Here is a 56,700-nt window from a genome sequence, read left to right as displayed (position 1 = left end):
GCTGCACACGACCTGCGCCGGCCGCACCGACGCCGGCGTCCACGCGGTCGAGCAGGTGGTCCACTTCGACACCGAACTGGACCGCTCGATGCAGAGCTGGGTGCGTGGCACGAATACCTTCCTGCCCGATTCGGTCTCGGTGCGCTGGGCAGCCGAGGTGCCGCCCGACGGCGAGGGCAATCAGTTCCACGCCCGCTTCTCGGCCCGTGCGCGCACCTATCACTACGTCCTGTACAACAACCCGAATCCCTCGGCGCTGCTGGCCGGACGCGCCGGCTGGGTGTTCCGTCCGCTCGACGTCGAGCGCATGCGCGCCGCCGCGCGCCACCTGATCGGCCTGCACGATTTTTCATCGTTCAGGGCCTCCGGCTGCCAGGCGAATACGCCGGTGAAGGACATGCAGGAAATCGCGATCGAGCGGCGCGGCGACATCATCGTCTTCACCGTGCGCGCCAGCGCTTTCCTGCACCATATGGTGCGCAACATCGTCGGGGCGCTGATCTACGTCGGCACCGGCCGCAACGAGCCCGACTGGATGGCCGAGGTGCTGGCCGCGCGCGACCGCGACGCCGCCGCGCCCACCTTCATGCCGGACGGCCTGTACTTCGCGAAAATCGATTACGATCCGAAGTGGGGGCTGCCGCAGGAGGCGCTCTCGCCACTGCCCTGGCTGTAAGTTTGTAGGTTTTTCATGAATCGTACCCGTGTCAAAATCTGCGGCATCACCCGCGAACAGGACCTGCATGCCGCGGTCGCCGCCGGCGCCGATGCGCTCGGCTTCGTGTTCTACCCGAAGAGCCCGCGCTACGTGAGCCTCGACACCTTTGCCGCACTGGGGCGCGCGCTGCCGCCCTACGTCAGCTCGACCGCCCTGTTCGTCAACCCGGCGCTCGAGGAGGCGAGGGCGGTGGTGGAGGCGGCCCCGGTCGCGCTGCTGCAGTTCCATGGCGACGAAACGTTTGAACAGTGCGCGGCGATCGCGGATGCGGTGAAGCGTCCTTTCGTGCGGGCCTACCGCGTCAAGCCGGACACGACGCCTAATCAGCTGCTAGAATGCGAACTCGCATACCGCGCCGCCAGTCCCTGGTTCTCGAGCCTGTTGCTCGACGCTTACGTGGACGCCTACGGCGGTGCAGGAAAGGTCTTCGATTGGTCTCTTATCCCAAAAGAGCTCGCGCCTCGGGTCGTTTTGAGTGGTGGGTTGAGCGTGCAGAACGCGACTGAGGCGGTGGCAAGCGTACGCCCCTACGCCGTCGACATCAGCAGTGGTGTCGAGGCGAGCAAGGGGATCAAGGACGCCCGCAAGATCGCGGCCTTCATTGCCGCGGTGCGGGCAGCCGATGCCATCATCGAAAGCGAGCACGATCATGAAAGACAACAACCTGACCCGAGGAACTGAGGGCGGCGCCGCCGCATTGTTCCAGACCCCCGACTACCAACTGCCCGACGCGCGCGGCCATTTCGGCCCCTATGGCGGCAGCTTCGTCGCCGAGACGCTGTCGCACGCACTGGCCGAGCTGAACGAGGCCTATGCCCGTTTCTCGGCCGACCCGGAATTCCTCGAGGAGTTCCGCTACGAGCTGGCGCACTTCGTGGGCCGCCCGTCGCCCGTGTATCACGCGAAGCGCTGGTCCGAACTGGCCGGCGGCGCCCAGATCTACTTCAAGCGCGAAGACCTGAACCACACCGGCGCCCACAAGATCAACAACGTGATCGGCCAGGCCCTGCTGGCGCGGCGCATGGGCAAGAAGCGCATCATCGCCGAGACCGGCGCCGGCCAGCACGGTGTGGCCACCGCCACCATCTGCGCCCGCTTCGGCATGGAATGCGTGGTCTACATGGGCAGCGAGGACGTCAAGCGCCAGGCCCAGAACGTCTACCGCATGAAGCTGCTGGGCGCGACCGTGGTGCCGGTCGAGTCGGGCAGCAAGACCCTCAAGGACGCGCTCAACGAAGCGATGCGCGACTGGGTCACCAACATCGAGAACACCTTCTACATCATCGGCACGGTGGCCGGTCCCCACCCGTACCCGATGATGGTGCGCGACTTCCAGTCGGTGATCGGCGAGGAATGCCGCGTGCAGATGCCGGCCATGACCGGCCGCCAGCCCGACTACGTGCTGGCCTGCGTCGGCGGCGGCTCGAATGCGATGGGCATCTTCTATCCCTACATCGACGAGCCGGGCGTCAAGCTGGTCGGCGTCGAACCGGCGGGCGAGGGGCTGGAGACCGGCAAGCACGCGGCCTCGCTGTCGGCCGGCTTCCCGGGCGTCCTGCACGGCAACCGCACCTACCTGCTGCAGGATGCGAACGGCCAGATCATCGAGACCCACTCGGTCTCGGCTGGCCTGGACTATCCGGGCGTCGGTCCCGAGCACGCCTGGCTGAAGGACACGGCGCGCGCGCAGTACGTCTCGATCACGGACGACGAGGCGCTGGCCGCCTTCCACGACTGCTGCCGCATCGAAGGCATCATCCCGGCGCTGGAGTCCTCGCACGCGATCGCCTACGCGGTGAAGCTGGCGCCGACGCTGGCGAAGGACGAGATCATCCTGGTCAACCTGTCGGGCCGTGGCGACAAGGACATGCACACGGTCGCGCAAAGGATGGGGCTGGATTTCAGCTGATCCATCGTTGAACGCGTGGACGGCGAAGCCGTCCACCCTACGGCTGAACGAAGGAACGTAGGGTGGGCGGGTCTCCCGCCCACGCGTTCGACGGACCGATGCAAACCGCCACCGCTACCGATCACCAAGATAGAGAACACACCATGTCCCGCATCGAATCCACCTTCGCCGCCCTGCGCGAACAGAACAAGACCGGCCTCGTCACCTTCATCACCGCCGGCGACCCCGGCCCCGACCTCACCGTGCCGCTGATGCACGCCCTGGTCGAGGGCGGCGCCGACGTCCTGGAACTCGGCGTTCCCTTCTCCGACCCGATGGCCGAAGGCCCGGTCATCCAGCGCGCCTGCGAGCGCGCCCTCCAATTCGGCGTCGGCCTGCGCGATGTCTTCGGTTTCGTGCGCGAATTCCGCAAGACGAACGCCACGACGCCGGTGGTCCTGATGGGCTACGCCAACCCGATCGAGCGCATCGGTCCCGAGGAATTCATCCGCTGCGCCAAGGATGCCGGCGCGGACGGCGCCATCGTCGTCGACTACCCGCCGGAAGAGTGCGAAGCCTTTGCCGACGCCATGCGCGCCAGCGACCTCGACCTGATCTTCCTGCTGGCGCCGACCTCCACGGCCGAGCGCATCCAGCAGGTGGCGCGCTACGGCAGCGGCTTCAGCTACTACGTCTCGCTCAAGGGCGTGACCGGCGCCGGCAGCATCGACACCGAGGACGTGGCGCGCCGCGTGGCCGCGATCCGCGAACACGTGCGCCTGCCGATCGGCGTCGGCTTCGGCATCCGCGACGGCCAGACGGCGAAGGCGGTCGCCTCGGTGGCGGACGCCGTCGTCATCGGCAGCCGCATCATCCAGGAAATCGAGAACGCCGGGTCCGAGGCCGCCGTGCCGGCGGTGCGCGACTTCGTGAACGGTATTCGTACTGCCCTGGACGAATAGAGCAAGAATTGCAGCGTAGGGTGGGCACGGAGTGCCCACCCTACCTCATCGCGCAGCCAGGAAGCTTGGCCGATCTTCCTCTTGTCAAGTTGCTATCGAGTACGGTACATTAACCAAACTCAATGTTTGTACGGACGAGGCATTCCATGAAGAAGCAAGTAGTCAGTGTATCCATTCTGCAAAACGCCAAGGTGATGGCAGCGCTGTATCTGGTCATTTCGATCCCGCTCACCTTGTTCATGACCATTCCCGCGCTCCTCACGCAGGGCGCCGGGGTGTCGCTGATGGCGGCGTTGTTGATGCCGCTGCTCTATACCCTGTTCGGCTTCGTGTTCACCCTTCTTGGCGCATGGGTGTATAACCTCATTGCGGCGCGCATCGGCGGCTTCGAATTCACCACGGCCGAAGCCGGGAAGAACTTCGCCAAGGACTAATTGTCGGAAATTCAAGCGGTCGACAAGCCCGGCGCTTGCGGCTACACTACGCGCCAACCCAAGAATTGCCGCAAAGGAGAGAACATGAGTTGGTTGGAAAAACTGCTGCCCCCCCGAATCCAGCGCTCCGATGCTGCCAACCGCAAGACCATGCCCGAGGGCCTGTGGGTCAAGTGCCCGTCGTGCGAAGCGGTCCTGTACCGCGCCGACCTCGAGTCGAACCTGCACGTGTGCCCGAAGTGCGACCACCACATGCGCATCCGTGCCCGCGAGCGCCTCGACGGGCTGCTCGACGCGGAAGGCCGCTACGACATCGGCCAGGAAGCCCTGCCGGTCGACACCCTCAAGTTTAAAGACAGCAAGAAATACCCGGACCGCCTGAAGGCCGCGATGGAAGCCACCGGCGAAACCGACGCGCTGGTGGTGCAGGGCGGCTCGATCATGAGCCTGCCGGTCGTCGTCGCCTGCTTCGAATTCGAATTCATGGGCGGCTCGATGGGCTCGGTCGTCGGCGAGCGCTTCGCGCGCGGCGCCCAGATCGCGCTCGAGCAGAAGGTGCCGTTCATCTGCATCACCGCCACCGGCGGCGCGCGCATGCAGGAAGGCTTGCTGTCGCTGATGCAGATGGCCAAGACCACCGCCATGCTGACCAAGCTGTCCGAGAAGAAACTGCCGTTCATTAGCGTGCTGACCGACCCGACCATGGGTGGCGTGTCCGCTTCCTTCGCCTTCATGGGCGACGTCGTGATCGCCGAGCCGAAGGCCCTGATCGGTTTCGCCGGCCCGCGCGTCATCGAGAACACCGTGCGCGAGAAATTGCCGGAAGGCTTCCAGCGCGCCGAGTTCCTGGTGCAGAAGGGCGCCGTCGACATGATCGTCGACCGCCGCAAGATGCGCGAGGAAATTGCCCGCCTGCTGGCCCTGCTGCAGAGTCAACCGGTCGAAAGCATCGCCTAAGTCCTTGTAGAATCACGAAACGGCCGGCCTCCGCCCTGCGGACTGCCGGCCGTTTTCTTCCCCGTTCAAGTTTCACCCGAGTTTCATTCAGACGACGATCCCATGCAAAACCTCCCCACCACCTTGCCCGACTGGCTGGCGCTGATCGAGTCGCGCCACGCCGAAACCCACATCGACATGGGCCTGGAGCGCGTGCGCGCCGTCAAGGAACGCATGGGCCTGGCCTTCGACTGCCCGGTCATCATGGTGGCCGGCACCAACGGCAAGGGCTCGACCTGCGCGATGCTCGAGTCGGTGCTGCTGCACGCCGGCTACCGTGTCGGCCTGTACATCAAGCCGCACTTCCTCGACTTCAACGAGCGCGCCCGCATCAACGGCGAAATGGCGAGCGACGCCATGCTGGTGGACGCCTTCAACGTCGTCGAGGCGCAGCGCGGCGATATTTCGCTGACCTATTTCGAGTTCACCACGCTGGCGATCATGCACCTGATCTCGAAGGCCGGCGTCGATGTCGCGATCCTCGAGGTGGGCCTGGGCGGGCGCTTGGATGCGGTCAACGTGGTCGACGCCGACGTCGCCATCGTCACCAGCATCGACATCGACCATGCCGACTACCTGGGCGACACGCGCGAGGCGATCGGCTTCGAGAAGGCCGGTATCTTCCGCCCGGGCAAGCCAGCTATCTGCAGCGACCCGATGCCACCAAGCACGCTGATCAAGCATGCCGAGGACATCGGCGCCGACCTCTGGCTGATCGGCCGCGACTTCAACTACCAGGGCGACCAGCAACAGTGGAGCTATGGCGGACGCAGCCAGCGCCGCAATGCGCTCGCCTATCCGGCCCTGCGCGGCGCGAACCAGTTATTGAATGCCTCGGCCGCGCTGGCGGCGCTCGAAGCGCTGCGCCTGCAGCTGCCGGCCGGCGCCCAGGAAGTGCGTACCGGCCTGGCCCTGGTCGAGCTGCCGGGGCGCTTCCAGGTGCTGCCGGGCCGCCCGACCACGGTGCTCGACGTCGCCCACAATCCGCACGCGGCGGCCACGCTGGCCCAGAACCTGGGCAACATGGGCTTCCACCGCTATACCTACGCCGTGTTCGGCATCATGGCGGACAAGGACATCGAGGGCGTGATCGCGCCGATGGCCCAGTACGTCGACCACTGGTGCGTGGCGGATTTGCCGTCGCCGCGCTCGGCCAAGGGCGGGGACTTGGCCCGCCAGCTGGCCGCGCTGCGCCCGGCGGGTGCGAAAGAGGGCGACTTTTCGGTTACAAATTTCCCCGATCCGGCCGCCGCCTTCGCAAATGCCATCAGCCGTGCCGGGGAGAATGATAGAATTGTGGTCTTTGGCTCGTTCTATACCGTCGCCGGCGTGATGGCGGCCCGAAAAAACTCTCTTCACTGATTAAAGACGCATGGGCTTGTTCTCGATCTTTAGTAAAAACAAGCAAGAAAGCAGCGCCCAGGACAGTGGCCGTTTTTCCCGCGATGACGACAATCTCGCCGAACGCGCCCGCGCCAAGCGCGCCGCCTACGCGGGAGAGGCCGCGGCCGCCTCGCGCCGCAGCCGCAGCGGCGGCGACCCCATGCTGCCGGAGAAGAAGCGCGCGCGCCGCCGCCTGGTAGGCGCGATCGCCCTGGCCCTCGCCGCCGCCGTCGGCCTGCCGATGCTGCTCGATTCCGAACCGCGGCCGCTGGTCGGCGACATCGCCATCCAGATTCCCGCCAAGGACAAGGCGCCGGCGTTGCCGGTGCCGTCCGACCCGGTGCCGGCCGCCGAGAGCGTCGACCAGGGCGAGGAAATCGTCGAGGCGCCGCCTGCCCCGGCCGCGCCGGCCGCGCTGCCGCCGCCGGTCAAGACCGTCGAGGTCGCCAAGGCCGAGCCGAAGGAGCCGGTGCGGATCGAATCCGAGCCGAAGCCGGAACCGAAAAAGCCCGAGCCGAAGAAATCCGAACCAAAGCCGGCCGAGCACAAGCCCGAGCCGAAGAAACCCGAACCGAAAGTGGCCGAGAAGCCCGTCGAGAAGCCGGCGCCGAAGAAAGTGGAAGACAAGCCGCTGCCTTCGCGCGCCAAGGACGAGGACGCGGCGCGCGCGCTGGCGCTGCTCGAAGGCAAGAGCGCCGCGAAGCCGGCCGAGAAGCCCGCCGAGAAGTCGACCAATAAGCCCGAGGCCGCCCAGCGCTTCGTGGTGCAGGTCGCCGCCCTGGCGAGCCAGGAGAAGGTCGAGGAACTGCAGGCGCGCCTGCGCGCGGCCGGCGTCAGCGCCCATACCCGCAAGTCGGGCGAGCTGATCAGGGTGCAGGTCGGCCCGTTCGGCAGCCGCGAAGAGGCCGAGAAGGCGCGCGCCAAGCTCGGCGCCCAGGGCTTCAGCGGCTTCCTGGTACCAGTGTAAGGGTGGTCGGGGCGGCGTGACGATTTTCGATTATCTGGTATTGTTCGTGCTGGTTTCCTCGGTCGTCATCAGCACCATGCGCGGCCTGGTGAAGGAGATCCTGTCGCTGCTGGGCTGGATCGTCGCCTTCGTGGTGGCCAACGCCTACGGCGCGCAACTGGGGCCGATGCTGCCCGAGCTGATCCCCGGCGAGACGCTGCGCCTGATGGTCGCCTTCGTCGCCCTGTTCCTCGGCGTGCGCATCCTGATGGGCCTGCTGTCGCTGGCGCTGGGCGCCGTGATCGAGGCGTCCGGGCTGTCGCTGGCGGACCGCGGCCTGGGCGGCCTGTTCGGCCTGGCGCGCGGCGTTGTAATCGTGCTGGCCGCCGTCATATTGTGTTCGATGACTTCCATCCCCCAACAAGATTTCTGGAAGGACGCGCTGCTGTCTCCCCTGGCGGAGACCGGCGCGCGCACCGTCAAGCCCTTCCTCCCTGCTGCGCTGGCGCAGCACGTACAGTTTTGAACTTTTCCGTAACAGCATTCTGTTCTTAGGAGCACACCATGTGTGGCATCGTCGGCGTCGTCTCGCAAACTCCCGTCAACCAGTTGTTGTATGACGCATTGCTGCTTCTGCAGCACCGCGGCCAGGACGCGGCGGGGATTGCAACCAATCACAGCAGCATGTTCTCGATGTACAAGGCGAATGGCCTCGTGCGCGACGTGTTCCGTACCCGTAACATGCGTTCGCTCCAGGGCAACACCGGCATCGGCCACTGCCGCTATCCGACCGCCGGCTCGTCGAGCGAGGAAGAGGCGCAGCCGTTCTACGTGAACGCCCCGTTCGGCATCACCCTGGCCCACAACGGCAACCTGACCAACCAGGCCGAACTGAAGGAAGCGCTGTTCCGCAACGACCGCCGCCACATCAACACCAATTCCGACTCGGAAGTGCTGCTCAACGTGCTGGCGCACGAGATCCAGGAAGCCGCCGACGGCTTCTCGCTCACTCCCGAAGCCGTGTTCAAGGCGGTCGGCGTGGTGCACCGTCGCGTGCGTGGCGCCTACGCGGTCGTGGCCCAGATCGCCGGCCACGGCATGCTGGCCTTCCGCGATCCGTTCGGCATCCGTCCGCTGTGCCTGGGCATGAACGAGGGCGAGGGCGGCGTCGAATACATGGTCGCCAGCGAATCGGTGGCGCTGGAAGGCATTGGCTTTCGCTTCGTGCGCGACATCGCACCGGGCGAAGCGGTGTTCATCGGCGAAGACGGTCAACTGCATGCGCGCCAGTGCGCCGAAAACCCGTCGCTCAATCCATGCGCCTTCGAGTACGTCTACCTGGCGCGTCCGGACTCCGTGATCGACGGCGCCTCGGTCTACGCCACCCGCCTGAAGATGGGCGAATACCTGGCCGATAAGATCCGCAAGGAAATCCCGGTCGAGGAAATCGACGTCGTCATGCCGATTCCCGACTCCTCGCGCCCGGCCGCGATCCAGCTGGCGCTGAAGCTGGGCGTCGAGTACCGCGAAGGCTTCATCAAGAACCGCTACATCGGCCGTACCTTCATCATGCCGGGGCAGGGCATGCGCAAGAAGTCGGTGCGCCAGAAGCTCAATGCGATCGGCTCCGAGTTCAAGGACAAGAACGTGCTGCTGGTCGACGACTCGATCGTGCGCGGCACCACCAGCCGCGAGATCGTGCAGATGGCGCGCGACGCCGGCGCGCGCAAGGTGTTCTTCGCCTCGGCCGCGCCGCCGGTGCTGTTCCCGAACGTCTACGGCATCGACATGCCGACCCGCGACGAACTGATCGCCTACGGCCGCACGGTCGACGAAGTCTGCAAGGAAATCACGGCCGACCGCCTGGTCTACCAGGACATCGAGGCGCTGAAGCGCTCGATCTCGGACGTCAACCCGGCCCTGACCACCTTCGAGGCCTCCTGCTTCGACGGCGTCTACGTCACCGGCGACGTCACGCCCGAGTACCTGGACAAGCTCGAGCACCATCGCCACAAGAGTTCGGGCAAGTCCTCGGACGACGTGGTGCGCACCCAGCTGAACCTGAATCCCCCGGTCGCCGCCGAATAACGCCGGGACGACTGCATCATGAGCGACACCAAACAGTACGGTTTCACCACCACCATCCTGCACAACGACCGCCGCAAGACGATCGAGCAGGGCTCGCTGCACAAGCCGGTCCACACCTCGGTGGCCTTCGGCTACGGCGATGCGCGCCAGCTGGCCTCGGTGTTCCAGGGCAAGGAGCCGGGCTTCCGCTACGGCCGCCAGGGCAACCCGACGGTCGCCGCGCTGGAAGACAAGGTCACGAAGATGGAGGACGGCGTCGCCACGCTGTGCTTCGGCACCGGCATGGCGGCCATCGGCGCGCTGTTCCAGGCGCTGCTGCGCGAGGGCGACCACATCGTTTCGTCTTCCTTCCTGTTCGGTAACACCAACAGCCTGTGGCAGACGGTGGCCGGGCAGGGCGTGCAGGTGTCCTTCGTCGACGCCACCGACGTCGCCAACGTCGAGGCGGCCCTGCAGCCGAACACGCGCTTCGTGTTCGTCGAGACCATCGCCAATCCGCGCACCCAGGTCGCGGACCTGGCGCGCATCGGCGCGCTGTGCCGCGCGCGCGGCATCCTCTACGTGGTCGACAACACCATGACCACGCCGAATCTGTTCCGTCCGAAGGCGGTCGGCGCCGGCCTGGTCGTCAATTCGCTGACCAAGTCGATCGCCGGCCACGGCATCGCCCTGGGCGGCGCCCTGACCGACACGGGTCTCTTCGACTGGAGCGCCTATCCGAACATCGCCGCCAACTTCCGCAAGCAGCCGGCCGCCGCGCAAGGCATGGCCCAGCTGCGCGCCAAGGCCCTGCGCGACTTCGGCGCCTCGCTCGGACCGGAGGCGGCGCACCACATCGCGGTCGGCGCCGAGACCCTGGCGCTGCGCATGGAACGCACCACCGCCAATGCGCTGGCGCTGGCGCGCATGCTGGAGCTTGACGAACGCGTCGCCGCCGTCCACTACCCGGGGCTGGCGTCGCACCCGCAGCACGCCATCGCGGACGCGCTGTTCCGCGCCGGCGGCTCGCTGCTCAGTTTCGAGCTGAAGGACGGCATCGACTGCTTCGATTACCTGAACCGCCTGAAGCTGGCCATCCCCGCGAGCAACCTGGGCGACACGCGCACCCTCGTGATCCCGGTGGCGCACACCATCTTCTTCGAGATGGGCCCCGAGCGCCGCGCCAGCATGGGCATCGCCGAGTCCCTGATCCGGGTCTCGGTGGGCATCGAGGATACCGAGGACCTGCTGGAAGACTTCCGGGCGGCGCTGGACGCCTGAGCTACAAGGACCGCGCGGCCGGTGGCGGCGCGGCACATCGATTTCACTGACGACGCGAACACATGAAAAAGAATGCGCTGAGACTTGCGGGCCTGGTGCTGGCCGGCCTGCTGCAGGCGGGCCTGGCCCATGCCGGCGAACTGGAGAACGCCAAGGCCTTGTTCGAGCAGAAGAAGTATCCCGAAGCAATGGCGATGTACACCAAACTGGCCAACGCCGGCAACGTCGAGGCCCAGCAGCTGCTGGGCCAGATGTACTGGTATGGCGAAGCCGGCACGGTCGACGAGACCAAGGCGACGATGTGGTTCCAGAAGGCCGCCGCCGCCGGCAACAAGGTGGCCGAAGCCTCGCTCGACATCATGAAGCAGCGCGTGGCGCGCCGCGCCGACATCGATTACTGGGTGTCGAAATACGACGGCGAGGAGCTCAGGTCCGGCAAGTTCCGCTGCCCCAAGCCGCGCATTCCCGCGATCTCGAAGCAGGCCGAGGAGATCGACCGGGTCTCGAACGCGATCAACAAATGGCAGGACTGCTACAACGGCTTCGTGCAGAACCTGAACGCGGCGTCGCCGCTCGAAAAGCAGATTCCCCCTGACGTCGCCAAATTGATGAACCTGGCGGAAATGGAAAAGGCCAAGGTCCACCTGGCCCAGGTCCAGGAAAACCTGTCGGAAGACGCCAAGGTCGGCGCCAAGATGGTGCTCGCCGACGTCGCGGTATGGCGCAGCGCCACCGAGGCCTACATCGCGGAGCACAATGCGATCGTGAGCAAGGCGCCGAAGGACGGGTCGCTGCGCACGAAGTAAGCGCGGAGGCAAAGCAAAAAGGCCGCGCTTGCGGCCTTTACGGTAGGGTGGGGCCTCGACCCCACGCGGTCGGGCAGGCGATGTGTCGCAAAACGTTAAGTAATGGCGCTCTGTTCTTTGTAGGGTGGACACCTGTGTCCACGCGGTAAAGCGCTTGCTTGGCTGAAAAGTATTGCGGAGCGTCCGACACCTGTCCTGGCAGGCGGATCTTCGATGTTCGGTATTCGATGTTCGAATGTTGTACCGCGTGGACACAGGTGTCCACCCTACAAAAAAGGCCGCAGTCGCGGCCTTTGTCCTGCATTGTTGGCTCAGTGCCAGCTGCGCATCAGCCCCACCGCCAGTCCTTCGAGCGCGAACTCGTCTTCCGGCTCGACGCGGATCACCTTGAAGTCCGGGTTTTCCGGCAGCAGCTCGATCACGTCGCCGGTCTTGCGGTAGCGCTTGACGGTGACGTCCTCGCCCAGGCGGGCGACGACGATCTGGCCGTTCTTGGCGCTGTCGATTTTCTTGACCGCCAGGAAGTCGCCGTCCATGATGCCGGCATCGCGCATCGACCAGCCGCGCACCTTCAGCAGGAAGTCCGGGCGGGCGCCGAACATGGCCGGGTCGACGTTGTAGGTTGCCTCCACGTGTTCCTGGGCCAGGATGGGCGAACCCGCGGCGACGCGGCCGACCAGCGGCAGCGACATCAGCAGGGCGGGCGGGATGGCCGGAACGGGCGGCTCCGACGCGGCGCCGATCAGGCGAATGCCGCGCGAGGTGCCCGAGACGATCTCGATCGCGCCTTTGCGGGCCAGCGCCTGTAGATGCTCCTCGGCCGCGTTGGCCGACTTGAAGCCCAATTCCTTCGCGATCTCGGCGCGGGTCGGCGGGAAGCCGGTGTTGTCGATCGCTTCCTTGATCAGGTTGAGGATCTGTTCTTGCCGTGCAGTGAGCTTGAGCATGGATGTACCACTGGTTATCGATTCAGGCTGTATTTTTGTACAGTATTCGGAGATTTGCAAGCATTACTTGCTGTGACGTGCCTGGAGAGGCGAGCGGGGCGCGTGTGGCGTGGTGTCGACGTGGCGGAGATGAAGTAAAGGTGCCGCGGCAAGGCGGCGGCAGGGCGTCGGTGCGGCGCCCTTCGGCGTCGGATCAAAACGAGCTGGACGACGGCGATCCGCGGCAGGCAAGGGCGTGCAGGCCGTTGTCGCCGGTGCGCATCAGGAGCAGGCGTAGACTTCGGTGAGGGTGAAATAGCTGCTCGTTTCGCCCCAGCTGTACCGCGCGCCGTTACAGGTCAATTCGGTGCCGCCGATTTCGACGGTATGGCTGGCATCGCTGTAATAGGTCGTCGTGCTGCCATGCGTGGGACGGGCAACCGCGGCGGCTGCCGCGACGGCAAGGGCGCCGACGAAAAGTGCTTTTGTCAGTTTCATTTCTTCGTTCTCCTTCAGTGGGTGGACGTACGAAATGCATCAGGGTCTCTTGTCCGAAAAGTTTTCGGCAGAGAAACCTTATCAGTCTCTCAACGCGCACTCAACTATGGATTGTGCTAGGTGCGATACCCGGCGGAGCCGCGGTGCGCCCCCGTCGGTCACCGGCCATGCTTGTGTCGATGGAATTCCTGCGTTATACTCGAGAGCTTTCCCTTCCCACACTCGTCTTGACGCCGAGGTGGGCATTTGTTTAAACGTCCTCAAGGAGTGTTGCATGCGTCATTATGAAATCGTTTTTATCGTCCACCCGGACCAAAGCGAGCAAGTCCCGGCGATGATCGAGCGTTACAAGACCACGGTGACCAGCCGCGGCGGTAACATCCATCGCGTGGAAGACTGGGGCCGTCGCCAGATGGCTTACCAGATCCAGAAGCTGCCGAAGGCACATTACATCTGCATGAACATCGAGTGCGACAACGAGACCCTGGTCGAGCTGGAAACCGCATTCAAGTTCAATGATGCCGTGCTGCGTCACCTGACCGTGAAGATGAAGAAGGCTGAAACCGCTCCGTCGCCAATGATGAAGTCGGTCCAGCGCGAAGACGCAGCCAAGAGCCACCGCGCAGAAGCTCCGGCTGCTGCCCCGGCCGCCGCTGCCTAAGGTCTTTCGCCAGAATTCGTGGACGGGCCCAGTGCCCGACGTGCAGTGAACCAGCTCCAGGTCGTCGCCACCATCGCTGAACGCGACCTGTTGCGCTACACCCCCGCCGGCGTGCCGGTGGTCTCGGCAATCCTGATGCACAGTTCGCAACAGGTCGAGGCAGGGGTGACGAGGTTGGTCGAGTTCGAGATTCCCGCGTTCGCCGCGGGCGAGATTTCGGGCCGGTTCGCCAGCGCCGAGCTCGGCGCCGCACACCAGTTCACGGGTTTCCTGGCCAGGAAGAACCGCAACAGCAAAGCCCTGGTGTTTCACATCATTGATTTCAGTGCTGCCGCTTAGATTACCCAGCGGCCCACCTTTTAGATATACAGGAGCCTCAAATGGCATTCGGTAAAAAGTTCGACAAAAACAAAGCCAAAGAAAAAATGAAGCGCAAGCAGCAGAATCCGCTGTTCAAGCGCAAGAAATTCTGCCGCTTCACCGCCGCCGGCGTTGAACAGGTCGATTACAAAGACGTCGACACCCTGAAGGACTTCGTCCAGGAAAACGGCAAGATCATGCCGGCACGCCTGACCGGCACCAAGGCGCACTACCAGCGTCAAGTGGACACCGCGATCAAGCGCGCCCGTTACCTGGCCCTGCTGCCGTACACCGACCTGCACAACGCTTAAGTCGCTACGGCAACGAGCACAAGTAAATACTGGAGAATAATATGCAAGTTATCCTGCTGGAAAAAGTCGTCAACGTCGGCAACCTGGGCGACGTCGTCAAGGTCAAGGACGGTTACGCACGTAACTTCCTGATCCCGCAAAAAATGGCCCGCCGCGCTACCCAGGCTGCCGTGGCCGAGTTCGAAGTCAAGCGCGCCGAACTGGAAAAAGCTGCTGCCGAGAAGCTGGCTGCCGCACAAGGCCAGGGCGAAAAGCTGAACGGCATGACCATCACCATCGCTCAGAAAGCCGGCGTCGACGGCCGTCTGTTCGGTTCGGTCACCAACTTCGACATCGCTGAAGCCCTGAGCAAGCAAGGTTTCGCCGTCGAAAAGGCGCAAGTGCGCATGCCGACCGGTCCGCTGAAGACCACCGGCGAGCACCCGGTTGCCGTCGCCCTGCACACCGACGTCGTGGTGGATGTCACCATCGCTGTCGTGGGCGAAGCTGCCTGATCAAGTATTACCGCACAGCTCCTTTGGAGCTGTTGCAAAAAAGGAAAAAGCCGGGTTCGCCCGGCTTTTTTTATGCGCAGAAACTCGCCAATTATTTCAGCCGTGTGACCGGAGAAGGTATAATGCCCGCCATGAATACCCCCGCAGATCCGCAAATCGAATCGCTGCGCATCCCCCCGCACTCCATCGAAGCAGAACAGTCCGTCATCGGCGGCCTGCTGCGCGATAATGCGGCCTGGGACCGCATTGCCGACTTCATGCACGCGGACGATTTCTACCGCTACGACCACCGCATCATCTTTGAACAGATGGTCCGCCTGATCAACAGCGGCAAGCCGGCCGACGTCATCACCGTCTACGAGGCGATGGTTTCGCTCGGCAAGGCGGAAGACGTGGGCGGCCTGCAATATTTGAACGCGATGGCGCAGAACACGCCGTCCGCCGCCAACATCCGCCGTTACGCCGAGATCGTGCGCGACCGCGGCGTGCTGCGCAAGCTGATCACCGTTGCCGACGAAATCTCGGGCAACGCGTTCAACCCGCAAGGCAAGGAAGTCAAGCAGATGCTTGACGAAGCCGAATCCAAGATCTTCGCCATCGCCGAGCAGGGCGCGCGCGGCGCCCAGGGCTGGACCGCGGTGCAGCCGCTGCTCACGCAGGTCGTCGAGCGCATCGACGAACTGTATTCGCGCGAAAACCAGGGCGAGATCACCGGCGTGCCGACCGGCTTCATCGACCTCGACCGCATGACCTCGGGCCTGCAGCCAGGCGACCTGGTGATCGTCGCCGGCCGTCCGTCGATGGGCAAGACCGCGTTCTCCGTGAACATCGGCGAGAACGTCGCGATCGAAGCCGGCCTGCCGGTGGCCGTGTTCTCGATGGAGATGGGCGGCGCCCAGCTGGCCATGCGTATGCTCGGTTCGGTCGGCCAGCTCGACCAGCACCGCCTGCGCACCGGCCGCCTGAACGACGAGGACTGGCCGCGCCTGACGCACGCCATCCAGAAGATGAACGATGCCCAGCTCTACATTGACGAGACGCCGGCATTGAACCCGATCGAGATGCGCGCACGCGCGCGCCGCCTTGCCCGCCAGTGTGGCAAGCTCGGCCTTATCATCGTCGACTACCTGCAGCTGATGCAGGGTAGCCAGCCGGGCGACAACCGCGCGGCCGAGATCTCCGAGATCTCGCGTTCCCTCAAGGGCCTGGCGAAAGAATTGCATTGTCCGGTCATCGCACTGTCCCAGCTGAACCGCTCGCTGGAACAGCGGCCGAACAAGCGTCCCGTGATGTCCGACCTGCGCGAATCCGGCGCTATCGAGCAGGATGCGGACGTGATCATCTTCCTGTATCGCGACGAGGTCTACAACCCCGACTCGCCCGATAAGGGAACCGCCGAAATCATCATCGGCAAGCAGCGTAACGGCCCGATCGGGGCCATCCGACTGACCTGGATTGGCCAGTACACCAAGTTTGGCAACTACAGCGGCAACCTCGCCATCTACCAGGGCGATTAAGCCGATATTGCGCCTCCGTGGACCTTGTTGGTCCACGGCCCTCGCAGTCCCAAGAGTTTTACAACGGAGAGTTAAATGTTTGGACGCCTGATGCCCACTGAGGGCAAGTTTTTTGATCTGTTCAACCAGCACGCCGCTTTGTGCGTGAAGGGTGCACAGGAAATGGTTGGCCTGATGACCAACTTCGACGACCTGGAAAACCGCACCCACGCCGTGGAGAGCATCGAAAAACAGGCGGACAAGATCACCTACGCCACCGTCGACCTGCTGCACAAGACCTTCATCACCCCGCTCGACCGCGACGACATCCACAAGCTGATCACCCGCATGGATGACATCCTCGACATGATGGAAGACGCGGCCCAGACCATTTCGCTGTACGACCTGCACGCCGTCACGCCGGAAGCCAAGCGCCTGGCCGAACTGTGCCTGGCCGCCTGCCAGAAGGTCCAGGAAGCCGTGGCCCTGCTGCACGACATGGGCAACGCCCAGAAGATCGTCGCCATCTGCGAAGAGATCGACCGCTTCGAGTCCGACGCCGACCACGTGATGCGCGCCGCCATGTCGAAGCTGTTCCGCGACGAACCGGACGTGCGCAACCTGATCAAGATGAAGGCGATCTACGAGATCCTCGAGACCGTCACCGACCGCTGCGAAGACGTCGCGAACATCATCGAAGGCATCATCGTCGAAAACGCTTAAGTTTCCTAAGAATAAAAATAATTATGGAACATCTCACCATCAGCATCTACGTGCTGGGTCTACTGGTGCTGCTGGCACTGGTATTCGACTTCATGAACGGCTTCCATGATTCGGCGAACGCGATTGCGACCGTCGTCTCGACCGGCGTGCTGAAGCCCCAGTCCGCCGTCGCCATGGCCGCCTTCTTCAACTTCATGGCGATCTTCGTGGTCAGCATGAAGGTGGCGCAAACCATCGGCAAAGGCACCATCGACCCCCATGTGGTCGACCATTACGTGATTTTCGGGGCCCTGGTCGGGGCCATCGTCTGGAACGTCATCACCTGGTACTACGGCATTCCTTCGTCTTCCTCGCACGCCCTGATCGGCGGCCTGGTCGGCGCGGCAGTGGCCAAGTCGGGCACCGGCGCGCTGGTCGCGGCGGGCCTGTGGAAGACCGTCATCTTCATCGTCGTCGCGCCGCTGCTCGGCTTCGTGCTCGGCTCGATCATCATGCTGATCGTCTCCTGGGTATTCGTGAAAAGTACGCCGCGCAAGGTCGACGTCTGGTTCCGCCGCCTGCAGCTGCTGTCGGCCGCCGGCTATTCGCTGGGCCACGGCGGCAACGACGCGCAAAAGACCATGGGCATCATCTGGATGCTGCTGATCGCCGCCGGCTACACCAATCCGGCCGACGCGCACCCGCCGGCCTGGGTCATCATCTCCTGCTACGCGGCAATCAGCTTCGGCACCCTGTTCGGCGGCTGGCGCATCGTGAAAACCATGGGCCAGAAGATCACCAAGCTGAAACCGGTCGGCGGCTTCTGCGCCGAGACCGGCGGCGCGATGACGCTGCTGATGGCAAGCTTCTGGGGCATCCCGGTCTCGACCACCCACACCATCACCGGCGCCATCGTCGGCGTGGGCGCCTCGCAAAAGGCCTCGGCCGTGCGCTGGGGCGTGGCGGGCAACATCGTGTGGGCCTGGATCTTCACCATCCCGGCATCGGCCTTCGTCGCGGCGATCGCCTGGTGGATCGGTACCCACATCATGTAATCGCGGTCATCGACCACGACAAAAACGCCCGGCCAAGCGCCGGGCGTTTTTGTTCCGGCACCCGTAACATTTCCCGCATCCGGGTCAAGGCCCGAGCCAGGACAGCGCGCGCCCGGCCGCTTCGCCGATCTCGATGGCGTTGTACAGCACCAGCACCGCCAGCACGCCGGCCGCGACGGCCCGATATCCCTTGGGAAGCGTACCGAAACGTCGCGCGATGTCCTGGATGAGCGCCTTCATGATGTCCTCGCCGCCAATGGTGGGAAAATGTTGCTGCGTCAACTGATCATCGTGAGCATCCGGTTTCGGCACAAGCGTGCACGTCAAACGCCGTGCGGATCGGCGCGCGGGATTGCGGCATCCCTGCGCCACGGCGTTCGTCCGCCGCGCTGCCGCCGTGTCATACTCTGTTCCCGTAGCTTGAGGTGCTGGAATCCGGATGAACCTGCATATCGACAAGGCGATGCTGGCCGCACGCTGGCGTCGTGCGCTCGGCCGCCTGCGGCCTTTCCTCGCATTCGCGCGCCGGCGGCTGCCGATGCTGCTGGTGTGGCCGGCGCTCGCGCTGGCCGCGATCGGCGCGTTATGGACCTATGTCCTGCGCGACCTCGAGCATGAGCAGCATGACCGGCGGGTCGAGCTGGAGCAGCAGGTCGACGCCTATACGCGCAGCATGGTCGTCCGTGCGCGGCGCTCGATCGACGACACCGACCGCCTGCTGCTGCTGTTGCGCCACCAGTGGGCGCGCGCCGGCAAGCGGCTCAGCCTGGAGGGCACGATCGATGCGGGCATCTTCTCCGAGCAGTACATTTCCGCCGTGGCGGTCCTCGACCGCAAGGGGATCGTCACGACCTGCTCGCAGCCCGAGGTCATCGGCAAGTATTTCGGCAACCGGCCGTATTTCACCGAGCAGCAGAACGCTACCAGCGACAGGCTGTACCTGAGCGGCCCGCTCGAAGGCAAGCTGACGCACCAGGAAGTCGTCGCCTTCTCGCGCCCGCTGCTGACGCCGCAGGGGAAGTTCGACGGCATCGTGCTGGTCGCCGTCCTGCCGTCCTTCTTCACCCAGCACTACGCCGAGCCGGTCCTGGGCGAATACGGCTTCGCCGGGCTGGTGCGGGACAACGGCGCGGTGCTGGCCACCCGCAGCGGGAGCATCGTCCACACCAGCCACTCGCCTTTCCTGCTGGCGCCGCTGCCGGCCGACCGGCCGGTGGGCGTCGCGCGCCTCGATGGCCGGCGCTGGTTCGCGGACGGGCACACCCGGATTGTGGGCTGGCACCCGCTGCCGGACGTGGGGCTGGTCGGCATGGTGGGCGTGGACGAGTATGCGGCACTGGCGCCCTATCGCGCCAAGCAGCAGGCAGCCATCAACAACGCCTGGTGGAACACCGCCTGGCTGGTGCTGGCCGCGCTGCTCGCCACCAGCCTCCACGTGCACGCGAAGTGGAAGCAGCACCAGATCGAAATCATCCGCGCCACCTACCGCCGCGCGACCGAGGAAGCGGGGGAGGGCTTCTTCATCAACCGGCCGGTGCGCGACGCCCAGGGCGTGGTGCGCGATTTCGACATCGTCGACTGCAACCAGTTTGGGGCCGACATGTTCGGCAAGCATCCGATGCAGCTGATCGGGCACCGCCTGTCCGAGTTTTACCAGGGCGCGCTGTTCGAGGCGGCGTGCACGCGGCTGCGCCAGGCGCTCGAGACCGGCGTCTACGACCAGGAATTGCCGGTGCACCCGGCGCCGGAGCAGCCGCTGAAGGCGCAATGGATCCGCTACAAGGCGGTGCGCGCCGGCGACGACCTGGCGGTCACGGTGCGCGACATCAGCGAGAGCAAGGCGCATCTGTCCGAACTCGAGCGCAGGAGCAACTCGGATGCGCTGACCGGCCTGCCCAACCGCTACTGGATCCAGCACTACCTGCCGGGGGCGATCGCGCATGCGCGCGCGGGCGGACAGCGGCTCGCGGTGCTGTTCATCGACCTCGACGGCTTCAAGACCGTCAACGACGTGCTCGGCCATGCGGCCGGCGACGAATTGCTGCGCACCGTCGGCAAGCGCCTCACGACGGCGGTGCGCCCGCGCGACCATGTGGTGCGCCTGGGCGGCGACGAGTTCGTGGTGGTGCTGGAACAGGCCGGCAGCGTCGAGGATGTCGAACAGGTCGCCGCCCGCGTGCTCGGCGCCTTCCGCGACGGCTTTCACCTGCAGCAGTCGACCCAGGTCCTGAACGCATCGATCGGGATCAGCCTGTTCCCCGAACACGGCGACGATGCCCAGACCCTGCTGAAGAACGCCGACATCGCGATGTATTCGGTCAAGACCGGCGGCAAGGGCGCCTTCCGCTTCTTCCAGGCGCGCTTTTTCGAAGCCATCCGCACGCGCCTGGAAACCGAGATGGAACTGCGCCACGCCCTCGACCAGCGCCAGTTCGTCGTGCACTACCAGCCGCGGATCGACCTGGCCGCCGGCACGGCCTCGAGCATGGAAGCGCTGGTGCGCTGGGAGCGTCCGGGCAAGGGCCTGACCGGGCCCGACGGTTTCATCCCCCTGCTCGAGGAGACCGGACTGATCGTGCGGCTGGGCGAACAGGTCATCGACAACGTCTGCCGCCAGCTGGCCCACTGGGCGCGCGACGGCGGGCCGCTGGTGCCGGTCTCGGTCAACGTCTCGCCGCGCCAGTTCAGCCAGTCCGACATCCTGGCGCTGTTTCGCGGCGCCATCGAGCGCCATGGCATCGCCCCCGCGCTGCTCGAAATCGAGGTGACCGAGTCGTCGATGATGCAGGAAGGAATCGTGGAGTCGACCGTGTTCCGCCAGCTGCGCGAACTCGGGATCAAGCTGTGCATCGACGATTTCGGCACCGGCTACTCCTCGCTGTCCCAGTTGCAGCGCCTGCGTTTCGACGTCCTCAAGATCGACCGCGCCTTCGTGCTGCGCATCGAGAACCCGGAAGGCGACACCCTGATCGCCTCGATGATCGCCATGGCCCACGCGCTGGGCATGCGCGTGGTGGCGGAGGGTGTCGAGAGCCGGGCGCAGATGCAGCTGCTCAAGACGCTCGGCTGCGACGAAGGGCAGGGCTATTTCTTCTCGCGCCCGGTGCCGCCGGGGGAGCGCCAGCCGCAGGCCAATCGCGCGTTCGAGACAGTGGGCGGGACGAAGTCGTAGATAGCAGTTGTAGGGTGGGCACCTGGGCCCACGCGGTCTCACCGTTTGATTGGCGGCGCCAACGCGCGCGAGCCGCTAGGCTGGCTGTTTGCATATGCAAGCGCATATCCACCGCCGTGCCGCGTGGGGACAAGTCCCCACCCTACGGTATCGTCGGTATTTTTGCGCCCATGAGCAGTAACGTAGGGTGGGGACTTGTCCCCACGCGGTCTCGCCATCCGATCGACGGCGCCAAAAAGCGCGAGCCACCCTGCCCGCGAACCGCCTGTCGTCGTGCGCAACCAGGAATCCGCCGCCCGACCCCGTGGGGACAAGTCCCCACCCTACGCCTGCCTCACTGTTCGTGGGCGTAAAAAAACCTGCGGGCCTCTCGGCGCGCAGGTTTTCGGTAGGGCGTATAAACGCTTACAGCACGTCGCTCGCGTGATCCGCCAGGCGCGAACGCTCGCCGCGCGCCAGGGTCACGTGGCCGCTATGCGACCAGCCCTTGAAGCGGTCGACCACGTAGGTCAGGCCGCTCGAGCCTTCGGTCAGGTAGGGCGTGTCGATCTGGGCGATATTGCCCAGGCAGAGGATCTTGGTGCCGGGGCCGGCGCGGGTGACCAGGGTCTTCATCTGCTTCGGCGTCAGGTTCTGGGCCTCGTCGATGATCAGGAACTTGTTCACGAAGGTACGGCCGCGCATGAAGTTGAGCGACTTGATCTTGATGCGCGAGCGGATCAGGTCCTGGGTCGCGGCGCGGCCCCAGTCGCCGGCGTCGTTGTCGGACTTGTTCAGCACTTCGAGGTTGTCGTCGAATGCGCCCATCCACGGCGACATCTTCTCTTCCTCGGTGCCCGGCAGGAAGCCGATGTCCTCGCCGACCGGCACCGTCACGCGGGTGACGATGATCTCGTTGTAGAGCTTGGTCTCCAGCACCTGCGCCAGGCCGGCGGCCAGGGCCAGCAGGGTTTTACCGGTGCCGGCCTGGCCGAGGAGGGTGACGAAGTCGCACTCCGGGTTCATGAGCAAGTTCAGCGCGAAGTTCTGCTCGCGGTTGCGCGCGGTGATGCCCCAGACGCTGTTCTTGGCGTGGGTATAGTCGCGCAGCACCTGCAGCACGGCGGTCTTGCCGTTGATCTCTTTCACCTGCGCGTAGAAGGGCGCCTCGCCGCCGTTCTGCTCGAGGTAAACGAACTGGTTCACCAGCAGGCTGGGGATGAAGGGGCCGGTGACGCGGTAGAAGGTGGTGCCGTTGCGGGTGTCTTGCCACGACTCCATGTTCTTGGCGTGCGTGTCCCAGAAGTCTTCCGGCAGCTGATTGATGCCCGAATACAGCAGGTCGGTATCTTCCAGCACGTGGTCGTTGAAATAGTCCTCGGCCGGCAGGCCCAGGGCGCGCGCCTTGATGCGCATGTTGATGTCTTTCGACACCAGCACGATGGCGCGCTGCGGCTGCTCGGCGGCCAGGGCCTTCACGACGCCGAGGATCTGGTTGTCGGCCTTGCCGGTCGGCAGGCCTTCCGGCAGGGCGGGGCCGTTCTGCAGCTTTGTCTGGAAGAACAGGCGGCCCTTGGCGTCCTTGTTGCCCAGCTTGGCCAGTTCGATGCCGGCCTCGATGGCGTCGTCGTCGATGTCGGCGATCAGGGCGTCCAGCGTGCGCGAGACCTGGCGGGCGTTGCGCGCGACTTCCGACATGCCCTTCTTGTGGTCGTCGAGCTCCTCGAGCGTCATCATCGGCAGGTAGACGTCGTGTTCCTCGAAACGGAACAGGCAGGTCGGGTCGTGCATCAGCACGTTCGTATCGAGCACGAAGACCTTGGTGGCGCCGGCCTTGTCGGCCTTGCGGCTAGCCGAGGACTTGACGTTGACTTCGACCGGCTTGTGCTTGACCGGATGCGGCGCACCGATGTCGGTTTCGCGCAGTTTGGCGACCGTCTCCGGCTTGGCGGCACGCTCGGGTGCAGCTTGTGGGACCGGCACTGCGGCCAGCGGCGTGGCCTTGGGTTTGCGGGCACGGGTGGATTTCGCGGCGGGCACGGCCTTGCCGCTGATGAGGTCTTCGACCGGATCGGCCTCGACCGGCGCTGCGCTCACGGCGCGCACGGGAGACTTGCCGGGTTCGGCTTTGGGGTAATCGCTGACCGGCAGCAGGGTGGCCGGCTTGGTCGGGATTTTTGGTAGTGGCATCAGGTTCTCAATCTAGAAAAAGTGGAGGACGCCTCGCGCCAGCGCGTCGCGGGACGCGCTGCCGGGCGGGATCGATGCAACTGGAAAATACTTGGGGGCGCGGACCAGGGCCGGATGAGCACCGGCTTGGCAGGCAGCCAGATTGGAATGATGCAGGGATAAAACGCTTCGACTCAAAATAGGTGGTTGGACCAGCAGGTTGATCGACTGGAGCCATCCGTTCAGGGCTGGCTCTTCACAAATTCCAGCACTTCATCGACGTGATCATTGACTTTCACGCCACGCCATTCTTTCACCAATCGGCCTTGAGCGTCAACGACAAACGTACTGCGCTCGACCCCCCTGACTTTCTTGCCGTACATGTTCTTCATCTTCATGACGCCGAACTGGTTGCAGACCAGTTCGTCAGGGTCGGAGATCAGTTCGAAAGGCAGGCCCAGCTTGGATTTGAAGTTCTCGTGCGAGCGGAGCGAGTCGCGGCTGATGCCGTAGACCTCGGTGTTTGCGGCGAGGAACTCGTCGTGTTTGTCGCGGAAGGCCATGCTCTCGGTGGTGCAGCCCGGGGTATTGTCCTTCGGATAAAAATACAGCACCGTGTACTTCGCGGGACGGCCGCCAAGCTGGAAGGTCTGGTCGCCGGTCATGGCGGCGCTAAAGTTCTCTACGGTTGCTGCGCTGGGGCTGTCGGCCACGTGGATTCTCCTGGACTGGTATCGGGCTATCTATATAGCCCTCATCATAATCTGCGGCGCTGCGGGACGGTAGTACTTACGTAGTCCGGCCGCGGCGTCGACAGCAAATGGGGGCGAAAAATTGCCTTTCAACCACATTAGTCGAAATTTACACGAGAAGACCGCAGGAGGGTGGTTCGATTGGACGAGGGTGCAAAGGATATTTGCACAGGAGGGACTACAGGCAAATATCGTTTGCAATGGGATAGAACGTTGGGCAGACGCAGCGCTTTAATGAACGCCAGCATCACGCAAACTTTACGCGTGGGCACAGGGGCGCCCACCCTACGATCCTCATGGTTAGCCTAGAAGTACCGTAGGGTGGGCGCCCCGTGCCCACCGTTTTTCGTCACCCGGCTCAGGCCGGGTCGATGATCAGCGCCAGCGTCACCTTGCGTCCTTCGCCCATCAGCACGTTGTAGGTGCGGCAGGCGGCCTGGCTGTCCATGCTTTCCACGCCGGTGCGGCGCGCGGTCAGGCTGGCGATCAGGCGCGGGTGCACGAAGCGCTGGCGCTCCCCGGTGCCGAGGATGACGACGTCCGGCTCATCCAGCGCGATCTGCTCGAAGTGTTCGCTGGCGAGGTCCTCGAAACGCGTCACGTTCCAGGGGCGCGGCGGCGTCTCGGGCATCACGAGCAGGCTGTAGTTGAAACGTTCCGCATTGATTTCGACACCCGAAGCGTCGTAGCCGGTCACGGTCTGGTATTGTTGAGTGTTGTCGGAGTGAAGCTTCATGTCGTCGGTGGCTTGGGGCGGCATGCGCCGCGGTGATGGCGGGGAAGCGCCGCGCTGGGCGGCCATGGGGCACGATTATAAACTTTTCGCCGCGCAGGCCGTTTTCGCCGGCGATCTGTGCATGGTTGCGCAAACGAGGCGCTTTCGGCAGAATGGTATTTTTCGCACTGCAACATGCAGGCCAACCACGGGTGACAATGTGAGACCGATTCGCAAATCGAACAAGCTGGACGACGTGTGTTATGAGATCCGTGGCCCCGCGCTGGAAAAAGCGCGCCAGATGGAAGACGACGGCCACAAGCTCATCAAGCTGAATATCGGCAACCTGGCCGTCTTCGGTTTCGATCCGCCCGACGAGATCATGCAGGACATGATCCGCAACATGCACGGCGCCGCCGGCTACACGGACTCGAAAGGCCTGTTCGCGCCGCGCAAGGCGGTCATGCACTACACCCAGCAGAAGAAGATCGCGGGCGTGCGCATCGACGACATTTATCTGGGTAATGGCGCATCGGAACTGATCGTCATGGCCATGCAGGGCCTGCTGAACAACGGCGACGAAGTGCTGGTGCCGGCGCCGGATTATCCGCTGTGGACCGCCGCCGTCAGCCTGGCCGGCGGCTCGCCCATCCACTACGTATGCGACGAGCAGGCCGACTGGATGCCGGACATCGCCGACATGCGCAGCAAGATCACGCCGAACACGCGCGCCATCGTCGTCATCAACCCGAACAACCCGACCGGCGCCCTGTATCCGCGCGAGATCCTGCTCGAGATCATCGAGCTGGCGCGCCAGCACGGCCTGATCATCTACGCCGACGAGATCTACGACAAGGTCCTGTACGACGGCAACGTGCACGAGTCGATCGCCTCGCTGGCCGACGACGTGCTCTTCGTCACGCTCAACGGCCTGTCGAAGAACTACCGCTCCTGCGGCTACCGTGCCGGCTGGATGGTGATCTCGGGCGACAAGCGTCATGCGAAAGACTATATCGAAGGCCTGAACATGCTGGCCTCGATGCGCCTGTGCGCCAACGCGCCGGGCCAGTTCGCGATCCAGACCGCGCTCGGCGGCTACCAGAGCATCGACGACCTGGTGCGTCCGGGCGGGCGCCTGCTCAAGCAGCGCGACTTGGCCTACAAGCTGCTTACCGATATTCCGGGAGTGTCCTGCGTCAAGCCAAAAGCGGCGCTCTACATGTTCCCGCGCCTGGACCCGGCGATGTATCCGATCGCCGACGACCAGCAGTTCATTTGCGAGCTGCTGGCCGAGGAAAAGGTCTTGCTGGTGCAAGGCACCGGCTTCAACTGGATCGCCCCGGACCATTTCCGGCTGGTGTTCCTGCCCAATTCCGACGACCTGACCGACGCCTGCGGCCGTATCGCACGCTTCCTCGACGGTTACCGACGACGCCACGCGCGCTAGAACAGACACGAACCACATGAAACCCATCAAAGTTGGCCTCCTCGGCATCGGCACCGTCGGTGCCGGCACCTTCAACGTCCTGCAACGCAACCAGGAAGACATCCGCCGCCGCGCCGGCCGCGGCATCGAGATCACCATGGTCGCCGCGCGCAACCTGGAACGCGCGGCCCAGCTGACCGGCGGCCAGTGCCGCGTGGTCGACGATCCCTTCCAGGTGGTGGACAGCCCCGAGGTCGACATCGTCGTGGAACTGATCGGCGGCTATGAATTGCCGCGCGAACTGGTGCTGCGCGCGATCGCCAACAACAAGCATGTGGTCACCGCCAACAAGGCGCTGCTGGCGCTGCACGGCAACGAGATCTTCGCCGCCGCCCAGGAGAAGGGCGTGATGGTCGCGTTCGAGGCGGCGGTGGCCGGCGGCGTGCCGATCATCAAGGCGCTGCGCGAAGGCCTGACCGCGAACCGCATCGAATCGGTGGCCGGCATCATCAACGGCACCACCAACTTCATCCTGTCCGAAATGCGCGACAAGGGCCTGGACTTCGCTACCGTGCTGAAGCAGGCCCAGGAACTCGGCTATGCCGAGGCCGACCCCACCTTCGACATCGAGGGTGTGGACGCGGCGCACAAGTTGACCATCATGTCGGCGATCGCGTTCGGCATTCCGGTCCAGTTCGACAAGGCCCACGTGGAAGGCATCAGCCAGCTGCAGGCCGACGACATCCGCTATGCCGAGGAACTGGGCTACCGCATCAAGCTGCTGGGCATCACCCGCCGCACCAGCGCCGGCGTCGAGCTGCGCGTGCACCCGACCCTGATCCCGGCCAAGCGCCTGATCGCCAACGTCGAAGGCGCCATGAACGCGGTGCTGGTCGAGGCCGACGCGGTCGGCTCGACCTTGTACTACGGCAAGGGCGCCGGCTCGGAACCGACTGCGTCGAGCGTGATCGCCGACCTGGTCGACGTCACCCGCCTGGCCACGGTCGACCCCTACTGCCGCGTGCCGCACCTGGCTTTCCAGCCGAACCAGATGAGCGACGTGGCGATCCTGCCGATGTCGGAAATCACGACCAGCTATTACCTGCGCGTGTACGTGAACGACCAGCTCGGCGTGATGGCCGACCTGACCCGCATCCTGGCCGACGCCGGCATCTCGATCGACGCCGTGCTGCAGAAGGGCACCCGCGGCGGCGCCCGCACCGACATCATCATGATCACGCACCAGACGCGCGAGAAGAACGTCGATGCCGCCATCGAGCGCATCGAGGCGCTCGCTTCGGTCGTCGGCAAGGTCATTCGCATCAGGCTGGAAACGCTCAGCTGACCGGGCGCGCCGCCACGGCGGCCGGTAACGGAGGCCCGGCTAGCCGGGCTGTTGGTTCGGCCGCCAGGAGCGGGTGTTGTCCGTCAGGCCCAGGTCGGCCAGGTATTCATCGGCAAACTCGTCCACGCAAGCGCCAGTGACGGCGTCGTCCTCGTCGAGCGAGGCGGTGGTGAGCGCGAGTAGTTCCTGCTCGATGTCGTCGAACAGCGCATCGGGTGCGCCGCGTTGTGTGGTTTGGAGGTTGGGCGAATTCATCCGAGCATTCTACTCACGCTGCACTGCACAACAAGCCATACGCTGGCCGCCCTTGTCTTGTCTCAAGCGCGTTGAAGCGTGTCAATAAAGCTGCATTTGCACGGCGGACATTGCTTCAGTTTGCAAATTCCTTGTTCCCCCCGTCCTTTTTGCCTTGTGCCAGCGCAAGAAGCCGGCTGTCCTTGCGGAGGGTATCGCACCGCGCTACCGGAAGTATTACCATTCGGCCGGTGCCTTGTACCGCAGGAAATATAGATGTGCAAGCCAGGGCAGGTGTTGTAGATTACGCAGCGTCCGCTTACCGACATCTCGCATATCGAGCGCCCGCCTGACGAGACCCTGCTTTTCGAGACCACGCTTTTCGAGACCAAGAATGAGCCAATCGAGCCAGTTTTCCCTGCTGACCCAGCGCCGCTTTTCGCCCTTCTTCTGGACCCAGTTCCTGGGCGCCTTCAACGACAACCTGTTCAAGACGGCCCTGATGGTCGCGCTGACCTATGACGCCCTGTCCTGGACCACGCTCCCGCCCAGCCTGTTGAACAACCTGATCCCGGGCCTGTTCATCCTCCCTTACGTGGTGTTCTCCGCCACCGCCGGCCAGATCGCCGACCGGGTCGAGAAGGGCAGGCTGGCGCGCTTCGTCAAGCTGCTGGAAGTCGCGATCATGGCGATTGCCGCGATCGGCTGGCTGAGCCATACGCTGTGGCTGCTGATCGCAGCGGTGGTCGGCATGGGCGTGCATTCGACCCTGTTCGGCCCGGTGAAGTACGCCTACCTGCCGCAGCACCTGAAGCCCGAGGAACTGGTCGGCGGCAACGGCGTGGTCGAGATGGGGACCTTCGTCGGCATCCTGCTGGGCGAAGTGATGGGCGCCTTGCTGGTGGCCCAGCGGCCCTGGGGGATTGAGCTGGTCGCGGGCGGCAGCCTGCTCATGGCCCTGCTGGGCCTGGCGGCGAGCTGGCGTATCCCGGCTTCGCCGGCGCCGGCGCCCGAGCTGCGGATCAGCAAGAATTTCGTGGCCGAATCGGTGCGCAACCTGCGCTTTTCGGCCCAGAACCGCACCGTCTTCCTCTCGATGCTGGGCAATTCCTGGTTCTGGTTCTACGGCGCCCTGGTGCTGTCGCAATTCCCCGTCTTCGCCAAGGATTACCTGCACGGCGACCACAGCGTCTTCGTGCTGCTGCTGACCGTGTTCTCGCTCGGCATCGGCGCCGGCTCCCTGTTGTGCGAAAAGCTGTCCGGCCACAAGGTCGAGATCGGCCTCGTGCCCTTCGGCTCGATCGGCCTGTCGGTGTTCGGCATCGACCTGTACTTCGCCAGCCAGGCCTTCACGAATACCGTGACGGTGGACGCCTTCGCGCTGCTGGCGCTGCCGGGCACGCTGCGCATCCTGGCCGACCTGGTCTTGATCGGCGTCTTCGGCGGCTTCTTCATCGTGCCGCTGTTCGCCCTGATCCAGACCCGCTGCGACCCGAAGCACGTTTCGCGAACGATTGCCGGCATGAACATCCTGAACGCCCTGTTCATGGTGGCCGCCGCCGGCGTGGCGATTTTGCTGCTGGGGCAGGGCTTCACGATCCCGCAGATGTTCCTGGCGACGGCCCTGCTGAACGCCCTGGTGGCGATCTACATCTTCTCGCTGGTGCCGGAATTCCTGATGCGCTTCCTGGCCTGGCTCCTGATCCATACCATCCACCGCGTGAAGACCATCGATGTCGACCGGATCCCGGACGAAGGCCCCGCCGTGCTGGTGTGCAACCACGTCAGCTACGTCGACGCCCTGGTGATCGGCGCCGCCAGCCCGCGTCCGATCCGCTTCGTGATGGATCACCGGATCTTCAAGACACCCTTCATGGGCTGGATCTTCCGCACCGCCAAGGCGATCCCGATCGCTCCGGCCAAGGAAGACCCCTTCCAGATGGAGCGCGCCTTCATCGACATCGCCGAGGCCCTGCACCAGGGCGACCTGGTCTGCATCTTCCCCGAAGGCAAGCTGACCTCGACCGGCGAGATGAACGAATTCCGTAGCGGCATCGCCCGCATCGTCGAACGCAGCAAGGTGCCGGTGATCCCGATGGCCCTGCGCGGCCTGTGGGGCAGCGTGTTCACGCGCGACCCCGGCAACCTGTTCGGGCGTTCGTTCGCGCGCGGCTGGCGCTCGAAGCTGGCGCTCGCCGTCGGCGTGCCGGTGCCACCCCAGGAAGCAACGCCCGACTACCTGTACGAGCAGGTGCGCACGCTGCGCGGGGACTGGAAGTAGGGCGCTAAAGTAGGACGCTAACAAAGGGCGCTAACAAAGGGCGCTAACAAAGGGCGCGCGCTGAGGCCGCCCGGGCTGGCCGGGCGGCGGCAGCGCGCGTGGCGGACCGCGACAAATAACGTGTGACAAAAGCTTAAGAAATTTTCCTGGCTCTGGTATAATTGCTGGCTAGTCGGGGCGTAGCGCAGCCTGGTAGCGTACCTGCATGGGGTGCAGGGGGTCGGAGGTTCGAATCCTCTCGCCCCGACCATTAGAATCAAGTACTTGCAGCGAGAGCTGTAGGTGTGGACAGCACTGTATATTATCGACGCGATAATATCGGTGCTGTTTTTTTTCGCCTATCTCGGTTCGATCACCACCGCCCATTCCTGCGCGTAGGCCGGGCCAGCGGCGCCTCGTGGCTGGCTCTACCGTGTTCGCGCCGCGACATTCGAAAGTGAAAGTATGGACAACTTGAACGGATCGCTATAAGTTAACAATATTGCTTTATGAAAAGGGTCACGTGCAATCGGCATGTGACCCTTTTTATCTGTTTGAAGCCGGCTCATCGAAGCCAGAACCCCGATTCCTATGCCACGATTCTTCGCTTTACCCTTCCCATACTCGGACTGTGCAATTGCCAGTTTCAAAGACGCTGCGCAAGCTGCGCTAGCTGCGCAGAAGATCAGGTCCATCCTTGCTAGTGAGGACCTGGTCGTGCATGTGCTGACCCCCGGCAACCCAACGTCGATAGCCATCTACAACAGAAGCGCGCAGTTCGTGCATCGCGACGATTCCTTCAAGCTATTTTCCGGATTCGGGAATATCGGTGGACGATTCGTTTTTGGCGGAGCCAATTTAGCCGACGTTAGTAAGCGATCCGACATCAGCGGTAACGTAGGCCAATTCACCTATTTCAACGTCGAACAGGACGGCGTGAGAGCGGATACCGATCTGCTTGGCCACGGCCATCTGTTCGCGTCCCAGCACGACAGCTGCGCAGTGTTGAGCAATCGGCTCCACTTGCATACCTTGGTGTTAAAAGCGCTCGGCTTCAAACTAGAGCTGAACGATAAGGCGGCGCTGTCGCTGTTGTTCACCCTTGAGCCGTTCTTCTCGCAGCAGTACACCGGGCATGAAATGCTGACCCAAGGGGTGAGCGTCGTTCCAGTAAACAAGCGCGTGACGCTTAACAACGGCGTGCTTGCTCTGCAGCCCAAGGCAGCGCTGGAGTATGCGATAACAGCCGCACCCGACGACTATCAATATCTCGTCGATGTCGGGGTGCAGGAGCTTCTCGACAATACCAATGCAGTGCTCGACAGCTCGGCCTTCGGGGAAATTATCGTTGATTTGAGCGGCGGGAAAGATAGCCGCATGGTTTTCGGTTCGGTATTGAATTTCCCAAAGTGGCAGCAGCGAATCGGGCTGAATACGGTCGACATACCGAGCAACCAGGATCTTCCGATTGCATGTGGAATCGCTAATCACTTCGGCGGGAGTTTTCATCGTGGAAGCTTCCTGCCGCAGACGCCGATCTCGTTCGACGAGAACATGCAGATATGGCGCAGCTATTTTCACGGGCTGTATCACCGTATCGGCGCATCCGCTTGGACCTACGACGGCCGAAACAGGGATTCGATCTCGCTTTCTGGCGGCAGCGGCGAGATTCTGCGCACCGCCTGGGGCACTCCTTTGCGTCATCACCTAATGGCCGGTGACGACGCCAGCACGTTCGCGAGTCGCTTTGTCAGCAAAGTCGGGGCGCAGGGCCCGTTCGAACGCGAGCATCAGCAGCTCGTTGCTGAGCATCTTGCCTCAACGTTGGGCCGGCTGCCCGGCGCTACGCTGGGTGATAAGCTCGAGTCTCACTACCTGTTTTTCCGGAACCGCTCCCATTTCGGGCTTCGCGGCTTTGCACTCCACCACGAGCGGGCTACATGGTTCCCGTTGATGTCTGCCTCGCTGCTGAAAGCCGCGCACTCGATACCGTTTGGCGACCGTTCCTCCGGACGATTGATCCGGGACATCATGCAGAAGCTACACCCAGACCTTATGCGTATGCCGTTCGACGGCAAGGGTTTTGAGGGAAGTAATGGCCAACCGATCGATCTGAACACGAACCGCTCAGCCTGGGAAGACGCGATGAGCGAAAAGGCTAAGCGCTTGAACGCGAGCCGTGTTGGTCACAAGCCGACGCTGGTCTGGAGTTCGCTCAACGATGATGTGCGTAAGACGGCTATCCAGGCACATGAGGAAGCGCTGTCGATCAGTTCTTCCTACCGGGACTTCATGCCCAGCAATTTCGTTGATGTGCTGAACGGCCGGTTTGCAGAAAATCCCAAGAAATCGCTGGAAGTGGCGTCCGCGCTATTTGCGGTCCGCGATTCGATCAGCTGAGAGGCCTTGGCACACCATTGAGCGAGCTCACCCGGCGTCTGCGCCGCGTCGCTACCTTGTTCGTCATAGCGCGACGTACCGACCACATCACCGCCAGCCGGGTGGACCTGGCCCTGATCCAGCTACCCGCCATCACCTGGATGGAAGTGTCCTGCATGCTCGCGCTCAGCGGCGGGCCAGCGGATGTCGCGGCGCGGGTGCTATTCGAGCCAGATCGACGCCGCCCTGCTGATCAGCGACAGGCGACCCGTTGAGGGTTTGCAAGTTGCCGTAAACCCAACAACCGGAAAATGGCCTCATCACATCGAGGAGGCCACATCATGTACTTCATCTACTCGTGGGACCTGGGGCGGCTGCACAAGCACCAGTCGTTCGGCGACGGCGAGTGCGTCGCGCTCCCCCAAGCCGTCACGAACGTTGGCTACACAGGCTTCTGGCGGCCTGGCCCGCGCGTGGTCGACCTGTCTCTCCTGAACCCTGGCGCAGTAATCGCCAACTTCATGTTCGACAAGAAGCGCGGCGGCTACTTCCCGAACAAGCACGGCTATCACGCGGCGCTGTTTGTCGAATTCGGCGCATCCGAGGTTTCCAGCGGCAAACCGATAAGCATCAAAATGGTGGATCAGTGGCGCGGGCGAAAACCCAACCTGGTCATGGAGCGCGAAGTTTTAGGGCGCGGGAAGAGCTACGCCGAGGGGAACGCGTACCACGACTCTGAGAATGCCGACCAGTATTTCGTCATGGTGTACGCATGAAGGCCGCTATTCTCGCGCTCGGCCTGGCTTTAGCGCCGGCGCAGGCCGAGGTGATCGAATGCCCGGCGAAGCACCAGGGCGTGCCGCTGCTCGGGGGGAGCGTGTACGAAGGGCCGCAGAAGCAGTACGAGCTAATGGGGGAACTGAAGGAAGTGCGCAGCGTGCAGAATGGGTACTTCAGGTTCGACGCCGACAACGTGAAGTGGGTCGCGTGCTGGTACAGGCCGGGCGCTCCGGTGTGGCACCGGGTGCAGCCTGGAGTGACGCGCTGCGAGGTGCAGGAGCGCGGAGCTCTTGGTCAGCTCGCGGTGAAGGTCTCCTGCAATTGATCTTGCGGAAGGTGCTGATCGGGCGCGCCGGCCGCCGGTGGGGCCGGCGGCGTGTCGACGATCCGCCCGTCCTCGTAGCTGAACAAGTACACGTCGCCGTACGGCGTTGCGAGGTGGAAGTCCATCAGGGCACCAGCCCATTCTCGCGGAGGAAGGCCTGGCACGCGCGGCCGGTGGCCAGGTCTTCCTCGACGGCCAAGTTCAGCGCGACAAGATCTCGCTCAACGTCCGATCGAACCAGCCGGCCGGGTGAATCGGCGCCGTCGCCGCCAGTGGCGCGCGGTTTTGGCGGCGACCGGACAGAGGTCGTTGGGAAGCACTTGGCGTCGGTGCTGCGAGAATTGCCGGGCAAAGAACTCGGCAATAAGCTTGAGTCGCACTACCTGTATTTCAGGAACCGCTCTCACTTCGGCCTGCGTGGTTTTTCGTTCTATCATGAACGTCCGACCTGGTTCCCGCTTATGTCGGCGTCTTTGCTGAAGGCGGCTCACTCGATTCCGTTCTTCGAGCGCGCACAAGGTCGCGTAATTCGCGACGTCATGGCGCGCATTAATCCGGTTTTATTGGGCATGCCGTTTGACGGCAAGGGAATTGAGCGCAATGCGGCTAAGCCGGTCACGTTGAATACCGACCGGAGCGCATGGGAAGCGGCCACAAAAGAACGTGAAACCCGGCGTATCGCGAGCTTTGCGGGTCACAAAGCGACGATGATGTGGGGGCAATGGCCCGACTACGTACGCGATGAGGCGATTCGCGCGCATGAGGAGGCTCTGTCCATGAGTTCGACCTATCGGGATATGATGCCGGCGAGTTATATCGACCTGTTGCGGCACGAATTTGCCACCAAGTCCCGGCACTCGATGACAATGGCATCCGCACTGTTCGCGGTGCGCGACTCGATTTGCTGATGGGAAAGCTCGGCAGCCGTCGCGCTGTCGTTTGCGGATGCATCGACGTTCCACCCACCCGCTGCTCATTGGAGCGGACGCAAGGAGGTGACCTGAACGTCCATCAAGGTGCTGCCCGCCCTGGCGCGGGAATGCACGCACGCTCGCTAAGCTTAACAGGAGAAAACAGCGGGTGAATTCTCCTGCGCGACCAGGAAAATCAGGGGAAAATGCCAGCCAGAGCGCTGGCATTTTCATTTGCTTCGACCTTGCCGTTTTCAGTAACCCACTCCAACAAAGTTCCCTAAACTCATCAGTTTTTCGCGTTTGTTTCGACATCGCGCAATGTTGCTCACTGCGCGCGGCTTGTTCGTAATGGTCGAGCTCGATAGATTGGGCGTTCTGCCGGACGCCCGTCCTTATGGCGCCGGCACCACCACCAAGATATCAAGGAGCGCAAACATGAAGATGATGTTGCAGTCCCGGTCCGGCCCCATTTATCCAACCCCGCGTTCGTTCACGAGTTCGCTCGTGCAATCGCTTGCCGGCTCACTGGCAATGCTGCGGCGCTCGCCGCGCCGCTTGCTGGCTGCCGGCGCGCTGGCGCTGGCCGGCCTGGCCCTGCCGTTGAGCGTGCATGCCGACAACAAGGCGCTGTGGGATACGAGCCAGCAGTGGGTCGGGACCTGGGGCACCGCGCCCGCCGGGCCGCCGCTGCCGGCGCAGACGCAGACCTTCACCGACCAGACCCTGCGCCTGATCGTGCACACCAGCATCGGCGGCTCGCAGGTACGGATCCGCGTGTCGAACGAACTCGGCACCACACCGCTGCGCATCGGCGCGGCCCACATCGCGCTGCGCCAGAGCGGGGCCGACATCGTGCCCGGCAGCGACCGCGTGCTGACCTTCAGCGGCGCCACCGCGATCACGGTGCCGCCGGGCGCGCCGGTGCTGTCCGACCCGGTCGCCCTGAACGTGCCGGCGCTCGGCGACCTCGCCGTCAGCCTCTACCTGCCGGGCGAGGTGCAGGCCACCACCATCCACGGCTCGGCCTTCCAGACCAACTACGTGTCCCTGCCGGGCAACTTCACCGGCGCGGCCACGCTGCCGACCCAGCGCACCATCACGTCCTGGCCCTTCCTGACCGAGGTCGACGTCGAGGCGCCGGGTGCGGGCGCCATCGTCGCCCTGGGCGATTCGATCACCGACGGCGCCGTGACCACGATCGACGCCAACCGCCGCTGGCCCGACCTGCTGGCCGTGCGCCTGCAGACCACGCGCGACCAGGCTGCCGGCGTCAAGGTCAGCCCGGACGCGCCTTCGGCTTCCACGTCGGCCGCCCTGCAGGCGCTGAACAGCCGGCTGGGCGTGGTCAACCGTGGCATCGGCGGCAACCGCTTGCTGCGCGACCCGGGCGAGCAGCCGCTGTTCGGCCGCGCCGCCCTGGCCCGCTTCGACCGCGACGTCCTGGCCACCGCCGGCGTGCGCTACCTGATCGTCCTGATCGGCATCAACGACATCGGCCATCCGGGTACCGGTACCATCCCCGTGTCGGAAGCCGTGACGGCCCAGGACCTGATCGCCGGCTACCGCCAGCTGATCGCGCGCGCCCACGTCAAGGGGATTCCGGTCTATGGGGCGACGCTGACGCCGTTCGAGGGCACGGTCTTCCCCGGTTATTACACGCCGGAGAAGGAAGCGGTGCGCCAGGCCGTGAACAACTGGATCCGTTCCAGCGACGAATTCGACGCCGTGATCGACTTCGACCGCGCCGTGCGCGACCCGTCCCACCCGACGCGCATGCTGCCGGCCTACGACAGCGGCGACCACCTGCATCCGAACGACCTGGGCATGCAGGCGATGGCCAACGCCATTCCGCTCGATTTGTTCCGTGGCAGCGTGGCGGCGGCGCCGGCGGGCAGCAGAAGCGCAAGTGAGCTGACAAGCGTAGGAAGCGCGCCGCTTGGCTAATCCATACGGCGCGCGCAAGCGATCGGCAAAACCCGTACGGAAACGTCTTTCGCGTATTGGCTCAGTTGCAGGTGAGATCACAAGGCGCAGGTCATCAAGCGCTGAAACCGCGTGGACACAGGTGTCCAACCTACCAACCCGGCATCCGAGTGTGGCGCCGGTCAAATTCGTGCTCGCGCCTCCTCTCTTCTGTAGGGCTCGGTCTGCTTGAGCAGGCTGCAGACCGCATCGACGACCTGCTCGGGCAGCAGTTTTTCCAGGCAATCGTGATGGCCCTGGGGGCAGACGCTGCGTTCGCAGTTGCGGCAGTCGACGTCGTGGTTCAACACCCGGCTCGGGACCCGCCAGGGCGTGTGCTGCGGGTTGGTCAGGGCGTAGAGGTCGACCACGGGCGCGCCGACCGCCGCGGCGAGGTGGGCCGGGCCGGTGTTGTTGCTGACCACCAGCGAGGATTGCGCCAGCAGGGCGCCCAGTTCGCCGATGCCGAGTTGTCCGGCGAACGCGTGCATGGAGGCGTCGCCGGGCGGCGCGATCTGCGCGATCAGGGCCGCCTCGTGCGCGGCGCCGGTGAAGACCAAGGGACAGCCGAGCCGCTCGACGAGGGCCCGCGCGAGCGTGCGCCAGTGATGCGGCGGGTAGCGGCGCGCGGGGGCGCTGGCGCCGGGGTGCAGCACCAGCCAGCGCCCGTCCGGATCGATGCCGGCCCGCCGCAGGCGCTCGCGTACGGCGCCATGGTCGGCCTCGCTCGGGGTAAAGGCCAGGCGCTCGTCGGCGATCTCGGCGCCGACGTGGCGCACCAGTTCGAGCTGGCGCTGCACCTCGTGGCGGACCATGGCGCCCGGCTCGGGATCGGCGATCCAGTCGGTCAGCAACTGGTAGGGCTTTTCCCGGCAATAGGCCAGGCGCAGGGGAATGCCCGCGAGCTGGCACAGCAGGGCGGCCGGCAGCGCGCTCTGGCTGTAGCAGGTGAACACGACGGCGGCGTCGAAGCGCTGGCGGGCGAGCATGGCGATCCAGTCCAGGTGCCGCTCCGGTTCCAGCACCGCGCTGCTCTTCATCCAGGGCGCCTCCCAGGCGATGGCGGCGTCGACGTCGTCGAGGTAGGGCGCGAGCGCCGCCCCGGCAGGCGAACTCAGGAGAGTGAGGCGGCGTTCCGGATGTTGCGCGCGCAGGGCGCGCAGCGCCGGCGTGCACATCAGGACGTCGCCCAGCGCGTCGAGGCGCACGCACAGGACGTGCCGCGCCCGCGTCCAGGGGGAAGGAGAGGACGGGGAGGGCGTCATTCGTTCTCGTGGCTGGCGATGAGCACGGCGGCCGCATAGAGGTCGGGCGCCATGCGGGTGGGAATGCGGCGCGGGCCGAGGCGCCATTCGGTTTCGTTGCCGTTGTCGAGCAGGATGGTGCGGCAGCCGGCGCGGTTGCCGGCTTCCACGTCGTGCAGGATGTCGCCGATCATCCAGGACGAACGCAGGTCCACGCCATGCTCGGATGCCGCCCTCAGTAGCAGGCCGGGCAGCGGCTTGCGGCAGTCGCATTCGACGGCATAGGCGGCGACCGTGCCGCCGGGATGATGCGGGCAGTAATAATAGCCGTCGAGCAGCAGGTTTTCGCGAAACAGCAGGTCGGCGATCCGGTCGCCGACCGCGTGCATGGCGTCTTCGGGGAAGCGGCCCTCGGCGATGCCCGCCTGGTTGCTGACGACGAACAGGCGGTAGTCGAGCCGCACCAGCAGGCGCAGCGCGGCGCCGGCGCCGGACGCCAGGCGGATGCGGCGCGGTTCCACGTTGTACGGCAGGTTGTCGATCAGGGTGCCGTCCTTGTCGAGAAAGATCGCTTTCATGTCAGGGCCAGGAGGTTTCGCGCATCGGCAGCACGGTCAGTTCGGCGACCACGGTTTCGGGCGGCATGCAGAGGACCGCGCGGATGGCTTCGGCGACGTTCGCCGGGTCCTGGAGCTGGGCCGGGTCGAGTTCGGGAAAGCGTTCGAGCAGGAAGGGCGTGCGCATGCCGCCGGCGACGACGGCGGTGACGCGGATGTTCTGCGGACGCAGTTCGGCATGCAGGGCGTGCGAGAGCCCAAGCAATCCCCATTTGCTGGCGTGGTAGGCCGCCGCGTTGGGCCAGGCGCGCTTGGCGGCGGTGGAGGCGACGTTGACGATGTGGCCGCCGCCCAGCGTGCGCATGTGGGCCGCGGCGTGCTTGGCGAGGAGAAAAGGCCCGTTCAGGTTGGTGCCGATGACGCGCAGCCATGCCTCTTCGGACAGCTCGTCGATCGGCAGGGTGACGTCGGTGCCGGCATTGTTGACGAGGACATCGAGCCGGCCCATGGTGTCGACCGCTTCCTCGATCGCGCGGCGGGCCGCCGCCGGGTCGGCGACATCGAGGCCGATCGGGTGCACGCGTACGCCGGCTTCGCGCCATTGCGCCGCCGCGGCGGTCAGCGCCTGGGGCCGGATGTCGGCGGCGACGATGTCGGCGCCGGCGCGCGCCAGGGTCGATGCCAGCGCCGCGCCCAGTCCGCTGGCCGCGCCCGTGATGAAAACGGCCTGGCCGCGAAGCGATGCCGGGGTGTCGTGCTGCCTTGCTGCCTGCGCTACAAGCATGTGTGCTCCTGAAGAGGGTAAAAAAGTGGACATCCGCTAGACGGTGGACATACCGGTGAGGTCGCGCGCGCGCGTTTCGTCGAGCACGGCTGCGTAGATGGCGGCGGCCTGCTGGGCCACGGCGCGCCAGGTGTAGTGGCGGTAAGCGTGGCGCAGGCCTTCCTCGCCCATGCCCCGCGCGAGCGATGGATCGGCCTGCAGCCGGGCCAGCCGCTCGGCCAGCGCGCGCGGGTCGCGCGAGGGGATCAGGAAGCCGGTCAAGCCATCGACCACGGTGCTCTTGATGCCGCCGACCTCGGCGCCGATCACGGGACGCGCGCAGGCCATGGCCTCGACCGGCGTGATGCCGAAGGGCTCGTACCAGGGCGTGGTGGCGAACACGTCGGCGGCGCTGAAATAGTGGCGCAGGGCGGCGCGCGGCTGCTGGCCGACGAAGCGCACGTGTGCGGCGATACCGAGCTGCTGCGCGAGCGTGCGCAGCCGCGCCATCTCGGGCAGGTCGCGCCCGTCCGGACGTTCGTGGTCGCCGCCGACCACCAGCAGCTCGGCATCGACACCGTGGCGCTCGCGCAGCAGGGCGACGCCCTGGATCACGGTGTCGACGCCCTTGCGCGGCACCATGCGCCCGAGCTGCAGCACGACGAAGCGCCCCGGGGAGATGCCGAGCCGCGCGCGCGCCTCGTCCTGGGGCTCGGGCCAGAGTTCCTCGGGGTCGAAGCCGCAGGGCGCGATGCGGATGCGGTCGGCGGGGGCGCCGTACAGCTGCTCCATGTCGAGCCGGTCCTGCGGGCACTCGGCGATGATGCGGTCGGCGTGGCGCATCAGCGCGCTCTCGATGCGCATGCGCGCCGAGGGAAAGGCGTCGGCCGCCCCCTGGGCCAGGCGCCGCACGTGCCCGAGGGCGTGGAAGGTGATGACGAAAGGGATGCCGAGGGTGTGCTTCAGGTGCTGGGCGACCATGCCCGACATGAAGAAGTTGGCGTGGACGATGTCGTAGCCGGCATGCCGGCCCCGCGCGGCGCGGGCGCAGAAACGGGCGACGAAGCGCGAGAAATGCCCGATATGGGGCAGCATGTGTTCCTTCGGCACATAGTGCGCGGGACCGGCCGGCACGTGCACCACGCGCACGTTGCCGGGGCAGCGCACCAGCGTCTTTTGCGACACCGCGTCGCGGCGCGTGAAGACGTCGACCACGTACCCGGCCAGCGCCAGCTCGCGCGCCAGGTTGGCCACGTAGACGTTCTGGCCGCCGCAATCGATGCTGCCTGGCTGCGCCAGCGGCGAAGCATGGTCGCTGATGATGGCGATGCGGCGCAGCGGCGCGCCTGCCGGCGCCCGGGCGGGATGTTCGTTCAGTCTCATGCGTCCTCCGCTAGCCGCCGTGGCCGGTCACGTAACGCAGCGCGGCATCCCAGTCGGCGCTGAAGCGCTCGATCGAGAAGCGCTCCTGGGCACGGCGGCGCCCGGCCTGCCCGATGTCGCGCGCCAGCGAGGGGCTGCGCAGCAGTTCGCGCAGGCATTCGCCAAGCCGCTCGACGCGGGTGTCGGAATAGCCGTTGGCGCCGTCCTCGATCACGGTGGCCATCTCGGCGGTGGCCAGCGCCACCACCGGCATGCCGATCATCATCGCCTCGATGACGGACAGCCCCAGGCTGGAGTAGCGGATCGGACTGAACAGGAAGCGGTAGTGCGCGGCGAAGGCGGGCAGGCGGGCGTGCTCGATTTCGCCGATGCCGCCGAGCTCCTCGGCGGCCATGCCGACCAGGTCGAGCGGCAGCTCGGCGCGCGCGCGCAGGAACAGGTCGGGCCCCATGCGCCGGCCGCGCCGGCCGAGGTGGTTGCTGATCACCAGGCCGCGCGCGAGTTCGCCCCGGTAGCGCACGCCGTCGGGCACCAGCACGCCGTGTTCGATCACGCGGGTCGGCGTGCGGCCGTTGTCCCACATGAGCTCGTTGAACGGCGTGACGTGCACCAGCAGCACGTTCGGATCGTCGATCAGGTGGGGAGTGTCGGTCGGGTGGGCGCGCGGCGGGTCGTGCTCGAGGTAGATGCGGGGCAGGGCGCGCTGCGCCGGCGTGAGGAATTCGTATTGGTCCTTTTCCCATTGGTGGTCGTCCTGGAACAGGATGCAGTCGACTTCCTGGTCGCGCACGGCCGCCACCGGCAGGTCGTGCACGTTGTCGCCCCAGGGAATATGGCCGCAGCGGCCGCCGTAGCCGGGCGGACGGCCGGGTTTCGAGAGGACGAAGAATTCGTGCGGCGCCTGCGACAGGTAGTACAGGTAGCTGCCGTGGGTGTGCCAGGTAAGGACCTTGAGTCGGCGCATGGGAACCTCAGGTGAAACGGACGCGGTAGCGGATGGCCCCGGCCAGGCGCCAGAACACGGCCAGCGGAGGGATCAGGGCCGAGGTGACGATCATCTCGGCGATATGGGAGGCGGTTTTCGCGGTGCCGCGCAGGCGCGTCACGCACAGGCGCGCGGTCAGGGCTAGCCAGGCCAGGCCGGCCGCGAGCGCGACGCCGGCGCTGCCGGCCAGCAGCGTCACCAGCAGCGCGGCCACCGCCAGGTAGTGGTCCCAGCGCGGCATGGGCTCGATCCTGGCGCGGTACAGCTCGGGGTGTTTCTTGTAGAGCAGGGCGTCGAACACGGCCTTGCGGGTCTGCAGCAGGCTCACGCCCCAGGGCGCGGGGCGCAGCGGGTGCACGACCAGCGCGTCGGGCGCGCGGGCGATGCGCGCACCGATGCCGAGCAGGCGGAAATACAGGTCGCTGTCTTCGCGGCAGGGTTCGGTGAAGCGCTCGTCGAAACCGTCCAGCCGCTCGAGGATGCTCTTGCGGCAGAAACAGTTGGCCGCGACGAACTCGGCGGTTTCCAGGCGGCGCGCCTCGCGCTGGTAGTCGGTGAGCTTGCGCGGGACCGGCATCTCGATGCGTCCGCACAGGACGTCGACCTGCTCGTCGAAGGCGCCGAGGCCCTGGGCCAGCCAGGTGACCGCGGGCACGGTATCGTCGTCGGTGAAGGCGACGATCGGCGCCTGGGCCGCGCGCCAGCCGAGGTTGCGCGCGGCGGCCGGGCCATGCTGGCCGGAATTGGCCAGGTAGACCAGGCGCGGCCCGCGTTCGACCGTGCGTGCGCGCCAGCCGGCGACCAGGTGCAGGGTGTTGTGGTTGGGCTCGTCGTCGACGATGATGACTTCGTAGGCGCCGGCCGGCAGCGTCTGGCGCGTGAGGGCGTCGAGGCAGCGGTCGAGCAGGTCCATCCGGCCGCAGGTTGGCACCACGACCGAGACCGCTAGCGTGCTGCTGGTCGTCGCTGCATTCGTTGTGGTCATCCTCGTCTCCATGTCGATTGGTCGCCAGGGCGGAGCGCCAAGGCGGCGGGGGGCCTACCTCGCGATGTCCTTGTCCATGCGCTGCTGCAGCAGCCACAGTCTTGCGTACATGCCCTTGCGGCGCAGCAGCTCGGCGTGACTGCCCTGTTCGACGATGCGGCCGCGGTCCATGACGACGATGGCGTGGGCATTGACGATGGTGGACAGCCGGTGCGCAATAATCAGGGTGGTTCGATTGCGCGACAAACGGTCGAGTTCCTGCGTGATGGCGTGCTCTGAATCTGAATCAAGGGCCGACGTCGCTTCGTCGAAGATCAGGATGGGCGGATCCTTCAGGATGGCGCGGGCGATCGCGATGCGCTGCTTTTCTCCGCCGGAAATGGTGACGCCGCGTTCGCCGACCGGCGTGTCGTATTCCTGCGGCAGCGAGACGATCAGCTCGTGCACGTGGGCCGCGCGGCAGGCGGCCACCACGTCCTCGTGGGTGCTGCCGATGCGGCCATAGGCGACGTTGTTGCCGATGGTGTCGTTGAACAGGGCGGTGTCCTGCGGCACCACGCCGATCGCGCGGCGCAGGCTGGTGGCGCTGACCGCGCGGATGTCCTGGCCGTCGACCAGGATGCGGCCGTGCGCCGGATCGTAGTAGCGCAGCAGCAGGCGGGCCAGCGTGGACTTGCCCGAGCCGCTGCGCCCGACCACCGCCAGCGTCGTGCCGGGTGCGATGCGCAGGCTGAGGTCGACCAGCACCGGCCGCGCGGGCTCGTAATGGAAGCTGACGTGCTCGAACACGACTTCGCCTGGGCCCATGCGCAACGCCGGCGCACCGGGCGCGTCGCTGATTTCCGGACGCTCGCGCAGCAGTTCGAACAGGCGTTCGGTGTTGACCCAGGCGTCGCGCGCCTCGCGGTAGACGAAGCCGAGGGCATTGAGCGGCAGGCAGACCTGCAGCGCGTAGGCGTTGATCAGGACCAGGTCGCCCACGCTCATGCGGCCCGCGATGACCGCCTGTCCGGCCAGCAGCATGATCGCGCCCACGCCCACCGCGATGACGGCGCTCTGGCCCACGTGCAGGCTGAACAGGGCGCGCTGGTTGCCGACGCCGGCCTCGCGCCAGTCGCGCATGATGGCCGCGAAGCGCTGCGCCTCGAGCGCCTCGTTGGTGAAGTACTTGACCGTGTCGTAGTTGATCAGGCTGTCGGCCAGGCGCCCCTTGGCCGTCGAGTCCAGCTTGTTGACGCGGCGCTGGTAGAGCACGCGGCGCGCCGTGAACACCAGGGTGAAGCCGGCATACAGGAGGAAGGTGACGAGGATGATGCCGGCGAAGCCGGCCGCGTAGCGGCTGAGCATGATGGCCAGCACCAGGCCGATTTCGACCAGGGTGGGCACGATGGTGAACAGGCCCACGCCGAGCAGGAAGGCGATGCCGCTGGTGCCGCGGTCGATGTCGGGCAGCAGGCTGCCGAGCTTTCGCCGGGCGTGGAAGCGCGGACCGAGGGCATGCAGGTGGGCAAAGGTTTTTTGCGCGTAGGCCGACACGGCGGCCAGCGTCACGCGCGCGAACAGCAGGTCGCGCCATTCGTTGAACAGCGTCGACGAGAAGCGCAGCAGGGCATAGCCCGCCAGCAGGTGGACCGGCAGCTGCGCGGGCAGGCCGCCCTGGGGGAAGGCGTCGATGATGCGCTTGAGCAGCAGCGGCACCGCGACGGTGGCGAGCTTGGCGACCAGCAGCAGGACCACGGCCGCGGCGATGCGCCAGCGGTAGCGCGCGAGCACCTGCCACAGCTCGGCGCTGATGCGTGTGTCCGCTGGCTTGTGGTCGGCGCTGCCCGTCATCGCTCGCGTCCCGTGGTGGCGTGCTCGTTGGACTGCGCAAGCACGCGCTCATCGCGTTCGATTGCTGTGATGGCTCAAATACTGCTCGGTTATTTCGAGCGGCTTGCCAGCCGGGATGAAATAGATGGCCGCGGCCAGTGCCGGAACCGGGAGAAACCGCTCATGCATCCGGCCCGCGCAAGCCCCGATCGGGGCCGGGACGCGCGCCGCGGGCTTGACGCGGCCGTGTGAAGACACCACGATGTTGCCCAGTGTGAGAAGGACTCGTCCTACACGGAGCCTAAGAAAAACCGGGGGAGGGAAGCGGGCGGCAAGCCGCGCGGACAAAAAAAACCGGCCGCCTCGCGGCAGCCGGTTGAGGAAGCCCGGCTGGCGCCGGCGCTTATGGGAGCGGGTAAAACCGGCGGCTTATTTGCGCGAGAAGCCGGTGTCGTCGTCCATCTTGCGGTCGCCCGCGAGCTTGTTCGCGCCTGCCGGGCTCTTCGGATAGCCGCCGGCCGCGTCGTTCGAGTCGTGCACCGGATTGGGTTCCTGCTGCATGCTGGCGCCCGGACGCCAGCGGTTGGTTTCGGTGGTCGGGCCGCTATTGCCCGGGCTGCGCGGCAGGCCGCCGGTGGTGTCGTTCGACTTGTGCATTTCCGCATGGCCCTCGGTGCCCATCTCGCGTCCTCCGGCGCCGGTCTGCGAGCCGCCGCGGTCGGTGCTTTGCTGGGCGCCCTGGGCCGTATCGCCCTGCATCGAGCCGCGCGGGGGCTGTTGCATCGCCCGCATGGCTTCCTGCTGCACCCCGTGGTGGTGGCCGAGCGAGCCGCCCTGCAGCTCGGGCTGGCGCGGATCCTGCGGGTTCATCCGCTGCGTGGCCTGGGTATTGCCGGCGTGTTCGCCTTCGCGATGCAGCAGGTCGGTGCCGCTGTCGGCAGCACGGTGCCCGACCGGCTGTTCGAGCTGGCCATAGGCCTGCGAACGCTGCTCCATCTGCACCTGGTGGCTATCGGTGATGCCCTGCTGCGGCCCGCTGCCGCCGCTCTGCTGGGTCTGCATCGAGCCGCCCGGCAGGTCCCAGCGGCTGCTCTCCTCGGTCCAGGGGCCGGGACCGGTGCCGCTTTGCTGCGTGCCCATCTGGTCGATGCCCTGGCGCCCCTGCTGCTGCGAAGCACCCTGCGGATAGGTGTGGTCGAGCGGCGCATCGGGGCCGGTCTTGCCCTTGGCGTTCTTGTTCCACTTCTCGTTGCCGCCGTTGTTGGTCTGGTTGTTCATCTCGCTGCGTTGGTTCGCGTCCATGTCGTTTCCTTTCAAAAAAACGTGTTCGCTGGCGGGGCGCGGAGGCCCTGTGCGCCGTTGGCGCCGCCTGATCCTGCCATGATGCGCGCCCCTTCCGACATCCAGTATAGGAAGACGCAGCGGTAGTGTGTAGGACTAGAACTGATGGGTATTTTTGTCGAGCGGCAGTACATTTCGTAAGTGCATTTTCTCCTTCCTTAAGTCCTACAAAGTCATCTGAAAACGTCCTATACCCTCATCCAATTGCCCTGCCTAAGATGATTTCAACCGGGCGCTCATCGGCGAATTGTGGATGGGCACCAGGTACACCTGCCGCAGGACGCGGCGGTTTTACAAGTGAACAGGGAGAACATGATCATGGCTAACCAAGGTAACAAGCAGGGCGGCAACCAGTCCAACAGCCAGAGCAGCGGCACCCGTAATCGCGGTTTCGCTTCGATGGATCCGGCGCGCCAGCGCGAGATCGCCAGCCAGGGAGGCAAGGCGGCGCACCAGAAGGGCACTGCCCACGAATTCACTTCGGAAGAAGCACGCCGCGCCGGCAGCATGAGCCACGGCAACCGCCAGTCGGCCAGCGCCGGCTCGTCCAGCGGCTCGCGGACTTCGTCGAAGAGCCGTAGCTCGAAGTAAGGGCAAACGGGGCCGCAAGCCCCGTTAACCAAGGCCGTGCCGGCAGCACGCGCCTCTTACCGCCGATCGGGGCGGTAGGCAAACACACCGCAGGACCGGAAGACGGGGAGCCCAGTGCTCCCCGTTTTCTTTCCAAAGATACACACAATTCAGGGATGGGATCAGGTAGAATCGCTGCGCCTTTTCAACCCAAACTGAGGAACATCGTCGTGAAAGAAGCGGTCATTCGTCAAGTCAAGAGCATGTCCATGTCGTGCGATCGCGTCGGCAATACGCTGCTCGCGAAATTTTCCACGCAAGGCGCGAGCGACGTCTGCCTGCACATCCCCGCCAACATCGTGTTCTGGCTGATCAAGCACCTGCCGGTGAACCAGGACCCGACGCTGCAGGCGCCGCCGCCGCCGCCGCAGGTCACCCAGTTCGACTGGCAGAACCCGAACAATCCCAAGGCGATCAGCCTGAACTGCCGCGAACTGCCGGGCAAGCTGCGCATGGCGTTCAACCTCGACCGCAAGCCGAACCTGGTCCTGGTGCTCGACCGCAGCAACGTCGAACTGCTGCGCCAGATCCTGGTGATGTACAGCCGCGAGCTGATCGACCTCGACGCCTGATCCGATCCCGCCGCAGCGCCGGCAAGGGAGCGTGGTAAGTCCGTGCAGCAGATCCGCGCGTTAAATCCGCGTGTTAAATCCGCGTGTTAAATCCGCGTATTAAATCCGCGTATTAAATCCGCTATCATGCTCCACTTCGTGAACAGGCCAACAAAGGATCAGCCATGCCTATCAAAATCAGCCAGCATTTCGACTCCGGCGCCATCGAGGTGGTCGCTTGCGAGAATGCGAAACAGATCGACCTGAACCTGCGCCGCGACAACAACGCGGACATCCACCAGTGGTTCCACTTCCGCCTGCAGGGCGCACGCGGACAGGCCTGCACGATCCGTTTCCTGAATGCCGGCCAGGCAACCTATCCGAAAGGCTTCGAGGACTACCAGGTGGCGGCCAGCTACGACACCGAGAACTGGTTCCGCGTGCCGACCAGCTTCGACGGCCAGGTCATGACCGTCAACCACACCCCCGAGCTCGACAGCATCTACTACGCCTACTTCGAGCCCTACACCTGGGAGCGCCACCTGCGCCTGCTGGGCGAAGTGGCCGAGAACCCGATCGCGCGCGTGATTGATATCGGCACCACGGTCGACGGCCGCGACATGAACCTGGTCGTGATCGGCAACCCTAACGCCGAGAAAAAGATCTGGGTCATCGCGCGCCAGCACCCGGGCGAGACCATGGCCGAATGGTTCGTGGAGGGCATGATGGATGCGCTGCTCGACGACGCCAACCCGATCGCGGCCAAGCTGCTGCAGCGCGCCGTGTTCTACGTCGTGCCGAACATGAACCCGGACGGCTCGGTGCGCGGCAACCTGCGCACCAATGCGGCCGGCGCCAACCTGAACCGCGAGTGGATGACGCCGACGCCCGAACGCAGCCCGGAAGTGCTGTGCGTGAAGAACAAGATCCACGAAACCGGCGTCGACATGTTCTTCGACATCCACGGCGATGAAGCCTTGCCCTACAACTTCGTGGCCGGCAGCGAGATGCTGGCGGACTTCACCCCGGAGCGCCTGGCGGAGCAGAACGCCTTCATCGAGCGCTACATGGCGGCCAGCCCGGACTTCCAGAACGTCTACGGCTATGCGGCCAGTAAGTACAACGAGGAACTCTTGACCCTGGCCTCGAAGTACATCGGCCACACCTTCAAGTGCCTGTCGCTGACCCTGGAAATGCCGTTCAAGGACAACGCCAACCTGCCGAACCCGCATACCGGCTGGAACGGCGCACGCAGCGCCGCCCTGGGCGCCGCGATGCTGCAGCCGATCCTGCAGACGCTGGACTGATCGCCGGCACATGGGCGTCGAAATCGAGCGCAAGTTCCTGGTCGATGGCGAGGCCTGGCGCACGCTCGGCGCAGCGACCCTGCTGCGCCAGGGCTATCTGAGCGTGGATCCGGCGCGCACCGTGCGCGTGCGCATCGACGGCGAACGCGCTTTTCTCACCATCAAGGGCAAGAGCGTCGGCGCCAGCCGCGGCGAATGGGAATACCCGATTCCCGTGGCGGACGCGGCGCAACTGCTGGACGGCCTGTGCCAGCAGCCGCTGGTCGAGAAGGTGCGGCGCCGCATCGCCGTTGGGCCGCACACCTGGGAAGTCGACGAATTCCTGGGCGCCAATGCCGGCCTGGTGGTCGCCGAAATCGAACTGGCCTTCGAGGACGAGGCTTTCGACAAGCCCGACTGGATCGGCCGCGAGGTGACCGGGGACACGCGCTACTTCAATTCCAACCTGATTCGCCACCCTTATTCGCAATGGAAAGATTTGGCATGACCCTGATCACGCGGCGCACGGCGCTGGCCCTTGGATTCGCATTGATGTTGCCGGCAGGCGCCAGCGTGGCAGCCAATCTGGCTGCCGAGCCCGCAAAACCCGCGGCCAGCTACTTCCCGCCGGCCGGCGAATGGGCGCGCAAGACGCCCGCCGAACTGGGCATGGACCCGGCCGCGCTGGCCGCCGCCGTCCAGTACGCCCAGTCGCACGAGACCGAGCGCGCGCTCGATTTTTCCGACCAGGAAAAAACCTTCGGCAAGCCCCTGGGCTCGCTGCCGACGCGCCGCGCCCACACCAACGGCGTGGTCATCTATAAAGGCTATGTCGTGGCCGAGTTCGGCGACACGCAGTTTGTCGATCCCACCTATTCTGTGGCGAAGAGCATGCTGGCGACGGTGGCCGGCGTGGCGCAGCGCGACGGCCGCATCGGCGCGCTCGACGAGCCGGTGGCGAAGCGCGTGAACGATGGCGGCTATGCCTCGGCGCGCAACGCGCAGGTTACCTGGAAGCAGCACCTGCAGCAGGAAACCGAGTGGGAAGGCAGCCTGTTCGGCAAGAATGCCGACTTCATCGGCAAGGAAGCCTTCGGCGCGGGCGAGCGCAAGCCGCGCGCGCTGCAGGCGCCGGGCAGCTTCTACGAATACAACGACGTGCGCATCAACCGCTTCGCACTGTCGCTGCTGCGCGTGCTGGACAAGCCGGTACCCGAGGTGTTCCAGGAGCAGGTGATGGACGTCATCGGCGCCTCGAATACCTGGAAATGGGTGCCTTACCACAACAGCTACGTGGAACTGAACGGCAAGCAGGCGCCCTCGGTCAGCGGCGGCACGCGCTGGGGCGGCGGCATGTGGATCAACTCCTGGGACATGGCGCGCTTCGGCTACCTGTGGCTGCGCGGCGGCCAGTGGAATGGGCGTACGGTCGTGCCGGCCGGCTACGTCAAGGACGCCTTGACGCCGAGCGCCCACGGTCCGGACTACGGCTACCTGTGGTGGCTCAACACCAAGGGCAAGAATTTGCCGGGCCTGCCGGCGAACGCCTTTGCCGCGCTGGGCGCGGGCAGCAACACCATCGTGATCTCGCCGGACCACGACCTGGTCGTGGTGTGGCGCTGGCATGCCGGCAACCCCGCCGAGTTCGCCAAGCGGGTGATCGCGGCGATCCGCTAAAAAAAATAGAGAACGAAAAAAAACGCCCCTCGACTGCGCGAAGCAGTCGAGGGGCGTTTTCTTTACCTCTCGTTCTAACCTACGCTTAGTGGAAGTGCTCGGTCCCGGCCGGGGTGTCTTCCGGCATTTCGGCGTGCACGAGCTCGCCCGTCGGGTCGGCGAACAGCGGCGCGCCGCAGTCGTCGCAGTACTCGACCACGTAGCGCTCGTTGATGCGCTTGACGTGGGTGACGCCGGCCTCGTTCAGGTAGGCGATGATCTCGTTGACCGGCGTGAGCGGCGGCGGCAGCGCGCCGCCGAAGCCCGCGCCTTCGATCGGCGTGCCTTCCTCGTCTTCCTGGCCGTACAGCGGCCAGACGATGCCGTACACCACTTCCGAACTCTGGCGCATGGTGAAGCCGACGCGGTATTCGTCGATCTGGCCGTCGGCCGCTTCCTCGCCGAAGCCGGCGATCACGGCGCGCAGGTCGGACGGTTCGACGTCGAGCGTGTTGGTGAGATAGTGCACGGCGGCGCGGATCGAAACCGGGCGGATCAGCTTGTCGGCTTCGCGGCAGGCGACGTAATAGGCTTCCGGCAACAGCAGCTCGACGCCGCAGCCCGGCAGCAGGCGCGCGACGTTGGCCGTGGCCTGGTCGCGCCAGGCCAGCAGCGCGTTGTTGCGCTCGGTTTCGAAGACGAGCTGGTGCTGCGGCTCCTGCCAACGGAACAGGGGCGCGCCCACGGGGGCGACGATGGCCACCAGCAGGTAGCGGGTGTCGGCCAGGAAGGGCGCGGTCTCGGGCGCGCGCACGGCTGGCTTGATGCTCGAACCCTTGTGCGCGGCCTGGGCCAGCTTGTGCGTGAGCGCATAGGTTTCGGCATGGCTGCGCGGCAGCTGGTCGATCGCGTACAGGGTCGGGGCCATCGCCATGCGCGTGCCTTCGGCCAGCAGGTGGGCCTCGAAATGCGCCGACAGCGTGGTCAACAGGTCCTGCGGAATGGTGCCGGAACCGATCGAAAAACGGGTCCAGGCCAGGATCGGCGCGGCCACGAGCAGGGCTTGCCAGGCAACATCCTTGCCGTCCTGCTGTTCCACCATGGTCGACGATTCGCTGACCGCTTCGACGCTGTCCATCAATACGTCGTAGGCGGCGAGATCGTCCTTGAACAAGGCGTTGAGCGCGGCGTCGATGCTGTCCTGGTGGTTAGTCTTGAGCAGCTTTTGCAGTTGCGTATCCAGTTGCCGTTCCCAGGCCCGTTCTTCGACGCGGCTGGCGGACTGCACGATGGCTTGGGCAATGCTGGAGAGACGCTGGCTGTCTGCAGAGAGTTTGTGGGATGAATCTTTGGAGGGACGACGCATGGCGCTGAAAGAGTCTCTTTGTAAATAGGTGAGGAACGAAGTCCAAGGGAAGCACTGGTTTATTCTGGCGGATGGGATTGCCATGGAAAAAAGCGGCCGGCAAGGCGCAAACCACAGCCATACCGTGTGGTATGGCGAGGATTTGCAACGCAGCAGGGCGTTTTTTTCCGGGCCAAGACGGCCGCCATGAATAAATCAGTGCTTCCTAAAGGGTCATGATAAACCCATATCCCCGGTATTGTAGTTGATTCGGCCACATGCCACGAACACAACGGCAGACCTGCCGTCAACATGGACCCGCATCCTGGCCCGCATCCTGTTGTGTAAAGCGCACGTGCGCGCTGTTTTGCCGCGTACTCAGCCATGGTTCTCGCACAAAACTTGCCAAACGCGGCAATAGAAATCATAATGCGAATCGTTCTCATTAAACTTACGCGATCCCCGCTCCGGCGCCAGGACCTGACGGCACACCAATAATATGAATAGCAAAGCAGCTCCAGCAGTGCAGCAAGCCACCTCTTTCATTCGCAGCCGCAAGCACGCACGCAGCGCGGCCCCTTGCCTGACCGGTTCGGCGCTGGCGGTGCTGGCGACCCTGGCGGCGCCGGCGGCGCAGGCCGAAGGCGGTTACAAGGACATCGATCCGGCGATTCCCGTGGTCGAGATCAATGGCGCCGCGCGCAACGCCGTCCAGACCCCGGTGATGTCGAGCTCGGACAAGTTCACCGCGCCCCTGCTCGATACGCCGAAGTCGGTCACCGTCATCGGCCAGGAAGTGATTTCCCAGACCGCCGCCGTGTCGCTGGCGGACGCGTTGCGCACCGTGCCGGGCATTACCATCGGCGCGGGCGAGGGCGGCAACCCGGTCGGCGACAACCTGTTTATCCGCGGCTACAACGCCCAGACCGACACCTATGTCGACGGTATCCGCGATTCCGGCTCGCAGTCGCGCGAGATCTTCAACCTCGAGCAGGTCGAAGTCGTGAAGGGGCCGAACTCGGCCTACGGCGGCCGTTCCTCGGCCGGCGGCGGCATCAACCTGGTCAGCAAGAGCGCGCAGGCCGACAATTTCTCGAACGCCAGCGTCGGCGTCGGCAGCCACGACTATCGCCGCGTGACCGGTGACATCAACCGCACGCTGGGCAACAACGCCGCCTTCCGCCTGAACGTGATGGCGCACGAAAACAACGTGGCCGGCCGCGACGTCGTGGGCGGCGACCGCTGGGGCATCGCGCCGACGGTCACCTTCGGCCTGAACGGTCCGACCAAGGCGATCCTGAGCTATTACCACCTGACCACTAGCGAGATCCCGGACACCGGCATCCCGTTCAACAATCCGTTCTCGAGCGGCCCCAACGTCGCCCGTAACGGCAACGGCACCCCGGTGAATGTCGACCGTTCGACCTTCTACGGCCTGGCCAACCGCGACTTCCGCGACACCAGGACCGACATCGGCACCGTCGACCTGCGCCACGACTTCGGCGGCGGCCTGGTGCTGCGCAACGTGACGCGCTACGGCAAGTCGAAGAACGACTACGTCTGGACCCAGCCCGACGATTCGAAGGGCAACGTGGTCCTCTACGGCACCGTCTGGCGCCGCGCCAACACCCGCTTCACCGACACCGAGACGGCCGCCAACGCGACCAGCCTGTCGGGCAAGCTGGTCACCGCCGGCATCAAGCACAGCTACAACGTCGGCGTCGAGTTCAGCAAGGAAACCACGGAGCGCGGCACCTTCGTCTTCACGCCGGGCACCAACAACCTGCTGACCAACAACACCGTCTGCGCGACCTCGGGCGCGGCCACCGGCTACAACTGCGCGCCGCTGAACAACCCGAATCCCTACGATCCCTGGGTCCATACCCGCAGCGTGGGACCTGCCCTGAACGAGATCGAGACCACTACCCGCGCCGTCTACGCTTTCGATACCATCGAATTCAATCCGCAGTGGATGCTGAATCTGGGCGCGCGCTGGGATGACTTCTCGAGCAAGCTGAACGTAAGCAACGCGCCGGCCTCCAACGCCCGCGTCAGCAGCAGCTTCGACACCTACCAGGCCGGCCTGGTGTTCAAGCCGTCCGCCAACGGCAGCATCTACGCCTCCTACGCCACCTCGGCCACCCCGCCGGGCAACGACGGCGGCGACGGCCTCGATGGCTTGACCGTGGCGGTCCAGAACCTGGAGCCGCAAACGAGCAAGAACTTCGAACTCGGCACCAAGTGGGAAGTGCTGAACGGGCGCCTGTCGCTGAACGCCGCCATCTTCCAGAGCAAGATGGACAATGCCCGCGTCACTTCGCCCGACGGCACCAGCCAGAACGTCGGCAAGAAGGAGCTGAAGGGCGTCGAGCTGGGCTTCTCGGGCAAGCTGACCAATGCATGGCAGGTGTTCGGCGGCTACACCTGGCTGGACGCGATCGTCAAGGACAACGGCTACCTCAACGTGGCCCCGAGCGGCAGCCCGGCGGTGTACCAGCCGTCGCCGTACAACGGCAACGTGTTCCCGACCACGCCGAAGCAGAGCGCCTCGCTGTGGACCTCGTATGCGTTCACCAGGGACATCAGCGCCGGCATCGGTATGAACTATGTCGACAAGGTCTACGCCAACGTCAACAATACCAAGTATGCGCCGGCCTACACCCGCTTCGACGCGATGGCCAGCTACACGGTCAACAAGAACGTGTCGCTCCAGCTGAACATCCAGAACCTGGGCGACAAGGTCTACTTCGACCGCGTCTCCTCGCCGCACTATGCGGGTGTCGGCGCGGGCCGTTCGGCAAGCCTGACCGCGAACCTGAAGTTCTGATGGAGGGGCCTGGCTCCAGGCAACCAGTCATGAATGCGTAGTTTTGCACGGCCCTCCTTGCTTGAAGCGGGGAGGGCCGTGCTGTTTTCGAAAGGAAGCGACAAATGATGGTGCACATTCCCGGCGTCCTGAACCCGGAACAGGTGGCGCAGATGCGCAAGCGCCTGGCAGAGACCGACTGGGTCGACGGCCGCGCCAGCGTCGGCCCGCAGGGCGCGCAAGTGAAACGCAACCGCCAGCTGGCCGAAGGCTCGCCGCTGGCCGTCGAGCTGGGCGGCATCGTCAGCGCGGCGCTGATGGCCAACCCGCTGTTCTTCTCGTCGGTGCTGCCGCTGCGCATCCTGGCGCCTTACTTCAACAGCTATGGCGGCGGCGAGCACTACGGCCTGCACGTGGACGGCGCGATCCGCGCCCAGCGGCCCGGCATGCCGCCAGTGCGCGCCGACGTCTCGACCACTGTTTTCTTGAGCGATCCGGAGGATTACGAGGGCGGCGAGCTGGTGGTGGTCGACGCCTACGGCACCCACGAAGTGAAACTGCCGGCCGGCGACGCCATCGTCTACCCGGCGGGCAGCGTGCACCAGGTGCTGCCGGTCACGCGCGGCGAGCGCATCGCTTCGTTTCTGTGGACCCAGAGCATGGTGCGCGACGACGGCAAGCGCGCCATGCTGTTCGAGCTCGACACCAACATCCAGAAGCTGCGCGGGACGTATGGGGAATCGGATGCCACGGTCGGGCTGACCGGGCATTATCACAACCTGCTGCGGATGTGGGCCGAGGTGTGATGCGGCCGTGCGTGTTCATCACGGCTGCTTGAACGCGTGGACGGCAGAGCCGTCCACCCTACGGGTCTAACTCATCCCATCTCTATCAGAACGAATAATCCACCCGCGCGTACATCGAGCGGCCGTTGATGCCGAACGGGCAGGTCTCCCAGCAGTGGGTGAAGCCCATCTGCGGGAAGGGGGCGGCGCGCTCGGGATCCCAGCGCGTCGGGTAGGTGTCGAACAGATTGTTCACGCCCGCCGAGACGCTGAGCGCCTTGCTGAACGCATAGCGCCCCGTCAGGTCGACGATCCACTTCGCTTCCCAGGTCTGCACGAAAGGCGCCGTGAAGCCCTGGCCCTGCACCTCGCCGAAGTAGTTGGCGCGGCCGGTCACGTTCCAGGCGCCGACGGTGTAATCGGCGGCCACGACGTGGTGCTGGCGCGGCTGGCCGCGCTCGATCAGCGTCACCTGGGCGTCGTCGAACAGCTGGGCGCCGCTCAGCACCGGCGACTGCGAGTGACGATCCTTGACCTTGGTCTTGTTGAAGCCGAGCTGGCCCGACAGCACCAGGGTCGAGCCCTGCCCGCGCGTGGTGTGCTGGGCCACCAGGTCGAAGCCGTCGGTCGTGGTGTCGATCGCGTTGGTGAAGAACTGGGCCTGGCCCACGCGCAGCGGCTCGAGGATGGCGCGGATCGGGCAGGCGGCCGGCGTCGCGCAGGCGCCGGATTCTGGCGCGATATTGCTCGAGAAGACGATGCGGTCGTCGATATTCGTGCGGTACAGGTCGGCGGTGACCGAGAAGTTCTTCGCCGGACGCAGGACCAGGCCGATGCTGGCGTTCTTCGAGGTTTCCTCCTTCAGGGGCGCGATGCCGAAAGCCTGGGTCACGGCGCTGTTCTCGCGCGCGGTGAGGGTCTCGGTCAGCACGCCGGCATTGTTCAGGTTGGTCGACACCGAGCTGTAGAACTTCTGCTGCACGCCCGGCGCGCGGAAACCGGTGGAGACGCTGCCGCGCACGCCGACCACCGGCGACGGATCCCAGCGCGCGCTCAGCTTGCCCGTGGTGGTCGAACCAAAGTCGGAATAACGCTCGTAGCGCACTGCGCCGCCGACCGAGACCTGGTCGCCGAACTTGCGCTCGAGGTCGAGGTAGAGGGCGATGTTGTGGCGCGCCTCGTCGACCTCGGTGCCGGGCGTGTAGCCGGGGAAGCCCTGGATGCCCGAGGCGGCGATCCCGCCGGTACGGTCGCGGATGATCTTGGCGGGGTTGTTGGTGCGGCCGTACTGGTAGGACACCGGGTCGCCGGCCTCGATCTCGTAGCCGTCGCGGCGCCATTCGAAGCCGGTCGCCACGTACAGCGGCGCCCCCGCCAGCTGGACCGGGCCCTTGAAGTCGAGGTTGAAGGTGGTCTGGTTGAACTTCAATGCGCCGGTGTCGGCCTCGAGCGGCGACTCGCGCAGGTTGTCCTCGTAGTAATAGCTGACGTTGATCGAATTACGCTCGTGGAAAGCCAGCTCGCTGCGGCCGTGGTTGACGCTGGCGTCCATGCTCCACTCGCGGCCCAGCTCGTGCCGGTAGCCGAAGGCCAGCGAGGCGTCCTTCACCGTCGTGATGATGTTCGGCAGGTAGCCGTTCGGATAGATCTCGGGCACGGTGCGCGCATCCTCGGCCGGGCGGAAGAAGCCGCCCGAGTCGCCCTTGCGCCGCGAGGCGCCGCCGAACAGGTAGAACTCGCCGCCGGTGCTCGGCACCGGCAGGGCCGAGTTCAGCCACAGGTAGGCGTCCTTCGCGTTGCTGTCGCCGATGCGCTGGGTCACGCGCGGCGGATCGACGCGCAGGGTGTCCGGGCCGGCGCGGTTGGTCTCGTCGCGTTTGCGCCCTTCCATCGACAGGTTCAGGTAGCCGCCGTCGCCGCCCAGGGCAAAGCCCTTGTGCACGCTGGCGGAATAGGTGTCGCCGTCGCCTTCATCGGTGGTGCCGATGTTGGCGCTGAGCTGGCCGAGGTCGGCGCCTTTCTTGAGGATGATGTTGATGACGCCGGCGATCGCATCCGACCCGTACTGGGCGGCCGCGCCGTCGCGCAGCACCTCGATGCTCTGGATCGCGGACAGGGGAATGGCATTGATGTCGGTGCCGGCCGAGCCGCGCCCGATGGTCTGCTGCACGTTCA

Annotated in this window: 54 protein-coding genes and 1 tRNA gene (2 of these 55 running past the window's edge); 37 read left to right on the top strand and 18 right to left on the bottom strand. The window is 65.1% G+C overall.

Features of this window, described 5'->3' with window-relative positions:
- The 12 genes from truA to RT688_RS02840 form a co-directional block, all read left to right on the top strand.
- On the top strand, positions 1–676 hold the 3' portion of the coding sequence (gene truA, locus RT688_RS02895; RefSeq protein ID WP_313703337.1) for a tRNA pseudouridine(38-40) synthase TruA. The gene continues 125 nt to the left of window position 1, outside the view; only the last 676 of its 801 coding nucleotides appear in the window; its start codon lies off the left edge, out of view; it ends in the stop codon at positions 674–676.
- 15 nt (positions 677–691) lie between these two features.
- Positions 692–1,399, top strand: coding sequence for a phosphoribosylanthranilate isomerase (locus RT688_RS02890; RefSeq protein ID WP_313703336.1), 708 nt, complete (start codon positions 692–694; stop codon positions 1,397–1,399).
- Positions 1,368–2,627 carry a tryptophan synthase subunit beta gene (gene trpB, locus RT688_RS02885; protein WP_313703335.1) on the top strand — a complete coding sequence of 420 codons (1,260 nt, stop codon included), beginning with the start codon at positions 1,368–1,370 and terminating at the stop codon, positions 2,625–2,627. Before RT688_RS02890 ends, trpB begins: the two co-directional genes overlap by 32 nt.
- A 143-nt stretch (positions 2,628–2,770) precedes the next feature.
- On the top strand, positions 2,771–3,568 hold the full coding sequence (trpA, locus tag RT688_RS02880; protein WP_313703334.1) for a tryptophan synthase subunit alpha: 798 nt from the start codon (positions 2,771–2,773) through the stop codon (positions 3,566–3,568).
- 146 nt (positions 3,569–3,714) lie between these two features.
- Entirely contained in the window at positions 3,715–4,002 is a 288-nt protein-coding gene (locus RT688_RS02875; RefSeq protein WP_313703333.1) for a hypothetical protein, read from the top strand.
- Between the two features lie 84 nt (positions 4,003–4,086).
- The gene (gene accD / locus RT688_RS02870; protein ID WP_313703332.1) at positions 4,087–4,959 is read left to right on the top strand and encodes an acetyl-CoA carboxylase, carboxyltransferase subunit beta; all 873 of its coding nucleotides are present in this window, start codon (positions 4,087–4,089) and stop codon (positions 4,957–4,959) included.
- A gap of 102 nt (positions 4,960–5,061) precedes the next feature.
- Positions 5,062–6,360 (top strand): bifunctional tetrahydrofolate synthase/dihydrofolate synthase, encoded by a 1,299-nt coding sequence (gene folC, locus RT688_RS02865; protein WP_313703331.1) that lies wholly within the window; start codon positions 5,062–5,064, stop codon positions 6,358–6,360.
- Between the two features lie 10 nt (positions 6,361–6,370).
- Positions 6,371–7,348 carry an SPOR domain-containing protein gene (locus RT688_RS02860; protein WP_313703330.1) on the top strand — a complete coding sequence of 326 codons (978 nt, stop codon included), beginning with the start codon at positions 6,371–6,373 and terminating at the stop codon, positions 7,346–7,348.
- A 16-nt stretch (positions 7,349–7,364) separates the two neighbouring features.
- Positions 7,365–7,853, top strand: a complete 489-nt coding sequence (locus RT688_RS02855; RefSeq protein ID WP_313703329.1) for a CvpA family protein — start codon at positions 7,365–7,367, stop codon at positions 7,851–7,853.
- A 38-nt stretch (positions 7,854–7,891) separates the two neighbouring features.
- Entirely contained in the window at positions 7,892–9,415 is a 1,524-nt protein-coding gene (gene purF, locus RT688_RS02850) for an amidophosphoribosyltransferase (protein ID WP_313703328.1), read from the top strand.
- A gap of 18 nt (positions 9,416–9,433) precedes the next feature.
- Positions 9,434–10,675, top strand: a complete 1,242-nt coding sequence (locus RT688_RS02845) for a cystathionine gamma-synthase family protein (RefSeq protein WP_313703327.1) — start codon at positions 9,434–9,436, stop codon at positions 10,673–10,675.
- A 62-nt stretch (positions 10,676–10,737) separates the two neighbouring features.
- Positions 10,738–11,481: a sel1 repeat family protein gene (locus RT688_RS02840; protein ID WP_313703326.1), complete on the top strand. Its 744-nt coding sequence runs from the start codon at positions 10,738–10,740 to the stop codon at positions 11,479–11,481.
- A 311-nt stretch (positions 11,482–11,792) separates the two neighbouring features.
- On the opposite strand, the gene lexA is transcribed toward RT688_RS02840, so the two are convergent.
- Positions 11,793–12,428, bottom strand: a complete 636-nt coding sequence (lexA, locus tag RT688_RS02835) for a transcriptional repressor LexA (protein ID WP_313703325.1) — start codon at positions 12,426–12,428, stop codon at positions 11,793–11,795.
- Positions 12,429–12,689: 261 nt separating this feature from the next.
- Complete coding sequence (locus RT688_RS02830; RefSeq protein ID WP_313703324.1) at positions 12,690–12,905, bottom strand: DUF6289 family protein; 216 nt, start codon at positions 12,903–12,905, stop codon at positions 12,690–12,692.
- 274 nt (positions 12,906–13,179) lie between these two features.
- Here RT688_RS02830 and rpsF point away from each other — a divergent pair, with 274 nt between their 5' ends.
- The 7 genes from rpsF (at position 13,180) to RT688_RS02795 (ending at position 17,984) form a co-directional block, all read left to right on the top strand.
- A complete protein-coding gene (rpsF, locus tag RT688_RS02825; RefSeq protein WP_136219823.1) occupies positions 13,180–13,566 on the top strand; it encodes a 30S ribosomal protein S6 in 387 nt (128 codons plus the stop codon).
- A gap of 45 nt (positions 13,567–13,611) precedes the next feature.
- Positions 13,612–13,905, top strand: a complete 294-nt coding sequence (gene priB, locus RT688_RS02820; RefSeq protein ID WP_313703323.1) for a primosomal replication protein N — start codon at positions 13,612–13,614, stop codon at positions 13,903–13,905.
- A gap of 41 nt (positions 13,906–13,946) precedes the next feature.
- On the top strand, positions 13,947–14,237 hold the full coding sequence (gene rpsR, locus RT688_RS02815) for a 30S ribosomal protein S18 (protein ID WP_027866749.1): 291 nt from the start codon (positions 13,947–13,949) through the stop codon (positions 14,235–14,237).
- A 41-nt stretch (positions 14,238–14,278) separates the two neighbouring features.
- Positions 14,279–14,731, top strand: a complete 453-nt coding sequence (gene rplI, locus RT688_RS02810) for a 50S ribosomal protein L9 (RefSeq protein ID WP_313703322.1) — start codon at positions 14,279–14,281, stop codon at positions 14,729–14,731.
- Between the two features lie 131 nt (positions 14,732–14,862).
- Positions 14,863–16,248, top strand: coding sequence for a replicative DNA helicase (locus RT688_RS02805; RefSeq protein ID WP_313703321.1), 1,386 nt, complete (start codon positions 14,863–14,865; stop codon positions 16,246–16,248).
- A gap of 75 nt (positions 16,249–16,323) precedes the next feature.
- Complete coding sequence (locus tag RT688_RS02800; RefSeq protein ID WP_312549315.1) at positions 16,324–16,950, top strand: DUF47 domain-containing protein; 627 nt, start codon at positions 16,324–16,326, stop codon at positions 16,948–16,950.
- Positions 16,951–16,973: 23 nt separating this feature from the next.
- Positions 16,974–17,984, top strand: coding sequence for an inorganic phosphate transporter (locus tag RT688_RS02795; RefSeq protein ID WP_313703320.1), 1,011 nt, complete (start codon positions 16,974–16,976; stop codon positions 17,982–17,984).
- An 84-nt stretch (positions 17,985–18,068) separates the two neighbouring features.
- Here RT688_RS02795 and RT688_RS02790 read toward each other — a convergent pair whose 3' ends face one another.
- Positions 18,069–18,266 carry a hypothetical protein gene (locus tag RT688_RS02790; protein ID WP_313703319.1) on the bottom strand — a complete coding sequence of 66 codons (198 nt, stop codon included), beginning with the start codon at positions 18,264–18,266 and terminating at the stop codon, positions 18,069–18,071.
- Between the two features lie 157 nt (positions 18,267–18,423).
- Between RT688_RS02790 and RT688_RS02785 the strand changes: the two genes are divergently transcribed.
- Positions 18,424–21,156 carry an EAL domain-containing protein gene (locus tag RT688_RS02785; RefSeq protein ID WP_313703318.1) on the top strand — a complete coding sequence of 911 codons (2,733 nt, stop codon included), beginning with the start codon at positions 18,424–18,426 and terminating at the stop codon, positions 21,154–21,156.
- A gap of 405 nt (positions 21,157–21,561) precedes the next feature.
- On the opposite strand, the gene RT688_RS02780 is transcribed toward RT688_RS02785, so the two are convergent.
- The 3 genes from RT688_RS02780 to RT688_RS02770 all read right to left on the bottom strand — a co-directional run bounded on the left by RT688_RS02780 (position 21,562) and on the right by RT688_RS02770 (position 24,792).
- Positions 21,562–23,325 (bottom strand): PhoH family protein, encoded by a 1,764-nt coding sequence (locus RT688_RS02780; protein ID WP_313703317.1) that lies wholly within the window; start codon positions 23,323–23,325, stop codon positions 21,562–21,564.
- Between the two features lie 221 nt (positions 23,326–23,546).
- The gene (locus RT688_RS02775; protein ID WP_313703316.1) at positions 23,547–24,017 is read right to left on the bottom strand and encodes a peroxiredoxin; all 471 of its coding nucleotides are present in this window, start codon (positions 24,015–24,017) and stop codon (positions 23,547–23,549) included.
- A 397-nt stretch (positions 24,018–24,414) separates the two neighbouring features.
- The gene (locus RT688_RS02770) at positions 24,415–24,792 is read right to left on the bottom strand and encodes an Mth938-like domain-containing protein (protein ID WP_313703315.1); all 378 of its coding nucleotides are present in this window, start codon (positions 24,790–24,792) and stop codon (positions 24,415–24,417) included.
- 199 nt (positions 24,793–24,991) lie between these two features.
- On the opposite strand from RT688_RS02770, the gene RT688_RS02765 reads away from it, so the two are divergent.
- Both RT688_RS02765 and RT688_RS02760 read left to right on the top strand, forming a co-directional pair.
- Complete coding sequence (locus RT688_RS02765; protein WP_313703314.1) at positions 24,992–26,218, top strand: pyridoxal phosphate-dependent aminotransferase; 1,227 nt, start codon at positions 24,992–24,994, stop codon at positions 26,216–26,218.
- A gap of 16 nt (positions 26,219–26,234) precedes the next feature.
- Complete coding sequence (locus RT688_RS02760) at positions 26,235–27,542, top strand: homoserine dehydrogenase (protein WP_313703313.1); 1,308 nt, start codon at positions 26,235–26,237, stop codon at positions 27,540–27,542.
- A gap of 39 nt (positions 27,543–27,581) precedes the next feature.
- On the opposite strand, the gene RT688_RS02755 is transcribed toward RT688_RS02760, so the two are convergent.
- Positions 27,582–27,797: a hypothetical protein gene (locus RT688_RS02755; protein ID WP_313703312.1), complete on the bottom strand. Its 216-nt coding sequence runs from the start codon at positions 27,795–27,797 to the stop codon at positions 27,582–27,584.
- 373 nt (positions 27,798–28,170) lie between these two features.
- Between RT688_RS02755 and RT688_RS02750 the strand changes: the two genes are divergently transcribed.
- The 6 genes from RT688_RS02750 to RT688_RS02725 all read left to right on the top strand — a co-directional run bounded on the left by RT688_RS02750 (position 28,171) and on the right by RT688_RS02725 (position 33,520).
- Entirely contained in the window at positions 28,171–30,057 is a 1,887-nt protein-coding gene (locus tag RT688_RS02750; RefSeq protein ID WP_313703311.1) for an MFS transporter, read from the top strand.
- A 173-nt stretch (positions 30,058–30,230) separates the two neighbouring features.
- Positions 30,231–30,307: transfer RNA gene (locus RT688_RS02745), tRNA-Pro, on the top strand.
- Positions 30,308–30,753: 446 nt separating this feature from the next.
- On the top strand, positions 30,754–32,436 hold the full coding sequence (locus RT688_RS02740) for a hypothetical protein (protein ID WP_313703310.1): 1,683 nt from the start codon (positions 30,754–30,756) through the stop codon (positions 32,434–32,436).
- Between the two features lie 17 nt (positions 32,437–32,453).
- On the top strand, positions 32,454–32,690 hold the full coding sequence (locus RT688_RS02735; protein ID WP_313703309.1) for a hypothetical protein: 237 nt from the start codon (positions 32,454–32,456) through the stop codon (positions 32,688–32,690).
- A gap of 66 nt (positions 32,691–32,756) precedes the next feature.
- The gene (locus RT688_RS02730) at positions 32,757–33,191 is read left to right on the top strand and encodes a BPSL0067 family protein (RefSeq protein ID WP_313703308.1); all 435 of its coding nucleotides are present in this window, start codon (positions 32,757–32,759) and stop codon (positions 33,189–33,191) included.
- Entirely contained in the window at positions 33,188–33,520 is a 333-nt protein-coding gene (locus RT688_RS02725; protein WP_313703307.1) for an STY0301 family protein, read from the top strand. The genes RT688_RS02730 and RT688_RS02725 overlap by 4 nt, the downstream gene beginning before the upstream one ends.
- Here the strand turns inward: RT688_RS02725 and RT688_RS02720 are convergent.
- Positions 33,490–33,645 (bottom strand): hypothetical protein, encoded by a 156-nt coding sequence (locus RT688_RS02720; RefSeq protein ID WP_313703306.1) that lies wholly within the window; start codon positions 33,643–33,645, stop codon positions 33,490–33,492. The genes RT688_RS02725 and RT688_RS02720 overlap by 31 nt on opposite strands.
- 195 nt (positions 33,646–33,840) lie before the next feature.
- Between RT688_RS02720 and RT688_RS02715 the strand changes: the two genes are divergently transcribed.
- Positions 33,841–34,428 carry a hypothetical protein gene (locus RT688_RS02715; RefSeq protein WP_313703305.1) on the top strand — a complete coding sequence of 196 codons (588 nt, stop codon included), beginning with the start codon at positions 33,841–33,843 and terminating at the stop codon, positions 34,426–34,428.
- Between the two features lie 510 nt (positions 34,429–34,938).
- Positions 34,939–36,378 (top strand): SGNH/GDSL hydrolase family protein, encoded by a 1,440-nt coding sequence (locus RT688_RS02710; protein WP_313703304.1) that lies wholly within the window; start codon positions 34,939–34,941, stop codon positions 36,376–36,378.
- Between the two features lie 161 nt (positions 36,379–36,539).
- Here RT688_RS02710 and waaF read toward each other — a convergent pair whose 3' ends face one another.
- The 8 genes from waaF to RT688_RS02670 form a co-directional block, all read right to left on the bottom strand.
- A complete protein-coding gene (waaF, locus tag RT688_RS02705; protein WP_313703303.1) occupies positions 36,540–37,661 on the bottom strand; it encodes a lipopolysaccharide heptosyltransferase II in 1,122 nt (373 codons plus the stop codon).
- Positions 37,658–38,218 (bottom strand): HAD family hydrolase, encoded by a 561-nt coding sequence (locus RT688_RS02700; RefSeq protein WP_313703302.1) that lies wholly within the window; start codon positions 38,216–38,218, stop codon positions 37,658–37,660. Before RT688_RS02700 ends, waaF begins: the two co-directional genes overlap by 4 nt.
- Position 38,219: 1 nt before the next feature.
- Entirely contained in the window at positions 38,220–38,981 is a 762-nt protein-coding gene (locus RT688_RS02695; protein WP_313703301.1) for an SDR family oxidoreductase, read from the bottom strand.
- 36 nt (positions 38,982–39,017) lie between these two features.
- Positions 39,018–40,343: a glycosyltransferase gene (locus tag RT688_RS02690; protein ID WP_313703300.1), complete on the bottom strand. Its 1,326-nt coding sequence runs from the start codon at positions 40,341–40,343 to the stop codon at positions 39,018–39,020.
- Positions 40,344–40,353: 10 nt separating this feature from the next.
- Positions 40,354–41,307, bottom strand: a complete 954-nt coding sequence (locus RT688_RS02685) for a glycosyltransferase family 4 protein (RefSeq protein WP_313703299.1) — start codon at positions 41,305–41,307, stop codon at positions 40,354–40,356.
- 7 nt (positions 41,308–41,314) lie between these two features.
- On the bottom strand, positions 41,315–42,313 hold the full coding sequence (locus tag RT688_RS02680) for a glycosyltransferase family A protein (RefSeq protein ID WP_313703298.1): 999 nt from the start codon (positions 42,311–42,313) through the stop codon (positions 41,315–41,317).
- Between the two features lie 54 nt (positions 42,314–42,367).
- On the bottom strand, positions 42,368–44,146 hold the full coding sequence (locus tag RT688_RS02675) for an ABC transporter ATP-binding protein/permease (RefSeq protein WP_313703297.1): 1,779 nt from the start codon (positions 44,144–44,146) through the stop codon (positions 42,368–42,370).
- A gap of 408 nt (positions 44,147–44,554) precedes the next feature.
- The gene (locus RT688_RS02670) at positions 44,555–45,427 is read right to left on the bottom strand and encodes a hypothetical protein (RefSeq protein WP_313703296.1); all 873 of its coding nucleotides are present in this window, start codon (positions 45,425–45,427) and stop codon (positions 44,555–44,557) included.
- 357 nt (positions 45,428–45,784) lie between these two features.
- On the opposite strand from RT688_RS02670, the gene RT688_RS02665 reads away from it, so the two are divergent.
- The 5 genes from RT688_RS02665 to RT688_RS02645 all read left to right on the top strand — a co-directional run bounded on the left by RT688_RS02665 (position 45,785) and on the right by RT688_RS02645 (position 49,610).
- Entirely contained in the window at positions 45,785–46,057 is a 273-nt protein-coding gene (locus tag RT688_RS02665; RefSeq protein ID WP_312548918.1) for a KGG domain-containing protein, read from the top strand.
- Between the two features lie 248 nt (positions 46,058–46,305).
- A complete protein-coding gene (locus RT688_RS02660; protein WP_313703295.1) occupies positions 46,306–46,668 on the top strand; it encodes a hypothetical protein in 363 nt (120 codons plus the stop codon).
- A 164-nt stretch (positions 46,669–46,832) separates the two neighbouring features.
- Complete coding sequence (locus RT688_RS02655; RefSeq protein ID WP_313703294.1) at positions 46,833–47,954, top strand: M14-type cytosolic carboxypeptidase; 1,122 nt, start codon at positions 46,833–46,835, stop codon at positions 47,952–47,954.
- A gap of 10 nt (positions 47,955–47,964) precedes the next feature.
- Positions 47,965–48,441: a CYTH domain-containing protein gene (locus tag RT688_RS02650; protein WP_313703293.1), complete on the top strand. Its 477-nt coding sequence runs from the start codon at positions 47,965–47,967 to the stop codon at positions 48,439–48,441.
- A complete protein-coding gene (locus RT688_RS02645; protein WP_313703292.1) occupies positions 48,438–49,610 on the top strand; it encodes a serine hydrolase in 1,173 nt (390 codons plus the stop codon). The genes RT688_RS02650 and RT688_RS02645 overlap by 4 nt, the downstream gene beginning before the upstream one ends.
- An 85-nt stretch (positions 49,611–49,695) precedes the next feature.
- On the opposite strand, the gene RT688_RS02640 is transcribed toward RT688_RS02645, so the two are convergent.
- Positions 49,696–50,955, bottom strand: a complete 1,260-nt coding sequence (locus tag RT688_RS02640; RefSeq protein ID WP_313703291.1) for a DUF2863 family protein — start codon at positions 50,953–50,955, stop codon at positions 49,696–49,698.
- Positions 50,956–51,457: 502 nt separating this feature from the next.
- Between RT688_RS02640 and RT688_RS02635 the strand changes: the two genes are divergently transcribed.
- Both RT688_RS02635 and RT688_RS02630 read left to right on the top strand, forming a co-directional pair.
- Positions 51,458–53,761 (top strand): TonB-dependent siderophore receptor, encoded by a 2,304-nt coding sequence (locus RT688_RS02635; RefSeq protein ID WP_313703290.1) that lies wholly within the window; start codon positions 51,458–51,460, stop codon positions 53,759–53,761.
- Between the two features lie 104 nt (positions 53,762–53,865).
- Positions 53,866–54,546, top strand: a complete 681-nt coding sequence (locus RT688_RS02630) for a Fe2+-dependent dioxygenase (RefSeq protein WP_313703289.1) — start codon at positions 53,866–53,868, stop codon at positions 54,544–54,546.
- Positions 54,547–54,631: 85 nt separating this feature from the next.
- On the opposite strand, the gene RT688_RS02625 is transcribed toward RT688_RS02630, so the two are convergent.
- Positions 54,632–56,700, bottom strand: partial view of a TonB-dependent receptor gene (locus RT688_RS02625; protein WP_313703288.1) — the 3' portion only. Its footprint extends 361 nt past the window's final position; only the last 2,069 of its 2,430 coding nucleotides appear in the window; the start codon falls outside the window, past its right edge — the gene reads right to left on this strand; it ends in the stop codon at positions 54,632–54,634.

The sequence above is a fragment of the Massilia sp. genome (assembly GCF_032106685.1).
In the GTDB taxonomy this organism is placed as follows: Bacteria; Pseudomonadota; Gammaproteobacteria; order Burkholderiales; family Burkholderiaceae_D; genus Telluria.
This window is presented reverse-complemented; position numbering and strand designations above follow the sequence as displayed.

Coding starts and splice junctions, on each gene's coding strand:
- RT688_RS02890 (WP_313703336.1), top strand. CDS start 692: ATGAATCGTACCCGTGTCAAAATCTGCGGCATCACCCGCGAACAGGAC.
- trpB (WP_313703335.1), top strand. CDS start 1,368: ATGAAAGACAACAACCTGACCCGAGGAACTGAGGGCGGCGCCGCCGCA.
- trpA (WP_313703334.1), top strand. CDS start 2,771: ATGTCCCGCATCGAATCCACCTTCGCCGCCCTGCGCGAACAGAACAAG.
- RT688_RS02875 (WP_313703333.1), top strand. CDS start 3,715: ATGAAGAAGCAAGTAGTCAGTGTATCCATTCTGCAAAACGCCAAGGTG.
- accD (WP_313703332.1), top strand. CDS start 4,087: ATGAGTTGGTTGGAAAAACTGCTGCCCCCCCGAATCCAGCGCTCCGAT.
- folC (WP_313703331.1), top strand. CDS start 5,062: ATGCAAAACCTCCCCACCACCTTGCCCGACTGGCTGGCGCTGATCGAG.
- RT688_RS02860 (WP_313703330.1), top strand. CDS start 6,371: ATGGGCTTGTTCTCGATCTTTAGTAAAAACAAGCAAGAAAGCAGCGCC.
- purF (WP_313703328.1), top strand. CDS start 7,892: ATGTGTGGCATCGTCGGCGTCGTCTCGCAAACTCCCGTCAACCAGTTG.
- RT688_RS02845 (WP_313703327.1), top strand. CDS start 9,434: ATGAGCGACACCAAACAGTACGGTTTCACCACCACCATCCTGCACAAC.
- RT688_RS02840 (WP_313703326.1), top strand. CDS start 10,738: ATGAAAAAGAATGCGCTGAGACTTGCGGGCCTGGTGCTGGCCGGCCTG.
- lexA (WP_313703325.1), bottom strand. CDS start 12,428: ATGCTCAAGCTCACTGCACGGCAAGAACAGATCCTCAACCTGATCAAG.
- RT688_RS02830 (WP_313703324.1), bottom strand. CDS start 12,905: ATGAAACTGACAAAAGCACTTTTCGTCGGCGCCCTTGCCGTCGCGGCA.
- rpsF (WP_136219823.1), top strand. CDS start 13,180: ATGCGTCATTATGAAATCGTTTTTATCGTCCACCCGGACCAAAGCGAG.
- rpsR (WP_027866749.1), top strand. CDS start 13,947: ATGGCATTCGGTAAAAAGTTCGACAAAAACAAAGCCAAAGAAAAAATG.
- rplI (WP_313703322.1), top strand. CDS start 14,279: ATGCAAGTTATCCTGCTGGAAAAAGTCGTCAACGTCGGCAACCTGGGC.
- RT688_RS02805 (WP_313703321.1), top strand. CDS start 14,863: ATGAATACCCCCGCAGATCCGCAAATCGAATCGCTGCGCATCCCCCCG.
- RT688_RS02800 (WP_312549315.1), top strand. CDS start 16,324: ATGTTTGGACGCCTGATGCCCACTGAGGGCAAGTTTTTTGATCTGTTC.
- RT688_RS02795 (WP_313703320.1), top strand. CDS start 16,974: ATGGAACATCTCACCATCAGCATCTACGTGCTGGGTCTACTGGTGCTG.
- RT688_RS02785 (WP_313703318.1), top strand. CDS start 18,424: ATGAACCTGCATATCGACAAGGCGATGCTGGCCGCACGCTGGCGTCGT.
- RT688_RS02780 (WP_313703317.1), bottom strand. CDS start 23,325: ATGCCACTACCAAAAATCCCGACCAAGCCGGCCACCCTGCTGCCGGTC.
- RT688_RS02770 (WP_313703315.1), bottom strand. CDS start 24,792: ATGAAGCTTCACTCCGACAACACTCAACAATACCAGACCGTGACCGGC.
- RT688_RS02760 (WP_313703313.1), top strand. CDS start 26,235: ATGAAACCCATCAAAGTTGGCCTCCTCGGCATCGGCACCGTCGGTGCC.
- RT688_RS02755 (WP_313703312.1), bottom strand. CDS start 27,797: ATGAATTCGCCCAACCTCCAAACCACACAACGCGGCGCACCCGATGCG.
- RT688_RS02750 (WP_313703311.1), top strand. CDS start 28,171: ATGAGCCAATCGAGCCAGTTTTCCCTGCTGACCCAGCGCCGCTTTTCG.
- RT688_RS02730 (WP_313703308.1), top strand. CDS start 32,757: ATGTACTTCATCTACTCGTGGGACCTGGGGCGGCTGCACAAGCACCAG.
- RT688_RS02725 (WP_313703307.1), top strand. CDS start 33,188: ATGAAGGCCGCTATTCTCGCGCTCGGCCTGGCTTTAGCGCCGGCGCAG.
- RT688_RS02720 (WP_313703306.1), bottom strand. CDS start 33,645: ATGGACTTCCACCTCGCAACGCCGTACGGCGACGTGTACTTGTTCAGC.
- waaF (WP_313703303.1), bottom strand. CDS start 37,661: ATGACGCCCTCCCCGTCCTCTCCTTCCCCCTGGACGCGGGCGCGGCAC.
- RT688_RS02700 (WP_313703302.1), bottom strand. CDS start 38,218: ATGAAAGCGATCTTTCTCGACAAGGACGGCACCCTGATCGACAACCTG.
- RT688_RS02695 (WP_313703301.1), bottom strand. CDS start 38,981: ATGCTTGTAGCGCAGGCAGCAAGGCAGCACGACACCCCGGCATCGCTT.
- RT688_RS02690 (WP_313703300.1), bottom strand. CDS start 40,343: ATGAGACTGAACGAACATCCCGCCCGGGCGCCGGCAGGCGCGCCGCTG.
- RT688_RS02685 (WP_313703299.1), bottom strand. CDS start 41,307: ATGCGCCGACTCAAGGTCCTTACCTGGCACACCCACGGCAGCTACCTG.
- RT688_RS02680 (WP_313703298.1), bottom strand. CDS start 42,313: ATGACCACAACGAATGCAGCGACGACCAGCAGCACGCTAGCGGTCTCG.
- RT688_RS02675 (WP_313703297.1), bottom strand. CDS start 44,146: ATGACGGGCAGCGCCGACCACAAGCCAGCGGACACACGCATCAGCGCC.
- RT688_RS02670 (WP_313703296.1), bottom strand. CDS start 45,427: ATGGACGCGAACCAACGCAGCGAGATGAACAACCAGACCAACAACGGC.
- RT688_RS02665 (WP_312548918.1), top strand. CDS start 45,785: ATGGCTAACCAAGGTAACAAGCAGGGCGGCAACCAGTCCAACAGCCAG.
- RT688_RS02660 (WP_313703295.1), top strand. CDS start 46,306: ATGTCGTGCGATCGCGTCGGCAATACGCTGCTCGCGAAATTTTCCACG.
- RT688_RS02655 (WP_313703294.1), top strand. CDS start 46,833: ATGCCTATCAAAATCAGCCAGCATTTCGACTCCGGCGCCATCGAGGTG.
- RT688_RS02650 (WP_313703293.1), top strand. CDS start 47,965: ATGGGCGTCGAAATCGAGCGCAAGTTCCTGGTCGATGGCGAGGCCTGG.
- RT688_RS02645 (WP_313703292.1), top strand. CDS start 48,438: ATGACCCTGATCACGCGGCGCACGGCGCTGGCCCTTGGATTCGCATTG.
- RT688_RS02640 (WP_313703291.1), bottom strand. CDS start 50,955: ATGCGTCGTCCCTCCAAAGATTCATCCCACAAACTCTCTGCAGACAGC.
- RT688_RS02630 (WP_313703289.1), top strand. CDS start 53,866: ATGATGGTGCACATTCCCGGCGTCCTGAACCCGGAACAGGTGGCGCAG.